The 57,153-nt window shown below is 71.1% G+C and carries 50 protein-coding genes and 2 pseudogenes (2 of these 52 running past the window's edge); 24 read left to right on the top strand and 28 right to left on the bottom strand.

The window, feature by feature from the left end:
- Positions 1-1,062, bottom strand: a pseudogene (locus PVE36_RS11320) (phospho-sugar mutase); it reaches 682 nt to the left of the window's first position.
- Between the two features lie 8 nt (positions 1,063-1,070).
- Positions 1,071-1,919 (bottom strand): purine-nucleoside phosphorylase, encoded by an 849-nt coding sequence (locus PVE36_RS11315; RefSeq protein ID WP_277452430.1) that lies wholly within the window; start codon positions 1,917-1,919, stop codon positions 1,071-1,073.
- Positions 1,920-1,952: 33 nt separating this feature from the next.
- Between PVE36_RS11315 and PVE36_RS11310 the strand changes: the two genes are divergently transcribed.
- On the top strand, positions 1,953-3,356 hold the full coding sequence (locus PVE36_RS11310) for an NAD(P)H-quinone dehydrogenase (protein ID WP_277452429.1): 1,404 nt from the start codon (positions 1,953-1,955) through the stop codon (positions 3,354-3,356).
- On the opposite strand, the gene PVE36_RS11305 is transcribed toward PVE36_RS11310, so the two are convergent.
- The 8 genes from PVE36_RS11305 to PVE36_RS11270 form a co-directional block, all read right to left on the bottom strand.
- The gene (locus PVE36_RS11305) at positions 3,301-5,244 is read right to left on the bottom strand and encodes an MFS transporter (RefSeq protein ID WP_277452427.1); all 1,944 of its coding nucleotides are present in this window, start codon (positions 5,242-5,244) and stop codon (positions 3,301-3,303) included. The two genes, PVE36_RS11310 and PVE36_RS11305, sit on opposite strands and share 56 nt — an antisense overlap.
- An 80-nt stretch (positions 5,245-5,324) precedes the next feature.
- Positions 5,325-7,088, bottom strand: a complete 1,764-nt coding sequence (locus PVE36_RS11300) for a biotin carboxylase N-terminal domain-containing protein (RefSeq protein ID WP_277452425.1) — start codon at positions 7,086-7,088, stop codon at positions 5,325-5,327.
- 98 nt (positions 7,089-7,186) lie between these two features.
- On the bottom strand, positions 7,187-8,674 hold the full coding sequence (locus PVE36_RS11295; protein ID WP_277452424.1) for a DUF4173 domain-containing protein: 1,488 nt from the start codon (positions 8,672-8,674) through the stop codon (positions 7,187-7,189).
- Complete coding sequence (locus PVE36_RS11290; protein WP_277452422.1) at positions 8,671-9,756, bottom strand: ATP-binding protein; 1,086 nt, start codon at positions 9,754-9,756, stop codon at positions 8,671-8,673. Before PVE36_RS11290 ends, PVE36_RS11295 begins: the two co-directional genes overlap by 4 nt.
- Positions 9,753-10,457, bottom strand: a complete 705-nt coding sequence (locus PVE36_RS11285) for a response regulator transcription factor (RefSeq protein ID WP_277452421.1) — start codon at positions 10,455-10,457, stop codon at positions 9,753-9,755. The genes PVE36_RS11290 and PVE36_RS11285 overlap by 4 nt, the downstream gene beginning before the upstream one ends.
- A 95-nt stretch (positions 10,458-10,552) precedes the next feature.
- Positions 10,553-12,031 (bottom strand): VWA domain-containing protein, encoded by a 1,479-nt coding sequence (locus PVE36_RS11280; RefSeq protein WP_277452419.1) that lies wholly within the window; start codon positions 12,029-12,031, stop codon positions 10,553-10,555.
- A complete protein-coding gene (locus tag PVE36_RS11275; RefSeq protein ID WP_277452418.1) occupies positions 12,018-12,926 on the bottom strand; it encodes a MoxR family ATPase in 909 nt (302 codons plus the stop codon). The genes PVE36_RS11280 and PVE36_RS11275 overlap by 14 nt, the downstream gene beginning before the upstream one ends.
- A 55-nt stretch (positions 12,927-12,981) precedes the next feature.
- Positions 12,982-13,545: a YceI family protein gene (locus PVE36_RS11270; RefSeq protein ID WP_277452417.1), complete on the bottom strand. Its 564-nt coding sequence runs from the start codon at positions 13,543-13,545 to the stop codon at positions 12,982-12,984.
- A 123-nt stretch (positions 13,546-13,668) separates the two neighbouring features.
- Between PVE36_RS11270 and PVE36_RS11265 the strand changes: the two genes are divergently transcribed.
- From PVE36_RS11265 to PVE36_RS11250, 4 genes are read left to right on the top strand one after another with little or no spacing between them, the layout of a single operon-like run.
- Positions 13,669-16,290, top strand: a complete 2,622-nt coding sequence (locus PVE36_RS11265) for an AAA family ATPase (RefSeq protein WP_277452415.1) — start codon at positions 13,669-13,671, stop codon at positions 16,288-16,290.
- Between the two features lie 29 nt (positions 16,291-16,319).
- Complete coding sequence (locus PVE36_RS11260; RefSeq protein WP_277452414.1) at positions 16,320-16,463, top strand: LuxR C-terminal-related transcriptional regulator; 144 nt, start codon at positions 16,320-16,322, stop codon at positions 16,461-16,463.
- A gap of 45 nt (positions 16,464-16,508) precedes the next feature.
- Positions 16,509-16,973, top strand: a complete 465-nt coding sequence (locus PVE36_RS11255; RefSeq protein ID WP_277452413.1) for a DNA-binding protein — start codon at positions 16,509-16,511, stop codon at positions 16,971-16,973.
- Entirely contained in the window at positions 16,966-18,246 is a 1,281-nt protein-coding gene (locus PVE36_RS11250; protein ID WP_277452412.1) for a serine/threonine-protein kinase, read from the top strand. The genes PVE36_RS11255 and PVE36_RS11250 overlap by 8 nt, the downstream gene beginning before the upstream one ends.
- Here the strand turns inward: PVE36_RS11250 and PVE36_RS11245 are convergent.
- Positions 18,219-20,204: a VWA domain-containing protein gene (locus PVE36_RS11245; RefSeq protein ID WP_277452411.1), complete on the bottom strand. Its 1,986-nt coding sequence runs from the start codon at positions 20,202-20,204 to the stop codon at positions 18,219-18,221. The genes PVE36_RS11250 and PVE36_RS11245 overlap by 28 nt on opposite strands.
- Positions 20,204-22,195, bottom strand: a complete 1,992-nt coding sequence (locus tag PVE36_RS11240; RefSeq protein WP_277452409.1) for a VWA domain-containing protein — start codon at positions 22,193-22,195, stop codon at positions 20,204-20,206. Before PVE36_RS11240 ends, PVE36_RS11245 begins: the two co-directional genes overlap by 1 nt.
- Before the next feature lie 139 nt (positions 22,196-22,334).
- On the opposite strand from PVE36_RS11240, the gene PVE36_RS11235 reads away from it, so the two are divergent.
- From PVE36_RS11235 to PVE36_RS11225, 3 genes are all read left to right on the top strand, one after another.
- Positions 22,335-23,402, top strand: coding sequence for an AraC family transcriptional regulator (locus PVE36_RS11235; protein ID WP_277452408.1), 1,068 nt, complete (start codon positions 22,335-22,337; stop codon positions 23,400-23,402).
- A gap of 69 nt (positions 23,403-23,471) precedes the next feature.
- Complete coding sequence (locus tag PVE36_RS11230) at positions 23,472-24,614, top strand: hypothetical protein (RefSeq protein WP_277452407.1); 1,143 nt, start codon at positions 23,472-23,474, stop codon at positions 24,612-24,614.
- Complete coding sequence (locus PVE36_RS11225; protein ID WP_277452406.1) at positions 24,611-25,444, top strand: SDR family oxidoreductase; 834 nt, start codon at positions 24,611-24,613, stop codon at positions 25,442-25,444. The genes PVE36_RS11230 and PVE36_RS11225 overlap by 4 nt, the downstream gene beginning before the upstream one ends.
- Positions 25,445-25,475: 31 nt before the next feature.
- Here PVE36_RS11225 and PVE36_RS11220 read toward each other — a convergent pair whose 3' ends face one another.
- On the bottom strand, positions 25,476-25,925 hold the full coding sequence (locus tag PVE36_RS11220) for a MerR family DNA-binding transcriptional regulator (RefSeq protein ID WP_277452405.1): 450 nt from the start codon (positions 25,923-25,925) through the stop codon (positions 25,476-25,478).
- 84 nt (positions 25,926-26,009) lie between these two features.
- Here PVE36_RS11220 and PVE36_RS11215 point away from each other — a divergent pair, with 84 nt between their 5' ends.
- The 3 genes from PVE36_RS11215 (at position 26,010) to PVE36_RS11205 (ending at position 29,975) form a co-directional block, all read left to right on the top strand.
- Positions 26,010-27,206: an acyl-CoA dehydrogenase family protein gene (locus PVE36_RS11215; protein ID WP_277452404.1), complete on the top strand. Its 1,197-nt coding sequence runs from the start codon at positions 26,010-26,012 to the stop codon at positions 27,204-27,206.
- Positions 27,207-27,220: 14 nt separating this feature from the next.
- Entirely contained in the window at positions 27,221-28,786 is a 1,566-nt protein-coding gene (locus PVE36_RS11210; protein ID WP_277452403.1) for an acyl-CoA carboxylase subunit beta, read from the top strand.
- A 106-nt stretch (positions 28,787-28,892) separates the two neighbouring features.
- The gene (locus PVE36_RS11205; protein WP_277452402.1) at positions 28,893-29,975 is read left to right on the top strand and encodes a S8 family serine peptidase; all 1,083 of its coding nucleotides are present in this window, start codon (positions 28,893-28,895) and stop codon (positions 29,973-29,975) included.
- Positions 29,976-30,036: 61 nt separating this feature from the next.
- Here the strand turns inward: PVE36_RS11205 and PVE36_RS11200 are convergent, their stop codons facing one another.
- The gene (locus PVE36_RS11200) at positions 30,037-30,657 is read right to left on the bottom strand and encodes a nucleoside triphosphate pyrophosphatase (protein WP_277452400.1); all 621 of its coding nucleotides are present in this window, start codon (positions 30,655-30,657) and stop codon (positions 30,037-30,039) included.
- Between the two features lie 140 nt (positions 30,658-30,797).
- Here PVE36_RS11200 and PVE36_RS11195 point away from each other — a divergent pair, with 140 nt between their 5' ends.
- On the top strand, positions 30,798-32,069 hold the full coding sequence (locus PVE36_RS11195; RefSeq protein ID WP_277452397.1) for a lipase family protein: 1,272 nt from the start codon (positions 30,798-30,800) through the stop codon (positions 32,067-32,069).
- Positions 32,070-32,122: 53 nt separating this feature from the next.
- Here PVE36_RS11195 and PVE36_RS11190 read toward each other — a convergent pair whose 3' ends face one another.
- Together PVE36_RS11190 and PVE36_RS11185 are read right to left on the bottom strand one after the other, a co-directional pair.
- The gene (locus PVE36_RS11190; protein WP_277452395.1) at positions 32,123-32,962 is read right to left on the bottom strand and encodes a hypothetical protein; all 840 of its coding nucleotides are present in this window, start codon (positions 32,960-32,962) and stop codon (positions 32,123-32,125) included.
- Positions 32,963-32,999: 37 nt separating this feature from the next.
- Positions 33,000-34,676: a DUF885 domain-containing protein gene (locus PVE36_RS11185; protein ID WP_277452392.1), complete on the bottom strand. Its 1,677-nt coding sequence runs from the start codon at positions 34,674-34,676 to the stop codon at positions 33,000-33,002.
- 134 nt (positions 34,677-34,810) lie between these two features.
- Here PVE36_RS11185 and PVE36_RS11180 point away from each other — a divergent pair.
- Positions 34,811-35,263, top strand: a pseudogene (locus PVE36_RS11180) (ribonuclease H); the annotation flags it as partial.
- Between the two features lie 106 nt (positions 35,264-35,369).
- Here the strand turns inward: PVE36_RS11180 and PVE36_RS11175 are convergent.
- From PVE36_RS11175 to PVE36_RS11165, 3 genes are read right to left on the bottom strand one after another with little or no spacing between them, the layout of a single operon-like run.
- Positions 35,370-36,029, bottom strand: a complete 660-nt coding sequence (locus PVE36_RS11175; RefSeq protein ID WP_277452389.1) for an MOSC domain-containing protein — start codon at positions 36,027-36,029, stop codon at positions 35,370-35,372.
- An 18-nt stretch (positions 36,030-36,047) separates the two neighbouring features.
- On the bottom strand, positions 36,048-36,317 hold the full coding sequence (locus tag PVE36_RS11170) for an acyl-CoA carboxylase subunit epsilon (protein WP_277452388.1): 270 nt from the start codon (positions 36,315-36,317) through the stop codon (positions 36,048-36,050).
- A 56-nt stretch (positions 36,318-36,373) separates the two neighbouring features.
- Entirely contained in the window at positions 36,374-38,014 is a 1,641-nt protein-coding gene (locus PVE36_RS11165; protein WP_277452385.1) for an acyl-CoA carboxylase subunit beta, read from the bottom strand.
- A 24-nt stretch (positions 38,015-38,038) separates the two neighbouring features.
- Here PVE36_RS11165 and PVE36_RS11160 point away from each other — a divergent pair, with 24 nt between their 5' ends.
- From PVE36_RS11160 to PVE36_RS11145, 4 genes are read left to right on the top strand one after another with little or no spacing between them, the layout of a single operon-like run.
- Positions 38,039-38,821: a biotin--[acetyl-CoA-carboxylase] ligase gene (locus PVE36_RS11160; RefSeq protein ID WP_277452383.1), complete on the top strand. Its 783-nt coding sequence runs from the start codon at positions 38,039-38,041 to the stop codon at positions 38,819-38,821.
- 24 nt (positions 38,822-38,845) lie between these two features.
- On the top strand, positions 38,846-39,916 hold the full coding sequence (locus PVE36_RS11155) for an adenylate/guanylate cyclase domain-containing protein (protein ID WP_277452380.1): 1,071 nt from the start codon (positions 38,846-38,848) through the stop codon (positions 39,914-39,916).
- A gap of 23 nt (positions 39,917-39,939) precedes the next feature.
- Positions 39,940-40,608, top strand: coding sequence for a response regulator transcription factor (locus PVE36_RS11150; protein WP_277242101.1), 669 nt, complete (start codon positions 39,940-39,942; stop codon positions 40,606-40,608).
- Positions 40,605-41,603, top strand: coding sequence for a HAMP domain-containing sensor histidine kinase (locus PVE36_RS11145; protein WP_277452373.1), 999 nt, complete (start codon positions 40,605-40,607; stop codon positions 41,601-41,603). Before PVE36_RS11150 ends, PVE36_RS11145 begins: the two co-directional genes overlap by 4 nt.
- A 6-nt stretch (positions 41,604-41,609) precedes the next feature.
- Here the strand turns inward: PVE36_RS11145 and PVE36_RS11140 are convergent, their stop codons facing one another.
- On the bottom strand, positions 41,610-42,155 hold the full coding sequence (locus PVE36_RS11140; protein ID WP_277452371.1) for a GtrA family protein: 546 nt from the start codon (positions 42,153-42,155) through the stop codon (positions 41,610-41,612).
- A 53-nt stretch (positions 42,156-42,208) separates the two neighbouring features.
- Between PVE36_RS11140 and PVE36_RS11135 the strand changes: the two genes are divergently transcribed.
- The gene (locus tag PVE36_RS11135) at positions 42,209-43,381 is read left to right on the top strand and encodes a 5-(carboxyamino)imidazole ribonucleotide synthase (RefSeq protein WP_277452370.1); all 1,173 of its coding nucleotides are present in this window, start codon (positions 42,209-42,211) and stop codon (positions 43,379-43,381) included.
- A 5-nt stretch (positions 43,382-43,386) separates the two neighbouring features.
- A complete protein-coding gene (purE, locus tag PVE36_RS11130) occupies positions 43,387-43,941 on the top strand; it encodes a 5-(carboxyamino)imidazole ribonucleotide mutase (protein WP_277455822.1) in 555 nt (184 codons plus the stop codon).
- Between the two features lies 1 nt (position 43,942).
- Here the strand turns inward: purE and PVE36_RS11125 are convergent, their stop codons facing one another.
- On the bottom strand, positions 43,943-44,395 hold the full coding sequence (locus PVE36_RS11125) for a CoA-binding protein (RefSeq protein WP_277452369.1): 453 nt from the start codon (positions 44,393-44,395) through the stop codon (positions 43,943-43,945).
- Between the two features lie 138 nt (positions 44,396-44,533).
- Between PVE36_RS11125 and PVE36_RS11120 the strand changes: the two genes are divergently transcribed.
- Positions 44,534-45,709 (top strand): nucleotide sugar dehydrogenase, encoded by a 1,176-nt coding sequence (locus PVE36_RS11120; RefSeq protein WP_277452367.1) that lies wholly within the window; start codon positions 44,534-44,536, stop codon positions 45,707-45,709.
- 36 nt (positions 45,710-45,745) lie between these two features.
- Positions 45,746-46,915, top strand: coding sequence for an acyl-CoA dehydrogenase family protein (locus tag PVE36_RS11115; protein ID WP_277452366.1), 1,170 nt, complete (start codon positions 45,746-45,748; stop codon positions 46,913-46,915).
- Between the two features lie 36 nt (positions 46,916-46,951).
- Here PVE36_RS11115 and PVE36_RS11110 read toward each other — a convergent pair whose 3' ends face one another.
- Genes PVE36_RS11110 through PVE36_RS11095 form a run of 4 tightly spaced genes read right to left on the bottom strand, consistent with a single transcriptional unit; the run spans position 46,952 to position 50,144 of the window.
- On the bottom strand, positions 46,952-47,158 hold the full coding sequence (locus tag PVE36_RS11110) for a hypothetical protein (RefSeq protein ID WP_277452365.1): 207 nt from the start codon (positions 47,156-47,158) through the stop codon (positions 46,952-46,954).
- 48 nt (positions 47,159-47,206) lie between these two features.
- Positions 47,207-47,833 (bottom strand): dihydrofolate reductase family protein, encoded by a 627-nt coding sequence (locus PVE36_RS11105; protein WP_277452364.1) that lies wholly within the window; start codon positions 47,831-47,833, stop codon positions 47,207-47,209.
- An 18-nt stretch (positions 47,834-47,851) separates the two neighbouring features.
- A complete protein-coding gene (locus PVE36_RS11100; protein ID WP_277452362.1) occupies positions 47,852-48,712 on the bottom strand; it encodes a 3-hydroxybutyryl-CoA dehydrogenase in 861 nt (286 codons plus the stop codon).
- 52 nt (positions 48,713-48,764) lie between these two features.
- On the bottom strand, positions 48,765-50,144 hold the full coding sequence (locus PVE36_RS11095) for an LCP family protein (RefSeq protein ID WP_277452360.1): 1,380 nt from the start codon (positions 50,142-50,144) through the stop codon (positions 48,765-48,767).
- 69 nt (positions 50,145-50,213) lie between these two features.
- On the opposite strand from PVE36_RS11095, the gene PVE36_RS11090 reads away from it, so the two are divergent.
- The gene (locus tag PVE36_RS11090; protein WP_277452359.1) at positions 50,214-51,215 is read left to right on the top strand and encodes a glycosyltransferase family 2 protein; all 1,002 of its coding nucleotides are present in this window, start codon (positions 50,214-50,216) and stop codon (positions 51,213-51,215) included.
- A 230-nt stretch (positions 51,216-51,445) separates the two neighbouring features.
- Here the strand turns inward: PVE36_RS11090 and PVE36_RS11085 are convergent, their stop codons facing one another.
- On the bottom strand, positions 51,446-52,084 hold the full coding sequence (locus tag PVE36_RS11085; protein ID WP_277452358.1) for a CoA transferase subunit B: 639 nt from the start codon (positions 52,082-52,084) through the stop codon (positions 51,446-51,448).
- Position 52,085: 1 nt separating this feature from the next.
- Positions 52,086-52,895, bottom strand: coding sequence for a CoA transferase subunit A (locus PVE36_RS11080; RefSeq protein WP_277452357.1), 810 nt, complete (start codon positions 52,893-52,895; stop codon positions 52,086-52,088).
- Positions 52,896-53,167: 272 nt separating this feature from the next.
- On the opposite strand from PVE36_RS11080, the gene PVE36_RS11075 reads away from it, so the two are divergent.
- Positions 53,168-55,978: a peptidoglycan-binding protein gene (locus PVE36_RS11075; RefSeq protein WP_277452356.1), complete on the top strand. Its 2,811-nt coding sequence runs from the start codon at positions 53,168-53,170 to the stop codon at positions 55,976-55,978.
- Positions 55,979-55,999: 21 nt separating this feature from the next.
- Here PVE36_RS11075 and PVE36_RS11070 read toward each other — a convergent pair whose 3' ends face one another.
- On the bottom strand, positions 56,000-56,737 hold the full coding sequence (locus PVE36_RS11070; RefSeq protein ID WP_277452354.1) for a TIGR03089 family protein: 738 nt from the start codon (positions 56,735-56,737) through the stop codon (positions 56,000-56,002).
- Between the two features lie 66 nt (positions 56,738-56,803).
- Here PVE36_RS11070 and PVE36_RS11065 point away from each other — a divergent pair, with 66 nt between their 5' ends.
- Positions 56,804-57,153: the start of a lysylphosphatidylglycerol synthase domain-containing protein gene (locus tag PVE36_RS11065; protein WP_277452353.1), read on the top strand. The gene runs 661 nt beyond the window's last position; 350 of the gene's 1,011 nt are visible here — the first part of the coding sequence; its start codon is at positions 56,804-56,806; its stop codon lies beyond the right edge, outside the window.

Genomic DNA, 57,153 nt, shown 5'->3' with positions numbered 1-57,153 from the left:
AGGACGCCGAGCTCGTCGCCGCGCAGCAGGCGCCAGCCGCCGGCGTCCGGGACGGCCACGGCACACCGGTCGGCGTCGGGGTCGTTGGCGATGACGAGATCCGGTGAGGTCTCCGCTGCCTGCGCGAGGGCGAGGTCGAGGGCGCCGTCCTCCTCCGGGTTGGGGAAGCTGACCGTGGGGAAGTCGGGGTCCGGGTCGGCCTGGCTGGCCACCCGCTGCGGCTCGGGGAAACCGGCGCGAGCGAAGGCCCGCTGCACGGTCGAGTCGCCGACACCGTGGAGGGCGGTGTGGAGGATCGTCACGTCACGGGGCGTGTCGGGGGCGACGACGGCGCTGATCGCCTCGAGGTAGGCCTCGACGACCTCCTCGCCGAGCTCCGCCCACCCCGACTCGGCGCGCGGCACCGAGGCGACGGACGCGACGCGCTCGATCTGCGCGGCGATCTGCCCGTCGACCGGTGGCACGATCTGGCTGCCGTCGCCGAGATAAACCTTGTAGCCGTTGTCCTGCGGCGGGTTGTGGCTGGCCGTGACCATGACGCCGGCGTCCGCACCGAGGTGGCGGACGGCGAAGGCGAGCACCGGGGTCGGCAGCGGCTCCGGCAGCAGGACCGCCCGTCCACCGCCGGCGGTGACGACGGCAGCCGTGTCCGTGGCGAAGGCCTCGGACTTGTACCGCGCGTCCCGTCCGATGACGACGAAGGGGGTGTCGGTCGCCTCCTTGAGGTGGGCCACCAGCCCCGCGGCCGCCCGGATGACCACAGCGCGGTTCATCCGGTGCGGACCGGCGCCGAGGGCGCCGCGCAGGCCGGCGGTGCCGAACTGCAGCAGCCCACCGAAGCGCTCGGTGAGGTCGGCGCGGGCGGCGGGGTCACCCCTTCGAGGCGCCCACGCGGAACGTGGGACCCGCTCCGTCGCACCTCAGGACACCGCCTTCGACGGCGGTGACGAGCGCCTCCAGCTCGGCCCGGGTCTCGGGGTCGGGGTCGTCCGCCGCCCACTCGCGCGCGGCCTCGACGAGGTCGTCGGCGAGGGCCGTCCCGTGGCGTCCGGTCTCCTGCACGACGCCCCTCAGATCCGGCCGACGATGTCCGCGAGCAGGCGTCCGCACCGGTCGGCGGACGCCTGGCCGGTGGCGACCACCTCGTCGTGGGCCAGCGGGGAGCCGCTGATGCCGGCGGCCTGGTTGGTCACCAGCGAGACACCCAGGACCTCGAGCCCCACCTCGCGTGCAGCGATGGCCTCGAGGGTGGTGCTCATGCCGACGAGGTCGGCGCCGAGGACCCCGGCCATGCGCACCTCGGCCGGCGTCTCGTAGTGCGGGCCCCGGAACTGCGCGTACACGCCCTCACCGAGCAAGGGGTCGACCTCGCGGGCGAGGTCGCGCAGCCGGGGGCTGTAGAGGTCGGTGAGGTCGACGAAGTTCGCCCCCTCGATCGGTGACGTCGCGGTGAGGTTGAGGTGGTCGCTGATGAGCACCGGGGTGCCCGGCGCCCACTCGGGCCGCAGGCCGCCGCACCCGTTGGTCAGCACGATCGCCCGGCAGCCGGCGGCGGCGGCGGTGCGCACGGCGTGGACGACGGCCCGCACGCCACGCCCCTCGTAGAAGTGGGTCCGGGTGCCGAAGACGAGTGCGCGACGCCCGGTACCGGCGATCTCGACCGACCGCACCTGCCCGGAGTGTCCGGCGACCGCGGCCGCGGCGAAGCCGGGCACGTCGGCCTGGTCGAAGACGGCCCGGGTCTCCCCGACGAGGTCGGCGGCCTGGCCCCACCCGGAGCCCAGGACGAGCGCGACGTCGTGCGTGTCGACGCCGGAGCGCTCGGCGATGGTCGCCGCGGCGTCCCGGGCGAGGGCGAAGGGGTCGGTGCTGTCCGGGTCGTTCGTGCTGGCGTGGGCGGCAGAGGTCGCATCGATCACCTCCGCAATGTACAAGGGTGGTTGGATGGCTGTGTGACACGAACCAGCTCTGTAGTGATCCTCGGCGGTGGTCCCGGAGGCTATGAGGCGGCCCTGGTGGCCGCCCAGCTCGGCGCCACCGTCACCGTCGTCGACCGGGACGGCATCGGCGGTGCCGCGGTGCTCACCGACTGCGTCCCGAGCAAGACCCTCATTGCGACCGCCGACTACCTCGGGGGCATCGAGATCGCCTCCGAGCTGGGTGTCCGCCTGCGGGACGAGGAGGGTGACCGGGCGACCGAGACGGTCGCCGAGCTCAGCACGATCAACCAGCGCGTCCTCGGGCTGGCCGCGGCGCAGTCCGGCGACATCGTGACCCGGCTGACCGAGGTCGGCGTGCGGGTCGTCACCGGGCACGGGAGGCTGGAGGCTCCCGGTCGGGTCGTCGTCGAGAGCGACGGCGACGCCGAGACGATCGACGCCGACGTCGTCCTCGTCAGCACGGGCGCGACCCCGCGGGTGCTCGAGTCCGCCCGGCCGGACGGGGAGCGGATCCTCACTTGGCAGCAGATCTACGCCCTGCCGGAGCTGCCCGAGAAGCTCATCGTCGTCGGCTCCGGCGTCACCGGTGCCGAGCTCGCGCAGGCCTACCTGGGCCTCGGCAGCGACGTCACGCTGGTCTCCTCACGAGACCTCGTGCTGCCCCAGGAGGACCAGGACGCGGCCGCGGTCATCGAGGACGTCTTCCGCCGGCGGGGGATGACCATCCTCAACCGCTCCCGGATGGCCAGTGCCCGCCGCGAGGGCGACGGCGTCGTCGTCACCCTCGAGGACGGTCGCCGGGTCGAGGGCAGCCACGTGCTCATCGCCGTCGGTGCCGTCCCGCAGACTGCCGACCTGGGTCTGGAGGAGGTCGGCGTCGAGCTGAGCGACTCCGGGCACATCGTCACCGACCGCGTCTCTCGCACGTCGGTCCGGGGCATCTACGCGGCCGGTGACTGCACCGGTGTCTTCGCGCTGGCCTCCGTCGCGGCGGTGCAGGGCCGCACGGCCATGGCCCACGCGCTCGGCGACGCGGTGACCCCCCTTCGCATGTCGGCCGTCGCGAGCAACGTCTTCACCGACCCGGAGATCGCGACCGTGGGTGTCAGCGCCGCCGACGCCGAGGACAACCCCGACGTCGAGAGCGTCATGATGCCGCTCTCGCGCAACCCGCGGGCGAAGATGCTCGGGATCCGGGAGGGCTTCGTCAAGCTCTTCGCCTACCGGGGGACCGGCACGGTGCTCGGCGGTGTGGTGGTCGCGCCCCGCGCGTCGGAGCTGATCTTCCCGGTCGCGCTCGCGGTGCAGAACCGCCTGTCCGTCGACCAGGTCGCGTCGACCTCCTCCGTCTACCCCTCGCTCACCGGGACCCTGGCCGAGGCGGCCCGTCGGCTGCACCCGTCGCGACCGGACTGAGCGGCTGCTCCTGCAGCTGCAAGTCCATCTCGACGGATCGGCCGCCGATGGTGAGGATGCGGCTGCGCGTGGCCCGCGTCCCGCGGTCGACGGCGGTGAGGTCGTAGGCACCCTCGCGGGGCAGCGGGAGCGTGTATCGGCCGTCGTCGTGAGTGCGCACCCACGAGACCGAGCCCCCGGTCCGTTTGGTGATGACGACCGAGACGTCGGGGGCGGGTCGGCCCTGCGGGTCGGTGATCAGGCCCCGGACGGTCAGCCGGTCCGCCAGGACGAAGGGGGCCAGCGTCCGGTCGTCGGTGAGGTCGGCGTAGACCGACACCGGTGACCACCCCTCCGCCGAGACGACGAAGAGGTGGCGCATCGGTCCGGCAGTGGCCACGCTGAAGTCACCCGCAGAGTCCGTGCGTGCCCAGTCGACGTGGCTGCCACGGCCTCCCATGACGGTGACGATCGCGCCCGAGACCGCGTCCTCGTGCACGTCGACGACCCGGCCGCGGACCACGTGGTCCACGGTGAGCCGTTCGCTGGGTTGGTCATCGCCCTCGGCGGCCCGACGGCGCAGGAAGGGCAGGATGAGGACGGTGCTGATGCCCGAGGCCACGGCGGCGAGGACGAACATCAGGACCAGCGCGCCGGAGGACGGGTAGCCGCCCGTGGCCGCGGTGATGCTCGCCGCGAACACCGCGGCGGTGACCGCACTGGCGCTCGACGTGCCGACTGATCGCAGCAGGGTGTTCAGGCCGTTCGCCGCGGCCGTCTCGGTGACGGGCACGGACCGCATGATCAGCGTGGGCAACGCGGAGTAGGCCAGGGCCGTGCCGACGGTGACGACGATGGTGCCCGCGACCACGAGCGCGACCGAGCCGCTGAGCGGGATGCGCGCGAGGTAGGAGACGGTCATGATGGCGCCACCGAGCCCGATGGCCAGCTCGGGGCCGAAGCGTCGGGTGACCCACCCGGACACCGGGGCGAGCACCCCGAACGCCACGGCCGACGGTGCCATCCACAGGCCGGCGTGGAGGGCGTCGAGCCCGAGTCCGTAGCCGGTCTCCCCGGGGGTCTGGAGCAGCTGGGTGGACACGAGCATGTTGACGAACATGCCGAAGCCCATGAAGACGGAGATCGCGTTGGCCGACATCACGATCGGCTGGGCGGCGGTGCGGATGTCGACGAGCGGGTTTGGGATGCGCAGCTCGACGGGCACGAAGATCGCGAGCAGGACAAGGCCGGCCCCGAAGGCACCGAGGGTGCGGGCGTCGGTCCAGCCCCAGGCGGCCCCCTTCGAGACGGCGACGAGCAGCAGGACGAGGGCGAGGCTGAGCAGGACCGCCCCGCGCACGTCGAAGGCACCGGCCGTGCGGACCGGCGACTCGGAGACCGTCAGCAGGACGAGGAGGAGCATGACGACGGCGAGCACGCCGGGCAGCCAGAGGACGGCGTGCCAGTCGACGGCCTGGGCGAGGTAGCCGCCGAGGGGGAGGCCGACACCCGCGCCGATGGCGAGCGTCGCGCTCATCAGCGCGACCGCGAGCGGGACCTTCTCCGGCTCCAGCTCGTCCCGCATCGTCGCGATGCCGACGGGGACGAGTGCCATGCCGATGCCCTGGAGGACCCGCGCGAGGATCAGCAGGGCCAGCGCGGTGGAGGTACCGCCCAGCAGCGCGCCGACCGCGACGATCGCCAGGGTCAGCAGGATCATCCGCCGCTTGCCGTACATGTCGGCCATGCGCGAGATCACCGGGGTGGCCACGGCACCGGCGATCAGGGTCGCCGTGATGATCCACGAGGCATTGCTGGTGCTCGTGCCGATGAGGACCGGCAGCTCGGGCAGCAGCGGCAGCACCATCGTCTGCTGCAGCGAGACGACGGTCCCGCAGAGGGCGAGCACGGCGATGACGACGCCGCCCCCGGCACGCCGTGCAGGCGTACCGGGGGCGGCGTCGCTGGTGCGCTCGCCGTTCGAGGGGATCAGTCCTTGATGTCGGCGATGACTGCGCCGTTGTTGACGGTCTCGCCGACCGCGGCCTTCAGCCCGGTGATCGTGCCGGCCTTGTGGGCGTTGATCGGCTGCTCCATCTTCATCGCCTCGATGACGACGACGAGGTCACCCTCGGCGACCTCCTGGCCCTCCTCGACGGCGATCTTGACGACCGTGCCCTGCATCGGGGCCGCGAGGCTGTCGCCGGAGGCCGCGACGGCGCCGCCGCCGCTGCCGGAACGCTTCGGTGCCTTCTTCTTCTTGGCGCCACCGCCACCACCGAGGGCGAGGTCGCCCGGAAGAACGACCTCCAGGCGCTTGCCGCCGACCTCGACGGTGATCTTCTGGCGCTCGCCCTCGTCCTCGGACTCGCCGACCTCGCCACCGTAGGGCGGGATCTGGTTGTCGAACTCGGTCTCGATCCAGCGGGTGTGCACGGCGAAGGCCTCGCCGTCCTCGGGCGCGAAGGCATGATCGGAGACGATGGTCTGGTGGAAGGGGATGACGGTCGGCATGCCCTCGACCACGAGCTCGGCCAGGGCGCGACGGGAACGCTCGAGCGCCTGCTCGCGGCTGGCCCCGGTGACGATGAGCTTGGCGATCATCGAGTCGAAGGCGCCGGCGATGGTGTCGCCCTCCTCGATGCCGGCGTCCCAACGCACACCCGGGCCGTGGGGCACCCGCATCCTCGTGACCGTGCCGGGGGCCGGCATGAAGTTGCGGCCCGCGTCCTCGCCGTTGATGCGGAACTCGAAGGAGTGGCCACGGGCGACCGGGTCGTCGTATCCGAGCTCCTCGCCGTCGGCGATGCGCAGCATCTCGCGCACGAGGTCGATGCCGGTGACCTCCTCGGTCACCGGGTGCTCGACCTGCAGGCGGGTGTTGACCTCGAGGAAGGAGATCGTGCCGTCCTGGGCCACGAGGTACTCGCAGGTGCCGGCGCCGACGTAGCCGGCCTCCTTGAGGATCGCCTTGGAGGCGCGGACGAGCTCGGCGTTCTGCTCCTCGGTGAGGAAGGGGGCCGGGGCCTCCTCGACGAGCTTCTGGTTGCGGCGCTGCAGCGAGCAGTCGCGCGTCGAGACGACGACGACGTTGCCGTGCTGGTCGGCGAGGCACTGGGTCTCGACGTGGCGCGGCTTGTCGAGGAACTTCTCGACGAGGCACTCGCCGCGGCCGAAGGCCGAGACGGCCTCACGGACGGCGGAGTCGAAGAGCTCGGGGATCTCCTCCATCGTGCGGGCGACCTTGAGTCCGCGGCCGCCACCGCCGTAGACCGCCTTGATGGCGATGGGCAGGCCGAACTCCTCGGCGAGCGCGACGACCTCGTCGGCGTCCTTGACGGGGTCCTTGGTGCCGGGAGCCAGCGGGGCGTCCGCCTTGACGGCGATGTGCTTGGCCTTGGCCTTGTCGCCGAGGGCGTCGATGGCCTGCGGTCCCGGCCCGATCCAGATCAGTCCGGCGTCCATGACGGCCTGGGCGAACTCGGCGTTCTCGGCGAGGAAGCCGTACCCGGGGTGGACGGCATCGGCGCCCGCGTCCTTGGCGACCTGCAGGAGCTTGTCCTGCAGCAGGTAGCTGTCGCCGGGCGTCGTGCCTCCGAGCGCGTACGCCTCGTCGGCGACCTTGACGTGCAGGGCGTCACGATCGGGCTCGGCGTAGACGGCGACGGAGCCGACGCCGGCGTCGGCGCAGGCACGGGCGATGCGGACGGCGATCTCGCCGCGGTTCGCGATGAGGACTTTGCTGATGGCCATGGGGCGCAGACTACTGCGTGCCCGGACGAGGCGAGGCACGGCCCGCATCGTGATCCCCGCCTCCGTGGCCAGTTCCCCCGATACGAAGTGCTGCCGACTCAGTCGGTCGAGAGGGTGCAGGTCCTCGGCGCCGGGTATTGCGCCCGGATGTCCGCGGCGCGCTCCCGGGCGAGGTTCCACCCCGGCAGCCCGTCGTCGGACGCGTCCGGGGAGGGGGAGGCACGGAGGATGCACGCCTTGACCTCCCTCGGCAGCGCGCTCTCGTGGATGGCCGGCGCCGCATCGGCCGGGAGCCGCGCCAGGTAGCGCTCGTCGAGCGACCCGGTCGCCTCCCACCGGTCGATGTTGCGCTCGGCGACCCAGGCGCTCGTGTTGCCCACGGACCAGATGATCGTCACGAGTGCCGCGCTGACGAGCACGGTGCGGCCGAGCCAGCGCCGGGTCGGGGTGAACAGGGAGACGAGGACGGCGAGCACGACGACGCCGAGCCAGATCTCGAAGAGGTCGACGCTCACGCGCAGGACCGTGTAGCCGAAGGCCTCCTGGTACAGGGCCATGCGTCGCAGGGCCGAGGCGACGACGACGAGGGTGAGGAGGCACAGGGCGGCGTTCATCACCGTCATCACCCGGCGCTCCCGGTCGCTGTCGGCCCGGCCCCGGGCACGCACCCCGGCGACCAGGAGCAGGACCAGGGCAGTGGCGACCGTCAGCTGGCCGAAGCCCTCCCTGGCGGACTCCGCGTAGGTGACTCCGGTGGTGCGCAGGACGTAGTCGTGCCCGCCGAACATGGCGGCTGCCTGCGCTGCGATGAAGGCGACGAAGATCGCGATGACGACGCCCAGGGGGACCGCCCACTCCCACATCGGGATCCGCGGCGAGCCACCACGGATGCGGTCGACGTGGGGCGGATTGATGGCCAGGTAGAGCCCGGTGAGGGTGATGCCGGTGAAGAAGACGAGGGTGAAGGTCCGGAAGACGACCATGTCGCTCAGCTCGGGTACGAGCCTCGACGCCCACGACCCGAGGACGGCGTCGGCCGAGGCGAGCAGACCCCCGAAGACGAGGAGCAGCACGAGACTCACGGCGGCGGTCCGCAGCACCGACCAGGTCCTGCCCTGCCGGGCCATGGCCTTGATGGTCCGGTCGAGCAGGGGGAGGCCCCGCAGCGCCGAGAACGGCCAGGCCGCGACCGCGGCCACGATCCCCGGGAGGGTGCGGGCGCCGGTGCACGAGGTCGCGCCGAGGGCGCCGGCGACTGCGACGGCGATGAAGGTGAAACCCGGGTTGTCGCGGAGCACCGTCGTCGCGGCGAGCGGCAGGGACAGCCCTGCCGCGACCCACGACCACGGCGCAGTGCGGCGGGGCGAGGCAAGCCAGATCGCGAGGCCGCCGCAGGTGAGCACGATGAGGAGCCCGAGTCCGATCGCGTTGTCCGGCAGCAGGATCGCTGCAACGACCCCGACGCCGAGGGCGGCCAGGAGCAGGTCCGGCCGGGCAGCCGTGACCCGCTCGGGCCACCACCGTGCGATCAGGGACGAAGGGGGCGTCTCCGCAGCGGTGGTGGTGGGCGCCGTTGGCGTGGTCATGGTGGGCTCCGGGTGGGTCGGGGTGGGCGATGGGGGAGGGGCTGCTGGTGCGGGGAGGTGGCCATCGGCCACGAGGAGTCGTTCGGTCCGTGCGGCTCGAGGGGCAGCGTCATGCGCAGCCGTGCCCCGGGGTCGCCCGAGGTGAGGGCGCGGATCGCGCCGCCGTGCATGTCGGCGACCCACGCGGCGATGGCCAGACCGAGGCCGGTGCCACCCCCTTCGTCCCCGCCGGGACCGAAGCGGTGGAAGAGGCGGGCGGCCCGCTGCGGTGACAACCCCGGCCCCTCGTCGGTGACGGTGAGCGACCACTGGTCGTCGTCGCGGCGGGCAATGACCGAGACGGTGCCGCCCGGCGGGCTGTGGCGCACGGCGTTGTCGAGGAGGTTGGCGGTGACCTGGGCCAGGCGGGCGCGGTCGCCGGTGACGGTGAGGTCGGCCGGCTGCACGTCGGTGACGAGGGTGACCTCGCGGCTCTGGAGGGACGCCTCGCCCACGGCGGACTCGACGAGGTCGGCGACGACGACCCGGCTGGGGGAGAGGGGGACGCCGCCGTCGGGTCGGGAGAGGTCCAGCAGGTCGGCGACGAGGGAGCTGAGCCGCTCGGACTGGGTGAGTGCCTTGCCGAGCGAGGCGTCGCTCGGTGCGGTGACCCCGTCGACGAGGTTCTCCAGGAGGGCCCGCTGGGCGCTCAGGGGGGTGCGCAGCTCGTGCGCGACGGTGGCGACGAGCCTGCGCCGGTGCTCCTCCGCCTGCTCCAGGTCGCGGGCCATCGTCGCGAAGGCTCGTGCGAGGGTGGCGACCTCGTCGCTGCCCGTCGTCGTGATCCGGGCGCCGTAGTCACCGCGGGCCATCCGCTCGGCCGCCTCGGTCATCTGGCGCAGGGGCGTCGTCATCCCCCTCGCGAGCCACTGGGTGACCACGAGCGCGAGGGCGATCGTCGCGGGCAGGGCGAGCCAGAGGGGGACGCCCGCATCCGTGCCGACGGCCCCGACCACCGCGGCGACGAGGACGCTCGCGCCGACGAGGACGGCCAGCCGGGCGCGGATCGAGGCCAGGCCGACGAGGGGCTCGGTGCCGCTCACTGCGCCACCCCGTCGTCGAGGGCGTAGCCGATGCCGTGCACCGTGCGGATGCGGGTGTGCCCGACCTTGGCGCGCAGGGACTTCACGTGGGTGTCGAGCGTGCGGCTGGAGTCGTCCCACCCCCACAGCTCGGTGGCGATGTGCTCGCGGTGCAGCACCGCCCCGGGCTCGCGGGCGAGCAGCACGAGGACGTCGAACTCGGTCGGCGTCAGGTGCACCGGATCCCCGTCGACGGTGCACCTGCGGGTGCGGGCGTCCAGGACGAGACCGTGGTGCCGGAGGGTCTGCTCGAGGCCCTCGCCCTCGCGCTGCAGCTCGGCGGCGCGCTCGACCCGACGCAGCAGCGCCCGGACCCGGGCGACGACCTCGCGCATCCGGAAGGGCTTGGTCAGGTAGTCGTCGGCCCCGACCCCGAGACCGACGATGATGTCGCTCTCCTCGTCGCGTGCGGTGAGCATGAGGACGGGCACCGGGCGGTCGGCCTGGATGCGTCGGCAGACCTCGAGCCCGTCGAATCCCGGCAGCATCAGGTCGAGGACGACGAGGTCGGGGGAGTGCTCCTCGTACGCGGCGACCGCTCCCGGGCCGTCGTACGCCCGCACCACCGCGAAACCCTCCGCCTCGAAGCGGTCGGTGAGCGCCTCGTTGATCGTCGGGTCGTCCTCGACGACGAGCAGGCGTGGGGGTGCGGTGCCGGTCATGCACTCAGGCTATGGAGGTCGACCGGGGGATCGGCGGGACGACGTCTGGAGTTCCTCTGGAGATCCGGTCGTGTGGCGGAGGGACGAAGGGGGCGTCAGCTCACCGGCAGCCGGGAGACGAACTGCCGCAACTGGTCGATGTTGCGCACCTCGTGCATGTCGATGACCTCGGCGTACCTCCCGGCCACGGAGTCGCCGGTGTCCCACTGGCCGGCGGGCTCGGGGTTGAGCCAGACGGCGTGCTTCGCGCGGGTGACGAGCTCACGCAGGGCGTCGACCTTCGGGTCGGTGCCGTTGGTACGGGCATCGCCGAGCACGAGCAGGGTCGAGCGCGGCCCGATGGCGTCGATGTGGTGCTCGACGGCGTCCTCGAAGGCGGCGCCGTAGTCGCTCGACCCGTGCCACCGGGTCATCGTCGCCTCGCGCGAGACGCGCTCGCGGATGTCCTCGCCCACCCGGCTGTCCCGGACCAGCTCGGTGATGTCGTCGCACACGTTGACGAAGCCGATGAACCGCACCCGGCGGAAGACACCGGCCAGGGACTGCAGCAGCATCATCGTGAACCGGGAGAACCCCGCGACGGAGCCGGACATGTCGCACAGCAGGACGATGTCGGCCCGGCTGCGGTGCCGACGACGGTGCGTGGGACGGATGGGGACACCACCAGTTGACATCGCTGCGCGCAGGGTGCGACGGATGTCGATCGCTCCGCGGGCGTGCCGCCGTTGCCGGGCGGCGAGCTTGGCCGCGAGCTTGCGCGAGAGCGGACCGATCGCGGCCTGCAGCTCTGCCGCCTCCGTGGTGCCGGTGAGCAGGAAGTCCTTGCGCTCCAACGGGTTCCGGACCCCGTAGCGCGAGATGCGATCGCGACCGCGGACCTCGGCGTTGCGCCGGGCGGCCTCGGTCTCGACGCGACGGCGGAAGTGGCCGACGCGGGAGCGGATCTCGTCCCGGTCGAACCGGTCGCTGAAGCGGGTGGGGCTCCCTTCGCCGGCGCCGCCCCCACCGGACGCCCCGCCGGATCCCGACCCTGATCCCCCTGAGCCCTCACCGGAACCGCCGGTGACGTCCCCGGCGTCGCGTGCTCGCTGCAACGCCGCTGCGATCGCGGTCTGGGGTGCGAGGCGCTCGATCGCCTGGTGCGCCGACCACCCGCCGGTGCTCGCCTCGTTGGACAGGCGGCCGAGCTCGGCCAGTGCGCGTGCGGCGAGCCGGTCGAGCGCGGCGTCGTCGGCGTGCGCGAGGGCCTCGACCAGCTCGTCGCGGATCGCCGCGGCCCGCTCGCGCGCGCCCGCGGAGTCGGTGGGGGCGGGGGCGTCGTCCTCGCCGGTGCGCTGCCCGACGGCGGCAGGGAAGTGGATGTCGAAGAGCTGGTCGAAGAGCTCCCGGTCGGAGGAGCGGCGCATCATCGCCGCCGCCGTCCCGGCACGCAGGCGCTCGCGGTCGTCCACGCCGAGCACCCGCGCCGCGGCCGCGGCGTCGGTGATCTCGGAGGTGCCCACCTTGACCCCGTGCCGGCGCAACGCCCGGCCGAGGTCGACGAGGCGCGTGCCCAGGGGATCAGGCGAGGGCACGGTCCAGGTCCAGCGTGTGCGCGGCGAGCTCGATGTCCTCCTGGTGCTTGAGCACGACGCCCAGGGTCGAGCGCACGAGCTCCGGGTCGAGATCGCCGGAGGCCCCGAGGCTGAGCAGGGTGCGCGCCCAGTCGATGGTCTCTGCGACGGAGGGGGACTTGCGCAACCGCATCTCCCGGAGGGCACCGACGAGCCGGACGATCGAGTCACCGAGTGTCGCGTCGAGGTCCGGCACGGTCAGTGCGACGATCCGCCGCTCGAGCTCGGCCTCCGGGTAGTCGATGTGCAGGTACAGGCAGCGACGCCGCAGGGCCTCGGACAGCTCCCGGGTGGCGTTGGAGGTCAGGACGACGAAGGGGGTCTGCCGCGCCCGGATCGTCCCGAGCTCGGGCACGGTCACCTGGAAGTCGGAGAGCACCTCGAGCAGCAGCCCCTCGATCTCGACGTCGGCCTTGTCCAGCTCGTCGATGAGCAGCACGGTCGGGTGCTCGTTGCGGATGGCGGTGAGCAGGGGTCGGGAGAGGAGGAACTCGTCGGTGAAGATGTCCTCCTTGACCGAGGACCAGTCGGCCTCGTCCGCACCCTTCGCGTCGTGGTGCGCACCCGCGGCCGTGATCCTCAGCAGCTGCTTCGCGTGGTTCCACTCGTACAGCGCCCTGGCCTCGTCGACGCCCTCGTAGCACTGCAGACGCACGAGCTGACCCTGAGTGGCGGCGGCGACCGCAGCCGACAGGGCGGTCTTGCCGACACCAGCGGGCCCCTCGACGAGCAGCGGCTTGCCCAATTGGTCGGCGAGGAAGACCGTCGTCGCGATCGCGTCCGAGGCGAGGTAACCGTGGGCGGCCAGGCGCTCACGGACGTCGTCGACGGAGGCGAAGCGAGGGGTGTGGGTCATGGCGACAGTCTGCCGGACCCTCGTGCAGCGCCCCGAGCGCACCCTCCCCGTGGTGTCACCACCGTCCGTGCTCGAGCGTGCGCACGCCGTCGAGCCAGGACGTGACGGGGACCGCGAAGGCCGCGTGGATGCTCACCGTGACCCGGTGGCCGATCAGCAGGCGGGGGGCTCTGACGCCCAGTGCCCGACGATCGAGCTGCGCGCTCGCGAGCACCGTGATGTGGTCCGCTGCGGTGCGCAGCGACTCCACGTTGATGACCAGGTCGGTGGTGGTGCCGTGTCCGTGCAGGCGTCCCGGAACGTCCCACCGGTTGGCGCCGATGGGGTGAGCCGGTCCGCCGTGGAATGTCAGGGCGGGGTGCGCCGCGGCGTCCAGCAGGCGCGGCTGTCGAAGGTCCAGATCGCGGCGCTCGTTGCCGGTGTCGACGCCGGCGACGTCGAGTGTGGCGTGGACCCGTGCCGGCCGACCGTCGGCCTCGACCTCGAACCAGGCCTCGCGCAGGGGGAACTGGCCGAGCACGGTCCTGAACCCGAAGTTGCGCACGGCGAAACCGACGCTGGTCAAGGAGCTGAGGAGGTGCCACCGGCCGGCGGCGAGGGTGATGGTGTTCGCGTCCATGGTGTGCTCCCGGGGGATGAGGTGTCCCTCCAGACTCGGGGGCCTCGGGGCGAAGCGCATCAGTGCGTCCACTGATTCCGGCACTGACCCCGTCGGGCGGATACTGAGGGAGTGACCGGTGTCGTGGGACGGACCGCCGAGCTCGCGAAGGTCGAGCGTGCGCTCGTGGAGGCCCGAGCGGGTCGTGGCCGACTCCTGCTGGTGACCGGGCCGGCGGGCATCGGCAAGACGCGGCTGGCCGATGCCGCGGTGGAATCGGCCCGTGGCGCCCGCATGGGCGTAGCGACCGGCTACGCCATCGATGATCCCGGCGCGCCTCCGCTGTGGCCGTGGTTGCGAGCGATGCGGGAGTGGCCCGAGACGAGGTCCCTGCCATCCTCTGACGGCAGCGAACCCGAGAGTGCCGCACGGTTTCGGCTCTTCGTCGCGATCTGTGACCTGCTGCGCGCTCGCGCGGACGACGGCGGGTTGCTGGTGGTTCTCGAGGACATGCACTGGGCCGATCGGACGTCGCTGCTGTTGCTGCGGCACCTGTGCGCGGAGCTCCACCAGAGCCGGATCATGGTCGTGGTGACCGGTCGCGACGGGGTTCACGGTCCCTTCGCCGACGCCGGGCCGGATCTCGCGCGCGGCGACTCGGCATCGTCGATCGTGCTGGCCGGCTTGGCCACCGATGAGATCGTCAGGTGGCTGGCCCACCTGTCGGGAGGCGATGTCGGACTGGTGGAGCTCGCGAAGATGCTGGAGCACGCCACGAATGGCAATCCCCTGCTGATCCGCCTCCTCGTCGAGGAGCTGGCTGGCCGGGACACGTCGCGTGGTGGTGGGGAAGTCCTCGGTCAACTCATGAGCGAACGACCCCATCTGCGGCGCATCGTCGCAACGAAGGTCGCGCCGCTGGGTCCGGATGCTCGCGAGCTCGTCGAGGCCGCCGCGGTCCTGGGTGAACGAGTGTCCCCGGATGTGTTGGCCGCCATGGTCACCGCCTCGGTGGGCCCGGTGCGGGCGCTACTGGACGATGCCGTCGCCACTCGACTGCTGATCGAGGAGAACGACACGGGCGAGCTGAGGTTCCAGCACGCGTTGATCCGCGATGCGGTGTACGGCGAAGTCCCCGCTGGTCGCCGCAGGGACCTGCACCGCCCTGCCGCCGAGGTGTTGGAGCAGTATCGCCCTGAGAGCGCCGCTGGCTCCATCGCCCACCACTGGCACCGTGCCGGAGGGTCGGAGGGGGCCCGCGGATCCATGCGGTGGGCCCAGCGTGCCGATGATGACGCACGTGCCGTGCTTGCGTTCGACGACGCGGCCGGTTTCGCCGCCCTGGCCGTGGCCGCTGCTGAGGCGTGCGGAGTCGACGCCGAGGAGCGGGCCCGGCTGGTGATTCGTCGCGCCGAGGCCCTGTACCTCGCAAGTCGCGTGCGCGAGAGCCTCGACTGCTGTGTGCACGCTGCCGATCTGGCCGAGCGGTGCCACCGCGCAGACCTCGTGGCCCAGGCGGCACTCGTGGTCCACGGACTGGGCGACCCGGACGCGAACCGCATCATCCCGCGGCTCGCAGCCCGCGCGCTGAGCTTGGTCGATCCCGGCGACCACGCGACGCGCGCTCGCCTCCGCGCCCAGATCGCCATCGGGGCCGCAGAGACCGGCGATGGGCCCGAGGCGGCCGTTCTCGCTGCCGCCGCGCTGGCCGAGGCGGAGGTGTCCGGGGACCCGGCCGCCCTCCTGGAGTGTATCGCGGCGTGGCACCTGACGATCTCGATCCCGCAGACGGTGCGGGAACGACTCGAGCTGGGCCGGCGGGCGACCCAGCTGGGCTCGGCTGCCGGTCAGCCGATCGCCGCCCTGTGGGGGCATCTGTGGCGCATCGATGCTGCCGTCCAGCTCGGCGACATGGGCGCGGTCGACGAGGGCCTGAGTGACCTCGATCGAGTGGCTCGGGAGCGCGGCTCGGTCCTGGCGCGGTGGCATCATCTACGTTTCCTGGCTGTTCGCGAGGCGCTGCACGGCGACTTCGCCGCGGCAGGTGCTTGCAACGACGCCGCCCGTGAGATCGCTGTACGCATGGGTGATCTGTCCATGATCGCCATGGACCATGCGTTCCGGTTCGAGATGATGCGTCTGCGGGGTCTCTTCGACGACGAGCCCGATGGTTGGCGCGACGTCATCCGTCGCGCTCCGCCGCTGCCACTGGTGCGGGTGCAGCTGCCCATGGTCTCGGCGCTGGCCGGCGACCTCGACAGGGCGCGTGCGGAGTTCGAGGAGTTCCGTCACGTGCCGCGCTCCCTCGCCGTCGGCGTCCGGTGGGCCGGCACCGTCCGCCAGATCGCAGCCGTCGCGGTCCTGCTGGGTGACGTGGACGTGTGCGCGACGGCCTACGAGTTGTTCCTTCCCTTCGCGCACGCGTACAGCGGAGACGGCTCCGGTGGGGTCTTCAGCGATGGCGCCGTCGCGCGGTCCCTGGCCGACTACGCCATCGTCGCCGGTCGGCCCGAGCAGGCGCTGGGGCACTATCGCGAGGCCATCGCCATGAATGTCCGGATCGGGGCACGGCCGTTCACGGCACTCAGTCGCCTCGGTCTTGCCCGCACCCTCACCCTCCTCGGACCTGATCACCGGACCGACGAGGACGAAACGGTGTCGACACTGCTCGAGCGAACGGCGGGGGAGTTCCGCCGGCTCGCCATGCCGGGCCCGCTCGAGGCGGCTGATGCACTCGCGACATCGGTCAGGCCGCGGGACCGTTGACCGCACGGGAGACCGAAGTAGCACATCTGGTGGCCCGGGGGCTGACCAACAAGGAGATCGCCGGTCGGTTGTACCTGTCGGAGCGGACCGTCGAGTCGCACGTGCGCAATGTGCTGGGCAAGCTCGGTCTCACGAACCGCGCCGAAGTCGTGGCATGGGTCCTGCGCCGGTGAGCCTGCGGTAGACCTCCTAGGATGCCGAGGACGAAGGGAGCGTCCGTGTCCGGTGACATCACTGCGAACCTGGCCCAGCAGCGCGAGCTGTACGGCGAGCCGCTGCGCGACCTCGCGGACCGCGTCATGGGTGCGTTGGGCCTGACGCAGGGCCGACTGGCCCAGACGCTGGGGCTCTCGGCACCGATGCTCTCCCAGCTGCTCTCCGGCCGCCGGACGAAGATCGGCAACCCCGCCGTCGTCCAGCGCCTGTACGCCCTGCTGGAGCTGGTGGACGAGGCTCCGGGGCTGACCGCCCAGGAGCTCGCCGCCCGGATCGAGGCGGTGCACGAGGTGCAGGGCACGTATGCGACCACCCGGACGACGAGCGACAGCGAGGAGGCCGCGCTCGCGGGGCTGCGGGAGGCGGCCGATCCCGCCGACCTGCGCGGTGCCGCCGACCTGCTCGCGGCGCACCACCCGCGACTGTCCTCCCTGCTGCGCAAGGCCGCCGAGGGCGCGCGTGGGTGAGGTCTTCGCCGGCCGGTACGAGCTGCTCGACCCCATCGGGCAGGGCGGCATGGGCTCGGTGTGGCGGGTCCACGACCGACGCACCGACACGGTGGTCGCGGCCAAGGTCCTGCGCCAGTCCGACGCGGCCGCGCTCCTGCGCTTCGTGCGCGAGACCGCCTTCCGCGTCCAGCACCCCCACGTGGTCACCCCACTCGGGTGGGCGGGGGAGGACGACCGGGTGCTGTTCACGATGCCGGTCGTCGACGGCGGCTCCGTCGCCACGCTGGTCGGTGACCACGGCCCGCTCCCGGCCCCCTTCGTCGCGGAGGTGCTGCGGCAGCTGCTCGACGGGCTCTCGGCAGTGCACGCCTCGCGGATCGTCCACCGCGACGTCAAGCCGGCCAACGTGCTGCTCGCCGCCACCGGTTCGGACCGGCCGCACGTCTACCTGACCGACTTCGGCATCGCGGTGGAGCTGGACGGTCCACGCCTGACGGAGACGAATGTCGCGATCGGGACGCCCGGCTACATGGCCCCCGAGCAGCGCCGGGGGGAGCTGACGACGGCCAGTGACCTGTACGCGGTCGGTGCGCTCGCGCGGTTCATGCTCACGGCGCTGCCGCCCGAGGGGGACCCGCTGACACTCGATCGGCCCCGCGATGTGCCGGAGTCGCTGTGGAGCCTGACCGCTGACCTCCTGGCCGATGACCCGGCCGACCGACCCGATGCTGCGGCCACGATGGCCCGCCTGCAGGAACCCGGGCTGGCGTGGACGTCCGGCGCGGCCGGTGATGTCGAGGTGCTGCAGCAGGTCTTCGACACCTCCGCCAGCGACACCGAGCCCCTCGAGCCGCCGACCGTGGTCGTGTCGGGGCCTGAGTCCGCACCCGGTCCCGGGCCACGGACCCCGCCCCGGCGCAGGCGCGCGGGACTGCTGGCGGCCGGTGCCGTGACCGTCGCAGTGGGGCTGGTGGCCGCCGTGCTCGCCTGGACGTCCCTGTCCGACAGTGACCCGGGGGGCGGCGACACCGCGACCAGCCCGCCCGCGTCGAGCTCGTCGAGCACGGATGGTCCGAGCCCGAGCAGCAGCTCCTCGTCACCCACGGATCCGTCCGAGTCGTCGCCGACGTCGACGACCGGTTCCGTCGAGGTGGGCACCGTGGTCAGCAGCGTCGGGCAGCCGTGCGAGTTCAGCGACGTGGGCCTGCGTGAGACGACCTCGGACGGGGTCGACGTCATCTGCCAGCAAGCCGACGACGGTCGCTACTCCTGGGAGCGCGCGGACTCCTGAGCGCCGGCATCCTTGCGGCGCAAGCCGAACCCTGCGCCGGCGCCGAGGATGATCGCGGCGAGCACGCCTCCACCGATCCACGGCAGGGGGGAGCCCCCTTCGTCCTCACTCGTGCTCGCGGTCGCACCGGTGTCGCCGCTGCCGTCCTCGCCCGTGGCCGTGGTCTCGCCCCCCTTGCCGTTGGCGTACTCGACGGCGTCGGTGGGCTCACCCTCGACGTCGACGGTGAAGGCGACCTTGATCGGCTGACCCGCCAGGTCCTCGCCGACCTCCTTGGTGCTGACCCCGAGCGCGTAGTAGTACCACCCGCTCATGCTGGCCGCGGGGGTGGCGTCGAGTGCCGGGGTGTCCGCGTAGCGGTTCTTGTACCGGACGTTCGCGGTTCGCACCGACCCAGGGGACGAGTACGCAGGATTGAATTGACCCGGAGCGCGCACACTCTCGTCCACCTTCTGCCGGTCCGGGGAGAAGGCTTCCCCATCGATGAGCAGATAGTTGACGCGGGCGACGTCCGCAGGGAAGCGGAATCCGCCGGTGGGCCCGTGGGTGGTGAAGCGGGCGGTCTGGCCGTAGTCGACCTTGACCCGGTAGACGAGGGTCTCGCCCGGGACGAGGGTGTCGACCCAGGTGCCTTCGGTGATCTCGGGGGCGTCGGAGAAGGAGAGACCACCGGCGATCGGCTGCGCGTCACCCGCCGTCAGGTCCTTCGCTTCCGGCAGGTCGCCGGCGGCGTCCGGCAGCTCGTCCAGGTTCGTGACCCGAGGCTCCTCGATGACCTGGATCTCCGCCGGTGTGGTCTGCTGCGCTCCCTCTCGGTGGACCAAGGCGGTGAAGGTGCCCATCGCCCGGCAGGACTCGCTGGCGGGTTCCTCCTCAGGAGACTGGCCGAGCACGCGTCCGGTGACGGTGACGAGCCGCTTGAACCCGTGGAAGTCTCCGACGACTCCGAACGCGTCAGCACACTCCGTGCCGTCGGGGGCGAGGATCGTCAGGTAGAGGTTCTCGAGGTCGGCGTCGTCCTCCTCGCGGTTGTAGTACGTCTTCGGTTTCGTGGTGACGGAGACATGGAGGGTGGACTGCTTCTGGGTGCGCTCGATGGAGTAGGCGCGCCAGGAGTCCTCACTGGCGGTCAGCTCGTCGGTCCACAGGCCCGGGGTGAGGGTGGGCAGGTCGGCGGGGGCCTGTTCGTTCTCGGCGAGGTCGATGCCGGTGACGGGCTGACCGGTGAAGCCGAAGTCGCGCACGGCGCGGGTGGAGATCTTGTTCAGGCTGGTGGCGAGCTCGTCGGCGTCGGCGGCGTCGTAGTAGGTGCCGCCGCCGGTCTCGGCGATGCACTGCAGCTGCTCACGGGCGGTGTCCTCGACGCCGAAGCCGACGGTGTCGATGCGCAGGTCGACGCCGTCCTGGACGAGGTCCTTTACGACGGGGCAGGGGTCGGGCACGCAGGACTCCTCGCCGTCGGAGACGAGGATGATGTTGCGCTTGCCGGTGTCGCCGAGGTCGTCCATGGCCTTGGTGAGGGAGTGGGCGATGGGGGTCTCGCCCTTGGCCCGGAACCCCTTGATCGCGTCCGTGAGGGCGGGCTTGTCCAGGGGGCCGATCGGGACGGCGAGCTGGGTGTCGTTGCAGGCGGCCTTGGTGGGCTTGCCGCCGGGCTCGGTGGCGCCGTAGACGCGCAGGCCGACGTGGGTGTCGGCAGGGAGGGAGTCGACCACGCCGGTCAGGGCCTTCTTCGCCGCCTCCATCTTGGTCCCGCCGGCGGGGTCGGGCTCCTTCATCGATCCGGAGGCGTCGAGCATCAGCAGCAGCTCGCCCGGCTCCTCGGCGGTCTGGTCCGCTGGTGCGGACGCGTGGGTCGTGGTGCTCGGGCTGGCGCTCGAGGTGCCGACGCTGGTCAGGGCCAGCGCTCCGGCCAGGCCGGCACCGAGCAGGGCACGGGTGATGGCGGTGGTCCTCATCAGTTGCCTTCCTTGCCCAGGCGACGGATCCCGAACCAGGCGCCGGCGCCGAGGACGATCGCGGCGAGCAGGCCGCCACCGATCCACGGAAGGGGGGAGTCCCCTTCGCCCTCGCTCCCGGTTGCGGCGGTGTCGTCGCTCGTGCCGGAGTCGCCCTCCGTGTCACCGGAGGCGTCGTTCTTCTCACCGGTGGCGGCGGCGTCCCAGTCCTCCTCGGTGGCGTACTCGACGGCGTTGGAGGGCTTGCCCTCGATGTCGACGGTGAAGGCGATCTTGATCGGCTGGCCGGCGAGGTCCTGCCCGAGGTCGCCCTTGCCGATGCCGACGGCGTAGTAGTACCAGCCGCTCATGCTCGACGCACCGATGTCGTCGGCCGACGAGTACCGGTTCTTGTACCGGACGGGAGCGGTCGTCACCGACTTCGGGTTGTTGCCGTAGGTATCGCTGAAATGGCCCGCGATCCAGATGCTGTCGCCAACCTGCTGACGGTCCGGGCCGAACGCGCTGCCGTCAACCCAGAGATTGCCCGAGTCCTCGGGGAACCGGAATCCGCCGGTGGGACCGTTGGCGGTGAAGCGGGCGATCTGGCCGTCCTCGACCTTGACCCGGTAGAGCAGGGTCTCGCCGGGGACGAGGGTGTCGACCCACGTTCCCTCGGTGATCTCGGGGGCGTCGGAGAAGGAGAGCCCTCCGGTGACCGGCTGCTCCTTCCCCGTCGTCAGCTCGACCTCCTCCGGGTGCTCCTCGACGGCTTCCGGCAGCTCGTCCAGGTTGGTCACGCGTGGTTCCTCGATGACCTGGATCTCGGCGGGCGTCGTCCTCGTCGGGCCTCTGCGGTTGACGAGGACGGTGAAGGCTCCCTCGGCTCGGCACGACGCGTATCGCTCGTCATTCTCGAGCGTCTGCCCCAGCAGCCGCCCTGTCACGGTGGCGATGGGGCTCAGCTTCTGGCTGTTCTCGCCCGCGTTGTCGTAGGTTCGGACACACTCCGTCCCGTCAGGGGCGAGGATCTTCAGGGTGAGTTCCTCGACTCCGCTCAGGTCTTCGTGGCCCCCCTCGTGGTCGTACGTGCTCGGTTTCGTGGTGGCGGAGACATGGAGGGTGGAGTTCTTCTGGGTGCGCTCGACGGTGTAGGCGCGCCAGGAGTCCGCGTTGGCGGTCAGCTCGTCGCGCCACAGCCCCGGCGTAAGCGTGGGCAGGTCAGCGGGGGGCTGCTGGCCCTCGGCGAGGTCGGTGCCGGTGACGGGTTGGCCGGTGAAGGCGAAGTCGCGCACGGCGCGGGTGGAGATCTTGTTGAGGCTGGTGGCGAGCTCGTCGGCGTTGGCGGCGTCGTAGTAGGTGCCGCCGCCGGTCTCGGCGATGCACTGGAGTTGCTTGCGGGCGGGGTCCTTGACGCCGAAGCCGACGGTGTCGATGCGCAGGTCGACGCCGTCCTGGACGAGGTCTTTCACGACGGGGCAGGGGTCTGGCACGCAGGACTCTTCGCCGTCGGAGACGAGGACGATGTTGCGCTTGCCGGTGTCGCCGAGGTCGTCCATGGCCTTGGTCAGGGAGTGGGCGATGGGGGTCTCGCCCTTGGCCTCGAATCCCTTGATCGCCTTCGTCAGGGCGGGCTTGTCCAGGGGGCCGATCGGGACGGCGAGCTGGGTGTCGTTGCAGGCGGCCTTGGTGGGTTTGCCGCCGGGCTCGGTGGCTCCGTAGACGCGCAGCCCGACGTGGGCATCGCTGGGGAGGGAGTCGACGACGCCGGTGAGGGCCTTCTTCGCTGCCTGCATCTTGGTCCCGCCGGCAGGGTCGGACTCCTTCATCGACCCGGACGCGTCGAGCATGAGCAGCAGCTCACCCGGCTTCTCGGTGGCGCTCGTGGCGGTGGTCCCGGTCTGCGTGTCGGCCGTGGCCGTGGTCGCTGTGGTCACGGCGCCGGTGAACGCGACGACGCCGGCCAGGCCAGCGCCCAGGAGCGCTCGGACGGGAGCGGTGGAGGTGTGCATCGTGTCTTTCCCCTGAGGACGGTGCGGCGTTTGCTAATGCAAACATAGATGTTTGCTTTAGCAAATGTCAACCGGTGTCGCGATGATCCTAGGTCAGGACTGCGGCCCTCGCTCCTGCGCCAAGGGGCAGACTGACGCCATGCACCCTGCCACGACAGGCGTCACCGGCAACACGGCGCTGATCCGTGCCGCCAGCCTGCGCGGGTTCGGGTCGCTGGTCGAGGAGCAGGGTGGCGACCCCGTGGACCTGTTCCGGCGCTTCCGCATCCCGCCATCCGTCCTCGAGGGCGACGACGGTCTGATCTCGATCACCGCCCACGACCTGATGCTCGATGCGGCCGCCGATGAGCTCGGCTGTCCCGATTTCGGCCTGCGCCTGGCCGAGCGACAGGGCCTGGGCATCCTCGGACCGCTCGCCGTGGCGATCGAGTCCTCATCGACCGTGGCCGAGGCGCTGGAGTGCGTCACCCGCTTCATGTTCGTGCACAGCCCGGCGCTGCGCATCGGGGTCGAGGACGACCCGCAGGGCGCTACCGGGGTCGTTGCCGTGACCTACCGCAAGGACCTGCGGGAGTCGCCCTACTCGCCCCAGGCGATGGAGCTGGGGGTTGCGCTGCTCCTGCGGATCTCAGCCGCAATGCTCGGTGGGATCGAGGGCCTGAGGTCGGTGGAGCTGCCGCACGCGCCCCTCTCGTCGATCCAGCGGTACACCGGGGTCTTCGGCGTGACAACACGATTCCATGCGCCGGTGGCCGCGCTCCGCCTGGACCAGCAGGTTCTCGATGCTCGTTTCGCCAACGCCGACGAGGCCATCCGCACCGTCGCGCTTGCCCACCTCGCGGCCAACCACACCAACCCCGAAGGCCTCGCTGCGGTGCAGGTTCGCGGAGCCCTCACCGAAAGGCTGGGGACAGTCCCTGCTTCGCTCACGCAGGTGGCCCGCCTGCTGGCGGTGCACCCGAGGACCCTGCAGCGGCGACTGGCCGGGGAGGGGACGAGCTTCGGGCTCGTCCTCGACGACGTGCGTCGGGTCGCGGCCGCGCGCTACATCGCGGGGACCACTATGCCCTTCGCCCGAGTGGCACCACTGCTGGGCTTCAGCGAGCAGAGCGCGCTCACCCGGGCGGTGCGCCGGTGGTACGGCGTCAGCGCGCGCCGGTTGCGACGTGACGGAGCCCACCCCGATGTCGACAACCTGTCGCGCTGAGTCAAGTACTGGGGAGTCACTTCGTAGACAGTGGTGGCAACCGTGCCCGCACCACAGGAGGACCACACCATGACGACCCAGCCGCAGGACCAGTCGCTGGAGGCCGAGCTCGCCGCGATCGGCGCCCGCTCGATCCCGGAGTTCGACGGTGTCCACGAGGTGTGGCCGCGCGGCGACCGGCTCCGGGCGGTGCGCGAGGCAGCCGAGAAGTACAAGGCGCGCTTCAAGAGCCAGGGGCAGGTCACCGCGGTCAAGTCCGTCGACATCGCCTCCGCTCCGTATCCCGTGAAGTACGGCTTCAACACGGCTGTCGCGGCGCCCCACATGCCGCTCATCCCGATCATCAACCGCATGGTCGTCGTGCAGTACGACGACTGGGACGGCCGTCCGCGCACCCTGGCCTTCGAGCCGACCGTGCCCGAGGGCTCGGCCCAGGCGCCCTTCTTCAGCAAGCTGCAGAAGCTGACCAACAAGATCCCGGGCGCCAACCGCGCCGAGAAGTTCATCGTCAACTACTACAACGAGCCCGACGACGTCCTCGCCACCCTGGGCCTGACCGCGGACGACATCGACTTCTGCGCCTTCGACCACCTGCACGTGCAGGATCCGCGGATGATCCTCGGCTCGTCCGCGATCATCCCCGGCGAGAGCGCTCCGCGGCAGCCGATCTTCGGCGACGCGAAGATGCTCGTGAACACCCGCGAGCTGGCCACCCTCCAGTCGCTGCACCCGATGCAGTGGGCCTGGTACGTCGAGGGCAGCCTCGAGGGCGTCGACATGGACAAGTTCGCCACCTTCGAGGGCGACATCGAGCTCGGACCCGGCATCGCGCTGCTGTGGACTCCCGGCCACACCGACGGCAACCACTCGCTCGTCGTCAACACCCCCGACGGCGTGTGGGTCTCGTCGGAGAACGGCATCGCCCTGGACAACTGGCAGCCCGAGCAGTCGAAGATCCCGGGGGTGAAGATCTACCACAAGCAGTACGGACGCGAGATCTGCCCCAACGGCAACACCCTCGAGGACTCGCTCGACCAGTACGACTCGATGGTCAAGGAGAAGACGCTCGCGGACCCGTCCACGAAGGACCCGCGCTGGCTGCAGATCCTGCCCTCGAGCGAGCTGGCCCCGTGGAAGCGCTTCTGGCCGATCGTGCCGACCTACCACCACGGCGGGATCGACTACGGCCGGATCGTTGCGGGTCGGCGATGAGCCCTTGCGGGGGAGCGGTCGTCACCGGCGCCGGTCGCGGTCTCGGTCGCCAGATCGCCGGACTGCTCGTCGAGCGCGGGTACCGGGTGCTCGTCACCGATGTCGACGAGACGGCGGCGAAGGGGGCTGCCGCCGCCCTGGGGGAGTCGGCCACTGCCATGGCTGTGGACGTGCGCGACGAGACGCAGGTGGTCGCGGCCCGTGACCGCATCGTCGAGATCGCCGCTGGCCTGGACGTGTGGGTCAACAACGCCGGTGTCCTGCTCACCGGTCCGGCCTGGGAGCAGGACGACGCCACCCGTCGGCTGATGCTCGAGGTCAACGCGCTCGGGACGATCAACGGTACGGTCGCCGCGATCCACGCCATGAAGGGCGCCGGTGGTGGCCACATCGTCAACATCGCCTCGCTCGCCGGCATCACGGCGGTGCCCGGGGAGACGGTCTATGCCGCGTCCAAGCATGCGGTCATGGGCTTCAGCCTGAGCACGATCGCCGACCTGCGCTCCGCCGGGGTCGAGGACATCGACATCAGCTGCATCTGTCCTGATGGCATCTGGACCCCGATGCTGCACGACAAGCTCGACGACCCGGGGTCGGCGCTGTCCTTCTCCGGCAAGCTGCTCCGGCCCGAGGAGGTCGTCGAGGTCGTGGGCGATGTCCTGGACAGGCCGCGCCTGGTCACCGCGATCCCGGGCTGGCGTGGGGTTGTGTCGCGCGTCGGCGATGTCTTCCCGCGGGTCGGCCTGGCTGTGGTGCCGATGGTGACAGCCCAAGGGCGCCGGGTGCAGACAAAGATGCTCAAGAAGCAGGCGAAAGCCGCCCGCCGGTGACGTACCCGCGCGTGACCACGGTGCGCCTCCGTCAGAGGGCGTCGAGCTCGTCGCGGCAGCGCTGCTCGAAGGTGCCCAGCTCGGTCAGCGCGTACTCGATGTCACGCCGTCGCTGCTCGAGGTCCTCCCGGCGCTCGTCGATCTGCCCCAGGACGTACTCCAGCTGGCTCCGCTTGCCGCGCGGGACGTCGTAGAGGTTGACGATGGTGGCGATCTCGTCGAGCGGGAAGCCGAGTCGCCGCCCGCGCATGATCAGCGACAGCCGGGTGCGCTCACGGCGGTGGAAGATGCGCGTCGTGCCAACGCGCTCGGGGGAGAGCAGGCCGATGTCCTCGTAGTGGCGCACCGTGCGGGTGGTGATGCCGAACTCATCGGCGATCTCCCGGATGGTCCACGTCCGGTCCGCAGGGTCGACGGCGTCGCTCCCGTCGGGGGACCCGCTCGTCCCCCGACGCCCTGCCCCCTTCGTCGGACTTGTCATGAGCCGTAGCATGCTTTACGTTGACGTCAACGTCAAGCAGTGGCGACGCCGGCGAGGATGTCGGGGCGCCGGGAAAGGTCGGGCATGTTCGAGCTCTCGCAGGACCACGAGGACTTCCGCGCCGCAGTGCGCGACTTCGCCGAGGGCGAGGTCGAGCCGCACGTCGCGCAGTGGGACAAGGACCACCACCTCCCGCTGGAGGTCGTGCGGAAGATGGGCGAGATGGGCTTCTTCGGCCTCGTCGTCCCCGAGCGCTGGGGCGGCTCCGCGGAGACGGTCGACGGCGTCGTCCAGTCCGACTTCACGGCCCTGTGCGTGGCGATCGAGGAGCTGGGCCGCGTCGACCAGTCCATCGGCATCACCCTCTCCGCTGGGGTGGGCCTGGGGATCAACCCGATCCTGTCCTTCGGCAACGACGACCAGCGGGACGAGTGGGTGCCGGACCTCGTCGCCGGTCGCACGCTCGCCGGCTTCGGCCTGACCGAGCCCGACGCCGGCTCCGACGCGGGTGGCACCCGGACGACCGCCAAGCGCGACGGTGACGAGTGGGTCATCAACGGCGCCAAGTCCTTCATCACCAACTCCGGCACCGACATCACCTCCCTCGTCACCGTGACCGCCCGGACCGGGACGAGCGAGGACGGCCGCGCGCAGATCTCGGCGATCATCGTCCCGAGCGGCACCCCCGGCTTCACCGTCGAGGAGCCCTACGACAAGCTCGGCTGGCACATCTCCGACACGCACGGCCTGAGCTTCTCCGATTGCCGCGTACCCGTCGGCAACCTCGTCGGCGAGGAGGGCAAGGGCTTCCGCCAGTTCCTCAAGACCCTCGACGACGGCCGGATCGCCATCTCCGCCCTCGCGACGGGCCTGACCCAGCGGATGCTCGAGCTGTCCACGGAGTACGCGGGCACCCGCACCTCCTTCGGCCGCCCGATCGGAGCCAACCAAGGCGTCTCCTTCCAGGTGTCCGACCTGGCCGTCATGGCCGAGACCTCCCGCGTGCTCACCTACAAGGCCGCGTGGCTGAAGGACCGGGCCGACCGCGGCCTGCGCTCGACCAAGGAGGTCGCGAAGGCCGCCTCCATCGCGAAGCTCTACACCTCCGAGGCCGCGGTGAGCGCCACCCGCATCGCCACCCAGATCTTCGGCGGCAACGGCTTCATGGAGGAGTACCCCGTGGCGCGGTTCTACCGCGACGCCAAGATCCTGGAGATCGGCGAGGGCACCTCCGAGGTCCAGCGCATGGTCATCGCCCGCCACCTCGGCCTCCCGGCCTGAGCGAAGGGAGCGACATGTCCACCCCGTACCCGCTCGACCCCAAGGTCGAGGACGTCCGCCGCCGCATCGCCGAGGCCCACGAGGCCTCGGAGCGTCCCTCTGAGAAGGCCGCAGCCAAGCTCGAGTCGCAGAACAAGCTCTACGTCCGCGACCGCATCGCGCTGCTCGTCGACGAGGGGTCCTTCGTCGAGGACGGCCGCTACGCGAACGCCCTCGCCCAGGGCCTGCCCGCCGACGGCGTCGTCACCGGACGCGGTCTCGTCGACGAGCGGCCGGTGATCGTCATCGCGAACGACCCGACCGTCAAGGCCGGCTCGTGGGGCGCCCGTACGGTCGAGAAGATCGTGCGCGCCACCGAGATGGCGCTGCGCGAGGAGCTGCCCGTCTTCTGGCTCGTCGACTCGGCCGGTGCCCGCATCACCGACCAGGTCGAGATGTTCCCCGGGCGCCGCGGCGCCGGGCACATCTTCCACAACCAGGTGGCACTCTCCGGCAAGGTGCCGCAGGTCTGCTGCCTCTTCGGCCCCAGCGCGGCCGGCGGCGCGTACATCCCCTCCTTCACCGACCTGGTGATCATGGTCGAGGGCAATGCGTCGATGTACCTCGGCAGCCCCCGCATGGCCGAGATGGTCGTGGGGGAAAAGGTCTCGCTGGAGGACATGGGCGGCGCCCGGATGCATTGCACCGTCAGCGGCGTCGGTGACGTCCTCGTCGCCGACGACGCCGAGGCCATCGAGACGGCCCGGATCTGGCTGAGCTACCTGCCGCTCAACTGGCACAGCGAGCTCCCGTCGTACGCGCCGGAGCCACCGGCGGCACAGCTGACGCACGAGACCATCCCCGAGCGCGAGTCGCAGCCCTTCGACGTCCACGACGTCATCGACGGCCTCGTCGACGACGACTCCTTCTTCGAGGTCAAGTCCCTCTTCGCCCCCGAGCTCGTCGTCGGCCTGGGCCGCATGGCGGGGGAGACCGTCGGCATCGTCGCCAACAACTCGATGGCCAAGGGCGGCGTGCTCTTCACCGACAGCGCCGACAAGGCCTCACGCTTCATCTGGCTGTGCGACGCCTACTCGATCCCGCTGATCTACCTGGCCGACGTCCCCGGCTTCATGATCGGCTCCGAGGTCGAGCGCGGCGGCATCATCCGCCACGGCGCGAAGATGGTCTCGGCCGTCTCCTCGGCGACCGTGCCGCAGTTCTGCGTCGTCATCCGCAAGGCCTACGGCGCCGGTCTCTACGCCATGGGCGGGCCCGGCTTCGCGCCCGACGCGACGATCGCCCTACCGACCGCCCGCATCGCGGTCATGGGCCCCGAGGCTGCGGTCAACGCCGTCTACGCCAACAAGATCGCCCAGGTCGAGGCCGAGCACGGCGCGGCCGCCCGCGACGAGTTCATCGCGAAGGCCCGCGCCGAGTACGAGGAGGACGTCGACCTCGAGCGCCTTGCGGCCGACCTCGTGCTCGACCAGGTGATTGAGCCGGAGGGGCTGCGTAACGAGCTGCTCACCCGCCTGCGCCACGCGCGCGGTCGCGAGCGGACCTTCTCCACCCGTCGGCGGGACATCCCGCCGGTGTGACGAGCCTCGCGCTCCTCGCGCTGCACGATCCCCGCCGCGTTGTTACCTTCTGGTAGTCATCGGCGGAGGTCCTCTCCGCCGGGTTCCCTGACGGAGGATTTCCACCATGCAGCGCAGCATTCGATGGACTGCCCCCCTGGCGGCAGCCGCTTGTGCGGTCGGTCTCGTGGCCACCGCCGGTGGCGCCGGAGCGGCGACCAGCGACCCCCTTCGTCCAGACCTGTGGGGTCTGGACCAGATCAACGCCGAGGAGTCGTGGGCCGAGACGACCGGTGACGGTGCGACCGTCGCGGTCGTCGACACCGGCGTCGACCTCGGTCACCCGGACCTGGCCGGCCAGCTCGTGGCGGGCGCGACCTTCGTCTGCGAGGAGGGCCACGAGGGCTCCTGCGGGGACGGCGGGTGGAAGGGCGTCGACGGGGTCGGCCAGGAGACGGACTCCCACGGCACCCACGTCGCCGGCACGGTCGCGGGCGTCGCCGACAACGGGATCGGCGTCGCGGGCGTCGCCCCGGACGCGAAGATCATGCCGATCAAGGTGCTAGAGGACGGCGCGGGCACGAATGCCGACATCGCCGAGGGCATCCGCTGGGCGGCCGACAACGGTGCGGACGTCATCAACCTCAGCCTCGGCAGCCTGCCCGGCCTGCAGCTGATCGGCGCGCTGGGCCTGGACACGACGACCATCGGCGCCATCGAGTACGCCCGCGGTCAGGGGGCGCTGACGGTCGCGGCGGCCGGCAACTCCTCGACCCTGCTGTGCAACGACCCGGCCTTCAACAGCGACTCGATCTGCGTCGGCGCAACCGATCGCAATGAGCTGAAGTCCTACTTCTCCGAGCTGCCGATCAAGCTGAGCGGGAAGGCCGTGGCCGCGCCGGGCGGCGCCGGCAGCCCCCTCGGTGGCCCCTGCGAGGACGACATCATCTCCACCGTCCCGCGTGGCACCGGGACCGCGGAGTGCGGCGGCGCGGACTACGACGCCTACGCGGGTACCTCGATGGCGACTCCGCACGTCGCCGGTGTCGCGGCCCTGCTCTACGGCCAGGGCCGGTCCATGGCCGGTGTCGAGGACGCCATCCTCACCACCGCGCGCCACCCCCTGCTCGGGACCCGCGGTGGGTTCAGCCTCATGTACGGCAAGGGCATCGTCGACGCGCAGGCCGCGACGGCGACTCCCGTGTCCTGATCCTCCGCCGACCCCGAAGGGTGGTGGTGGCCGCAGCGGTCACCACCACCCTTCGTCCGTGTCAGGCGGAGGCGACGTCCCACCACGGCACCTCGAGGTCGCCCAGCAGCTGCCGCAGCAGCGGCAGGCACAGCCCGACAACGGTGCTCGGGTGCCCCTCGATCGACTCGACGAAGGGGGCCCCGAGCCCGTCGAGCGTGAAGCCGCCGGCGACGTGGAGCGGCTCGCCGGTGGCGAGGTACCCCTCGAGCTCCTCGTCGGTGACGTCGGCGAAGTGGACCGTCGCGCTCGCCGTCCCACCGGCGGTCCGGTCGACGACCGGCTCGACGAGCCAGTGCCCGGTGTGCAGGACGCCGGTCCGGCCGCGCAGGTCCTGCCATCGACGCCGGGCGACCTCGACCGTGCCGGGCTTGCCGTGGACGGCCCCCTCGATCTCGAGCACCGAGTCGCAGGCGAGGACGAGCCGGCGGTCGTCGGCCAGGTGGTCCCGGACAGCCGTCCCCTTCGCCTCCGCAAGGACCTGGGCGAGCGCAGCGGGGGAGAGGTCGGGATCCAGTCGCCGGGCCTCGGCCTCGACGGCGTCCTCGTCGACGTCGCTGACGACGACCTCGGGCTCGATGCCACTGGCGCGCAGCAGACCGAGGCGGGCGGGGGAGGCGGACGCGAGGACGAGCGAGGTCATGGGCACAGTCTGCTATCTGTTGCCGCGGTGATGACCCACCGGTAACTTGTGCTCACACAGTGATGAAGAGGTCGCCTGTGTCCGGGGACAATCCCTGCCCGGTCGGGGGATCTCGTTCCCGCCACACAGACAGGACCCACATGAGTTCCTTCTCCAAGCGCTCCGCCGCAGCGGCCGCGCTCGCGATCGCCATCGCCGTACCGCTCGCCGGTACCGCCCAGGCCGGTCCGGGAGACATCCCCGGTACCGCCGGCGCAGCCACCCTGACAGACACGCCCGAGCCGGAGCGCCCCGACTTCTACGAGCCGCCGGCGCAGATCCCGAGTACACCCGGCACGGTCATCCGCACGGAGCCCGCGCCCTTCCTGCTCGACCCCCTGGGTCTGTCCTCGAGCGTGGTCACCGCGACCCGCGTGATGTACTCCTCGACCGACGCCGACGGCGCTCCGATCGCCGTGACGGGCACCGTCTTCGTCCCGAGGAACGACTACGTGGGCGCCTCGCAGCGACCGCTGATCTCCTACACGCCGGGGACGCAGGGCATCGCCGACCGCTGTGCCCCCTCCCGGCAGATGGAGGAGCTCGTCGAGTACGAGGGGATCGGTATCGCTCGCACGGTCGGTCGCGGGTACGCCGTGGCCATGACCGACTACCAAGGCCTCGGGACCCCGGGGACGCACACCTACATGGCGCGTGCCGCCCAGGGCCACGCCGCGCTCGACATGGCCCGGGCCGCCCAGGCGCTGCAGGGTGACGACGTGGACGCGGACAACCCCGTCGGCCTCATGGGGTACTCGCAGGGTGGTGGCGCGGCGGCTGCGGCCGCCGAGCTGGCCTCGTCGTACGCCCCGGAGCTGGCCATCAAGGGGTCGGCCATCGGCGCCCCACCGGCCGACCTGGCCACGGTTGGTGCCAACATCGACTCCGGTGCGTACAACGCCTTCGCGCTGTTCGCCCTCCTCGGCGTGGCCCAGGCCGAGCACATCGACCCTGCGCCCTACCTCAACGAGGCCGGTGAGGAGGTGGCCGCGGCCGTCGAGGGCGACTGCGTCTTCGACCTCTTCGAGCACGCCTTCAAGGACACCGGCCAGTACACCGAGAGTGGCGAGAACCTGACCGACCTGCTGGCCGGCGACACCTTCGCTACAGCGGTCACCGAGCAGCGGATCGGCACGATGAAGCCGAACGCTCCCGTCGTGATCAACCACGCGTGGGGTGACGAGGTCATCCCCTTCGAGGTCGGCAAGCAGCTGGGCAGCGACTGGTGCGACCGGGGCACGCGGGTGACGTTCAACCCGGGTGCGACCCCGACCCACGTGGGCGGGATGGTCCCACACGTCGAGAAGTCGATGCACTTCTTCGAGAAGCGCTTCGCCGGCTGGAAGACGGCCAACAGCTGCTGGCGCCTCTGAGGTGACTTGGGCGAGGGGGTGGTGCAGGAGGTCCTGCGCCGCCCCCTTCGTCGTCAGGAGAAGGTTGCTCCGGTGATGCCCTCGCCCTCGCCCGCGGAGACCGTCGTCGGATCAAGGGTCAGGACGAGCGTGCTCCCGTCGGTGTTGCTGTAGGTCACCGTGGAAGCGGTGCTCGACGAGCGCGACCAGTTGCTGCCGCCGCTGCCGTAGTCGGTGTAGAGCGTGGCGACGACGTCATCGCTCGCGTAGTCGTCCACGCTCAGGGCATCGACGCCCCATGCCCGGACGAAGGCATCCGCGTACTCGGTGACGGTGGAGGGGAGCCCCGTGGCAGGGGGGTCGATGCCCCAGTCACCAGGCATGGGGACGGAGTCGTCGACCTCCCACTCGGCGTTGGCGCCGACGACAGCACCCTGCGATCCCTGCTGTGCCGCTGCGGTGTCGACGAGGACGTACAGGGCCTGGCCGGTGCCGTCGGTGTACTTCACCTGGGTCCGGCTGCCCTGGTCGACGGAGGTCGCACGCGTCCACGAGCTGCCGCCGCGACCGTCGTAGGCGAAGAGGCTGCTTACGGCGGTAGCGCTCGCGTAGGCCGACGCAGCGTCCCTGTCACCGATACCCCAGGCCCGGACGAAGCCGTCGGCGTAGGGGCCGACGCCCGTCGGCAGACCGGCGCTCGCTGCCGACGAGGTCGTCGTGGGGGCCGGGCTCGCGCTCGACGACGTGGCGGATGCGGGTGCGGTGGGCGTCTCGGTGGTCGTCTCGGTGTGGGTTGGCGGCGTGGAGCTCGTGACGGTCACCGTTGTCGGCCCCTCGCTCTCACCGCCGAGCGAGCACCCTGCAACGAGCGTCAGCGACGCGACGACGACAACGGACCCCCGAATGCTCCCCATGAGGGAAGAGTAGGGGATCGGTCACAGGGCAGGACGCTCAGCCGAGCACGGCCGTGCGCAGAGTGTCCAGGCCGACACCGCCGATGTCGAGGGCCCGGCGGTGGAAGGCCTTGAGGTCGAAGGCCTCGCCTTCCCGGCGGGCGGTCTCGTCGCGCAGCTGCAGCCAGAGCCGCTCACCGATCTTGTAGCTCGGGGCCTGCCCGGGCCACCCGAGGTATCGGTCCAGCTCGAAGCGCAGGAAGCTCTCGTCCATGTTGGCGTGGGCGCTGAGGAAGGTCCACGCCTTGTCGTAGGTCCAGGCGCCGCCCCCGACCTCGGCGGGCGCCTCGAACCCGCAGTGCACCCCGATGTCCAGGACCACCCGCGCCGCCCGGAGCGACTGACCGTCGAGCAGGCCCATCCGGTTGCCGGGGTCGTCCATGTGGCCCAGCTCGGCCATGAGCCACTCCGCGTACAGGGCCCAGCCCTCGCCGTGGCCCGAGGTCCACGCGGCCAGCCGGCGCCAGCGATTGAGCAGCTGCTTCCGGTGGACGGTCTGGCCGACCTGGAGGTGGTGGCCCGGCACGCCCTCGTGGTAGACGGTCGTCAGCTCACGCCACGTGCCGAACTGGGTGACCCCCTTCGGTACCGACCACCACATCCGGCCGGGACGGGAGAAGTCGTCGCTCGGGCCGGTGTAGTAGATGCCACCGGTCTCCGTGGGCGCGATCATGCACTCGATCGTGCGGACCGGCTCGGGGATGTCCATGTGCGGTGAGAGGAGCTCGATGGCCTCGTCCGCCTTCTCCTGCATCCACGCCTGCAGCGCGTCGGTTCCGTGGATCTGGTACCGGGGGTCGGCGTCCAGGCGCGCGATGGCCTCCCGGATGGTCGCACCGGGCGAGATCCGCTCGGCGACCGCGGCCATCTCGCCCGTGATCCGGGCGAGCTCCTCCTGCCCCCACGCGTAGGTCTCCTCGAGGTCGATCCGGGCGCCCAGGAATACGCGCGAGTGCAACTGGTAGTCCTCACGGCCACAGGCGTCCGCTTCGGGAGCCCTGTCGCGCAACGGCTTGAGTCTCTCGGCGAGGTCGCGGTAGGCCCCGGCCGCTGCGTCGACCGAGCGACGCAGGTCGGCGGAGACGGACTCCGGGAGCGGCTGCCCGTCCATGCTCGCGCCCGCGAGGAAGGAGGCGAAGTACCCGTCCGGGGCGGTCAGGTCGGTGCACTGCTCGATGCACCGCTCGTACTGGCGAAGGGGGGAGATCCGCCCGACGTCGGCCGACGCGGCGAGTGACTCGGTCCACTGCTCGAGGGCGGTCGGGACCTTGCCCATGCGGGTGGCGATCGTCGCCCAGTCGTCGGCCGTCGCCGTGGGCATGACGTCGAAGACGTCACGCACCGCCTGCATGGGGGAGGCGAGCACGTTGATCTCGCTCTGGTCCAGGCCGGCCGCGTGCATCTCCTCGCCGAGCCCGAGCCGCTCGCGCATCGCCTCCAGCGTCGCCCGGTCCACGTCGTCGACGGGCGTGGCTCCCTCGAGCGCACCCAGCGTCTCCCGACGCAATCGGGAGGCGGCGGCGAATCCCTCGGGAGAGAGGTCGTCCAGGTCCGTGTCGTGGCCCGGGACGCCGAGATAGGTCGCGTCGATGGGGGAGAGGGCGACCTCGGCGTCGAAGTGTGCCTCGGCGATGCGGTCGATGTCGGTCGTGGGACGGGGTGTGTCGGTGCTCACGCCCCGGACGGTACCGATCCCGCGGCCCGAACGCAGCCCTCGCGGGGTGCTGATCCAACCAGGTGCACGATCACGCCGGCCCCGTCTGATAGGAAGACCGCAGCCGTTCCCCCTTCGCCCCACGGAGTGACCGCATGATCCTCACCGCCGCCGCCGACGGATCCGCTCTCGGCAACCCCGGCCCGGCAGGCTGGGGCTGGTACATCGACGAGGACCGCTGGGACCGCGGCGGCTGGGCTCACGGGACGAACAACATGGGCGAGCTGATGGCCGTCCTGGACCTGCTGCAGCAGACGGCCCACCTCGACGAGGACCTGCACGTCATCTGCGACAGCAAGTACGTCATCAACTCGATCACCGCGTGGATGCCCGGGTGGAAGCGCAAGGGCTGGCGCAAGAAGGACGGCCAGCCCGTCCTCAACGTCGAGCTCATGCAGGCCCTCGACGCGGCGATGGCCGGGCGGCGGGTGACCTTCGAGTGGGTCAAGGGCCACACCGGCCACGCGCTCAACGAGCACGCCGACCGGCTCGCGACGAGCGCGGCCGCGGCATGGGCGAAGGGGGCGGCGCCGACAGCAGGTCCGGGTGTCCCCGGTGCCCGGCCCGGCACGACGCATGATGTCGTCGACCAGACGGCCGAGCCCGCGCAGGACGAGCCGTTGTCGCTCTTCTGAGGTGACTCGCCGGGCCGGCTCAGCGTCGGGCGGTGACCCGCTTCAGCTCGGCGCGCCGGTCACCGGTGAGGACGCCGGAGTCGAGAGCCGTGCGGGCGGCATCGGGGTCCCCGAACCAGGCGCGCAGGTAGGTCGGCACGGTCAGCCCCGACCCCGAGGGAGTGGCGGTGATGGCGTCCCCGGGGCGGATCTCGCCGGGCTCGACGACCTGCAGATAGGCGCCGCTGCGGCCGTGCGCGGCGAAGCGCCTGACCCAGCCGCGTTCGCCCATGCGCTCGCCGAAGGTCGCGCACGGCACCCGGGGGCCGCGGACCTCCAGCACGGCGGTCCCGACGCGCCACCGGTCGCCGACCTCGGCCGCGTCGACGTCGATGCCGAGCGTCGTCAGGTTCTCGCCGAACATCCCGTGGGGCAGCTCGCGTCCGAGCTGTCGTTCCCACGCGTCGAGCTCCTCGCGGGCGAAGGCGTAGACGGCCTGGTCCGCGCCCCCGTGGTGTCGGCCGTCACCGACGTGGTCCCCGGCGACACCCGAGACGCCCGCACCGTCGACGACCCGCTTCGGGCCGGGGTCGCTCACGCGGATGATGTCGACGGGCTGCTTGCCGATGCCGGTCGGCCGACCCCTGGGGATGCGCTGCAGCATCGGACGGCCGATGTTGACCGAGAGCACGTGCGGCATGCCGGGCAGGGTGGGACGTCAGCCGGGGAAGGCGGATGCCCGCCAGGCCCCGGGGCCCGGGTGCAGGGTCGCGCGGACGAGCCGCTCGCGCGAGGCCCAGCGGCTGGCCGGACCGGAGGGCTCGTCCTCGCCTCCGTCCACGCCGGAGAGGACCGCGACGAGCGCGGCGACCTGCTCGGGCGAGGCATCGCCGACGACCTCGATGTGCGGGGCCGCGGTTGGTGCCTCCTGCGGGGTGTCCGTCACGGTGTCGTCCGCGGTTGGTGCCTCCTGCGGGGTGTCCGTCACGGTGTCGTCCGCGGTCACAGCGTGGAGCCGCTGTGAGTTCTGAGCCTGCGAGGACATCACAGCGGAATGTTCCCGTGCTTCTTGGGCGGCAGCGTCTCGCGCTTGGTCTTGAGTGCGCGCAGCGCCCGGCTGACGTTCATGCGGGTGTTGCTGGGCGTGATGACCGTGTCGATGTAGCCCCGCTCGGCTGCGACGTACGGGTTGGCCAAGGCGTCCTCGTAGGCGGTGATGAACTCCTGGCGCGCCTCCTCGACGTCACGGCCCTCGGCCTCGGCGGCCGCGAGCTGCTTGCGGTAGAGGATGTTGACCGCGCCCTGGGCGCCCATGACGGCGATCTGGGCGGTCGGCCACGCGAGGTTGATGTCGGCGCCGAGGTGCTTGGAGCCCATGACGTCGTAGGCGCCGCCGTACGCCTTGCGGGTGATGACCGTGACGAGCGGGACGGTCGCCTCGGCGTAGGCGAAGATCAGCTTGGCGCCGCGGCGGATGATGCCGTTCCACTCCTGGTCGGTGCCCGGCAGGAAGCCCGGGACGTCGACGAAGGTCAGGACGGGGACGTTGAAGGCGTCGCAGGTGCGCACGAAGCGGGCGGCCTTCTCCGAGGCGCCGATGTCGAGCGTGCCCGCGAACTGCATCGGGTTGTTGGCGACGACGCCCACCGAGCGGCCCTCGATCCGGGCGAAGCCGCAGATGATGTTGGGCGCGAACAGCGGCTGCACCTCGAGGAAGTCGCCGTCGTCGACGACCGAGGTGATGACCTGCTTCATGTCGTAGGGCATGTTCGGCGAGTCCGGGATGATCGTGTCGAGCACCCGGTCCTCGTCCGTCACCTCGAGGTCGAGCTCCTCGCCGAAGACCGGCGGGTCCTCGAGGTTGTTGCTCGGCAGGTAGCTCAGCAGCGCCTTGACGTAGTCGATCGCATCGTCCTCGTCGGAGGCCATGTAGTGGGCCACGCCGGACTTGCTGTTGTGCGTGTGCGCACCACCGAGCTCCTCGAACTCCACGTCCTCGCCGGTCACGGTCTTGATGACGTCCGGGCCGGTGATGAACATGTGCGAGGTCTGGTCGACCATGACGGTGAAGTCGGTGACGGCGGGGGAGTAGACGGCGCCACCGGCGCACGGCCCCATGATCAAAGAGATCTGCGGGATGACCCCCGAGGCGTGCACGTTGCGCTTGAAGATCTCGCCGTAGAGACCCAGGGAGACCACGCCCTCCTGGATGCGGGCGCCGCCGGAGTCGTTGAGGCCGACCACCGGGCAGCCGATCTTCATCGCGAAGTCCATGACCTTGGTGATCTTCTCGCCGAAGACCTCACCGAGGGACCCGCCGAAGACGGTGAAGTCCTGCGCGAAGACGGCGACCTGACGACCGTCGACCGTGCCGTAGCCCGTGACGACGCCGTCGCCGTAGGGCCGGTTGGCCTCCTGGCCGAAGGCGGTCGAGCGGTGGCGGGCGTACTTGTCCATCTCGACGAAGGTGCCCTCGTCGAGGAGGAGCGCGATGCGCTCGCGGGCGGTCTGCTTGCCGCGGTTGTGCTGCTTCTCCACGGCGCGGGTCGACCCGGCGTTGGCGACTTCGGCCACGCGACGCTTGAGGTCGGCGAGCTTGCCGGCCGTCGTGTGGATGTCGATGTCGACGGGGACATCGGTGCCGCCGATGGAGTGAGCGTCAGTGGTCTCGGTGCTCTGGGACATGGTGCGAAGCCTAACCTTGCCGGTGTGCCGACCCCGATGGACGTCCAACGACTGACCACCCTGCTCCCGCCCGAGGAGGGGTGGGGCGATGTCGTCCACCTGCCCCGGGTCGGCTCGACGAACGCTGCTGCGGCGGAGCGCGGGGCACTGTGGTCACCGGTCGTCACCGAGCACCAGACGGCCGGCCGGGGGCGTCTCGGGCGTCCGTGGCAGGACACGCCCGGGGCCTCCCTGGCCATGTCGGTGGTCGTGCCCCCGGTGCAGCCCCCGGGGTGGCTGCCCCTCGCGACGGGACTGGCCGTGCGCTCCGCGCTCGTGGACGAAGGGGTGGACGCCCACCTGAAGTGGCCCAACGACGTCCTCCTCCCGGGCGACGGGGACCGGAAGGTCTGCGGCATCCTGTGCCAGTCGCGGCCCGACGGGCGCGTGGTCGTGGGCATCGGCATCAACGTGGGCCACGACCGCGGTGACCTGCCGGTGGAGACGGCCACCTCCCTTCGCCTCGTCGGTGCACAGGTCGACCGGACCACGCTCGCGGCAGCGGTCCTCACCCACCTGCGGCACCGGCACGCCGCCCTGACGGAGGGCGGCGACTCGGCCGAGCAGGTCCGGGCGGCCTATGCCGGCGCCTGCGCCACCCTCGGGCGCCGCGTCGTCGTGCACCACCCCGACGGCACCCGGGAGGAGGTCGAGACCACCGGCCTGGACCTCGAGGGACGGCTGTGTGTCACCGGGGCGCGTGGCTCGGATACCGTGGCGGCAGGTGACGTGCAGCACATCCGACTGCCCGGCGCGTCGCCCCACTGACCCATCGACCGCCACGGAGGTGCTGTGCCGTACGAAGGAACCCACGGGCACGGCCCCGACGAGTCGGACCTCCCGGACGACCGCGCGCCGGAGGAGTTCGAGCGCGTCCTGCTCGGCCGGCCCGCGTCGATGGGACGGCGCCAGGTCTCCCGCGGCGCCGGGGTGTCGGTGCGCTCCGCCCGCAAGTTCTGGCACGCGATGGGCTTCCCCATCGTCCAGGAGGGCGACGACATGTTCACCGAGGCCGACCTTGAGGCGCTCGCGCGGGTGGCCCGGTTGGTCAGGGAGGGCGAGTTCCCCGAGGAGTTCGCGCTGTCGATGACCCGCGCTCTCGCACGGACCATGGACCGCCTCGCCGCGTGGCAGGCGCAGCTGGTCCTCGAGGAGGTCTCCCGCCAGCGCCACGGTGACGACGAGCCGACCGAGGAGGAGGCCATCGGCGACTCCGAGGTCGCCGCGGCCTGGCTGTCCGGCCTCGCCGACGACCTCGAGCCCCTCCTGCTCTACGTGTGGCGACGGCAGCTGACCGCGACGATCCAGCGGCTGCTCTCCGTCGAGGAGGAAGCCGGCCGGATGTCGGTCATCGGGTTCGCCGACCTGGTCAACTTCACCTCGGTCGTGCGCCGTCTCACGGAGCGGGACCTCGCGCGGCTGGTCCAGCGATTCGAGGACCTGTGCACGGACATCGTCACCGCCCACGGCGGGCGAGTCGTGAAGACGGTGGGTGACGAGGTGCTCTTCCAGACCTTCGAGGTCGCTCCCGCGGCCGCCATCGCCCTCGACCTCGTCGAGGCCATGACCGAGGACGACCTCCTCCCGGAGGCACGGATCGGGATGGCCCACGGCCCGGTCGTGCGTCGGCTCGGCGACGTCTTCGGCACGACGGTCAACCGCGCCAGCCGGCTGACCTCCGTCGCGCCGCCGGGCGGCGTCTACGTCGACGACGCCCTCACCCGGTTGCTCGAACCGCTCAGCGGCTTCGCCGCCGTCCCGACGCGCCGTCGGTCGCTGCGTGGCATCGGTGAGGTCGTCCCGAGCCGGCTCGTCCGGGTCAGGGGAGCGCGGCGCACCGCCGATGTCACCGCGCACGTCTGAGGATGAGTTCCTATGATCCGACCATGACCCGAGTGCTGCTGGCCGAGGACGACACCGCCATCTCCGACCCCCTGGCACGTGCTCTCGTGCGCGAGGGGTACGACGTGACCGTGCACGCCGACGGCCGCGAGGCCCTCGACGTCGCCCTCGGGACGCCTCCCGACCTGCTGGTCCTCGATCTGGGGCTACCGACCCTCGACGGGCTCGAGGTGTGCCGACGGATGCGCGCCACCGGTTCCGACGTCCCCGTCCTCATCCTCACCGCCCGCGCCGACGAGGTCGACACCGTCGTCGGACTCGACGCCGGAGCCGACGACTACGTCACCAAGCCCTTCCGTCTCGCGGAGCTCATGGCCCGCGTGCGCGCGCTGCTGCGTCGACGCAACGACGAGGCGCTCGAGCCGAGCGGCCCCCTGCGCCTGGACCTCGACAGCCGCCGCGTGTGGTTCCACGGCGAGGAGCTGCCGCTGACGGCCAAGGAGTTCTCCGTGCTCAGCGTCCTCGTGCGCGAGCGGGGCCGCGTCGTCACCCGCGAGCAGCTGATGGGCGAGGTCTGGGAGACCGAGTGGTACGGCTCGACCAAGGCACTGGACATGCACATCTCCGTCCTGCGTCGCAAGCTCGGTGACGACGTCGCGGACCCGACACACATCGCGACGGTGCGCGGCGTGGGATTCCGTTTCGACTCGTGAGCTACGGCGCGCTGGTCCGTCGGCTGCTGCTCGCGGTGGCCCTCGGTGGCGCGGCGGTCACCGCCCTCGTGCTCGGGCTCGTCCTCGTCGTCGTCGCCGACGGACAGAGCGTGCTCGGGCTCGATCCCGAGGCCTGGGTCGTCATCGCACCGGCGGTCGGTGCCGGTCTGGTGGCCCTGGCCGCCCTGGCGGTGCTGCGGGTCATCGACGGCCGGCGGGCGCGGGGTCTGACCTTCATCACCGCCCAGGTCGAGACGATCCGCGAGGGGGGCGGCGCGCTCCCGCGCACCAACGTCGGCCTGACCGACATCGACGCGACGACGCAGGCGATCGCCCGTCTGGCCGGTGAGCTGGCGCGTCAGCGCGCACTGGACCGGGACTTCGCGGCTGACGCCTCGCACCAGCTGCGCACGCCGCTGACGGCCCTGCTGATGCGTCTCGAGGAGATCGCCGAGACCGACGACCTCGACGTCATCCGCGACGAGGCCGCCGTGGCCGTGACCCAGGTCGAGCGGCTGAGCGGGGTCGTCGACACCCTGCGCTCGCGGACGCAGGAGGGCGAGGAGATCCCGGAGATCTCCCTGGACTCCGTGCTCGCGGGCCTGCAGCGCGAGTACCAACCGGCCTTCACCGCCGCCCACCGCACGATGCGGGTGGACGGACCGCCCGGTCTGGCGGTGCGGTGCGCCCCGATGGACCTCGCGCAGATCCTGCAGAGCCTCATCGAGAACTCCCTGGCCCACGGTGACGGCCGGGTGACGATCACCATGCGCGGGTCGATCGGATCGGTCGTCCTCGAGGTCCAGGACGAGGGGGAGGGGGTCCCCACTGCGATCGCGCCCCACATCTTCGAGCGGTCGGTGACCTCGAGCGGCTCCGGTCTCGGGCTCGGACTGGCGCGACAGCTCGCCGAGCGCAACGGTGGCCGCCTGGAGCTCGTGCAGGCCCAGCCCGCGGTCTTCACGGTCTTCCTCTCCGGGCCCGGCCGACGCTGAGCCGGCTCAGGGGTGAGCGACCCCGTCGTCCTCCTCCTCGTGGTGCAGCGGCGAGGTGCCCACGTCGAGGGGTTCGTGGATGAAGACGACCCGGCGGTAGGCCCAGAAGCGGAAGAGGGTCCCCAACCCGATCCCGAGGATCGTCGCGGTGTTGTCGGCCAGACGTGTCGTGAGGTCGAGCCCGTAGTGCGAGATGACCAGCGTCAGCGTCGACATGACCAGCGCCACGCCGTTGACGACGAAGAAGAGCGTCACCTCGTGGTGGGCCGGTCGGGAGCGTCGGTGCGCGAAGGTCCAGCTCCGGTTGCCGATCCACGCGAAGAGGGTCGCCACCACCCCGCTGATGATCCGGGCCGTGGTGACCTTGTCCGTGAGGACCGTGCTGGTCAGCAGGTTCATCCCGCCGATGTCGATGACGAAGGCCAGGGCCCCGACGACGCCGAACTTGGCCATCTCGTGCCAGAGCGTGTCGATGAGACCGGTGAGCCGTCCCCGCCGCCGATCGCGCGGTGCGTCGTCGGCGTCTGCCGTCGGCGGTGTGGAGTCGGCCATCCACCGCAGCGTAGACGCGGCGCGAGGCGACCGCGGCATCGTAGGGTGCTCACGTGTCGATACCCCACCGCGCCCCTGGAGGATTCCCCGTCGTCGGCATCATCGGCGGCGGCCAGCTCGCCCGCATGTGCGCGGGCCCCGCTGCGGAGCTGGGAGTGACCCTCTCCGTCCTCGTCGAGGACGCGCGCTCGAGCGCCGCCCTCGTCGTGCCCTCGTCGCCGGTCGGCGAGCACACCGACGTCGCGGCGGTGCGGGCCTTCGCCCGCGAGTGCGACGTGGTCACCTTCGACCACGAGCACGTGCCCGCGGAGGTCCTGCAGGCACTCGTCGACGACGGGGTCGCCCTCCACCCCGCACCCGGGGCCCTGCGCCACGCCCAGGACAAGCTCGTCATGCGCGAGGCGCTGACGGCGGCCGGGATGCCCTGCCCGCGGTGGACCGCCGCCTCGAGCGCCGCGGACGTCACGGCCTTCGCCGCGGAGGTGGGCTGGCCGGTCGTGGCCAAGACCCCCCGGGGTGGCTACGACGGGAAGGGGGTCCTCGTCGCCGATCGCGTGGAGGACCTCGACGGGTGGCTGGCGACCGCGGCCGAGCGCGGTGAGCCGTTGCTCCTGGAGGAGGCCGTCCCCTTCGTCCGTGAGCTGGCGGTCCTGCTCGCGCGCAGCCCCTCCGGCCAGGCGGCCGCGTGGCCGGTGGTCGAGACCGTCCAGACGGACGGCATCTGCACCGAGGTCATCGCCCCCGCCCCGGACCTGGCCGAGGAGGCCGCCCGGGCTGCGACCCTCGTCGGCCTGGACATCGCCGCGACGCTCGAGGTCACCGGCGTCATGGCCGTCGAGCTCTTCGAGCTCGCCGACGGCTCCGTGCTCGTCAACGAGCTGGCCATGCGTCCGCACAACTCGGGACACTGGAGCATGGACGGTGCCGTGACCGGGCAGTTCGAGCAACACCTGCGTGCGGTGCTCGACCTGCCTCTCGGCTCGCCCCGTCCGCGGGCGCCGTGGACGGTGATGGGCAACGTGCTCGGCGGGGAGCACACCGACCTCTACCCGACCTACCGGCACCTCATGGCCAGGGATCCCGAGCTGAAGGTGCACCTCTACGGCAAGGGTGTGCGGCCGTTGCGCAAGATCGGCCACGTCAACGTCTCCGGTGACGACCTGACCGGCCTGCGCGAGCGTGCACGGCACGCGGCCGACTACATCCAGGGAGTGATCGAGGAATGAGCAGCATGGGCGACACGAGGAGCAGCAGCACCGAGGTCGGCGCGGACCGGGTCCCACGCGTCGCCCTCGTCATGGGCAGCGACAGCGACTGGCCGACCATGGAGGCGGCGGCCGAAGTGCTCGATGACCTCGGCATCGTCTACGAGGCCGATGTGGTCTCCGCGCACCGGATGCCGACCGAGATGATCGAGTACGGCCGACAGGCCGAGTCGCGGGGGCTGCGGGTCATCATCGCCGGCGCCGGGGGAGCGGCCCACCTCCCGGGCATGCTCGCCTCGGTGACGACCTTGCCGGTCGTGGGTGTCCCGGTGCCGCTGAAGCACCTCGACGGCATGGATTCCCTGCTGTCGATCGTGCAGATGCCCGCGGGGATCCCGGTGGCGACGATGGCCGTCGGTGGCGCCCGCAACGCGGGGCTGATGGCCGCCCGGATCCTCGGGGCCGGTGAGGGCGGGGAGGCGGCGCGGCTGCGATCGTCCCTGGCGGACTTCGCGGCCGACCTGTCCGCACAGGCGCGGGCGAAGGGGGAGCGGCTGCGCCGGCGCAGGTCGGTCGACTAGGTCAGCGCACCGCGCCCTCGCCACGCAGGCGTCGCCACTCGATCTTCGGGCAGGTGTTCATCACGACCATCAGGCCGGCCTCCCGGGCGCGGTCGGCAGCGGCCGGGTCCTCGACCCCCAGCTGCATCCAGATGGCGTCGATCTGGAGGCGTTCCTTGTGGGCGATGGCCTCGTCGACGACCTCGCCGACGTGCTCGGAGTTGACGAAGCAGTCCACGACCTTGATGTCGGTGTCCGGGATGTCGGCCAGCGAGGCGTAGCCGGTGTCGCCGTCGACGGTCTCCGCGGAGGGATGGACCGGGATGATCGCCTTGTGCATCTCCTTCTTGAGCCACTGCGCCACCCGCAGGGCATCGCGGTCGTCGTTGTTGCTCAGACCCACGACGACCCACGTGCCGGGGTCGGCAATGAGGCGTCGCATCGTCTCGGTGTCGTTCCTGTGCGTGAGGCTCATGTCACCCATCCAACGCCGACCGCACGCGGGAATCAATGGCCCGCGCCCGCCCGGTCGTGGATTCTGTGACGCACACGGCACAATTCCACGTGGGGAGCCCTCCCCAGGACACCGTCGAGCTCTGTGAGGGAACGCAACGTGACAACGAAGATCGCCGTCGTGGGCACCGGGTACGTGGGCCTGTCGATGGCCGTCCTGCTCGCCCAGCACAACGAGGTCGTCGGCTTCGACATCGATGCCCGACGTGTCGAGATGCTGGGCCGCGGGGAGAGCCCGATCGAGGACGAGCAGATCGTCGACTTCCTCGCGGGTCGGGACCTCGACCTGACCTTCACCCTCGACAAGGAGAAGGCCTACGCGGGCGCCGACTTCGTCGTCATCGCCACCCCCACCGACTACGACGCCGACACCAACTACTTCAACACCAGCTCGGTCGAGGGCGTCATCAGCGACGTCATGGCGATCAACCCCGAGGCGGTCATGGTGGTCAAGTCGACGATCCCCGTGGGCTTCACGGCTGCCCTGCGCGAGAAGCTGGGTACCGACAACCTGATCTTCAGCCCCGAGTTCCTGCGTGAGGGGCAGGCCCTGCGGGACAACCTCCACCCCAGCCGCATCGTCGTCGGTGAGGTCAGCGAGCGGGCCCGCCGCTTCGCCGACCTGCTCGTCGAGGGCGCGGAGGACCGCGAGGTCCCGGTGCTGTTGACGAACGCGACCGAGGCCGAGGCGATCAAGCTCTTCGCCAACACCTATCTCGCCATGCGCGTCGCCTACTTCAACGAGCTGGACACCTTCGCCGCGACCAACGGGCTGAACACCCGCCAGATCATCGACGGTGTCGGCCACGACCCCCGGATCGGCACGCACTACAACAACCCCTCCTTCGGGTACGGGGGCTACTGCCTGCCCAAGGACACCAAGCAGCTCCTGGCCAACTACCAGGACGTCCCGCAGAACCTGATGCAGGCGATCGTCGACTCCAACCGCACCCGCAAGGACTTCGTCGCCGAGGACGTCCTGCGGCGCGAGCCGCAGGTCGTCGGGGTGCACCGGCTGATCATGAAGTCCGGCTCCGACAACTTCCGGGCCTCCTCGATCCAGGGGATCATGAAGCGGCTGAAGGGCAAGGGCGTCGAGGTGGTCGTCTACGAGCCGGTGATGGAGGAGGAGACCTTCTTCGGCTCGCGGGTCATGCGCGACCTCGAGGAGTTCAAGCGGGTCTGCGACGTCATCATCGCCAACCGGCGCACGCCCGCGCTGGAGGACGTCGCCGACAAGATCTACACCCGCGACCTCTTCGGTACGGACTCCTGACCGCCGCACGCACCACCACGGGTAGCATCACCTGACGTGAGCGCCAACACAGATTTCGACCTGTTCCGCACCTCCGAGGACCACGAGGCCATCCGCGAGGCCGTGAGGGCGGTCGCGGAGGACAAGATCGCCCCCTTCGCCGCCGCGGTCGACGAGGAGTCCCGCTTTCCGGCAGAGGCCAACAAGGCCCTGGTCGACGCCGACTTCCACGCGGCCCACGTCGCGGAGGAGCACGGTGGTGTCGGAGCCGACGCGCTGGCGGTGTCGATCATCATCGAGGAGGTCGCCCGCGTCTGCGCCTCGTCGTCGCTCATCCCCGCGGTCAACAAGCTCGGCTCCATGCCGATCATGCTCGGGGGGTCCGACGAGATCAACGCGCGCTACATGCCGCGGGTCGCCAAGGGCGAGGGCATCTCCTACGGCCTGTCCGAGCGCGAGGCGGGGTCCGACACCGCGGGCATGCGCTGCAAGGCGACCAGGGACGGCGATGACTGGGTCCTCAACGGGCAGAAGGCGTGGATCACCAACGCCGGTGAGTCCGAGCTCTACACCGTCATGGCGGTCACCGACCCCGACGGCCCGCGCGGGGGCAACATCTCCGCCTTCGTCGTCGAGAAGTCGGACGAGGGTTTCGGCTTCTCCGAGAAGGAGCGCAAGCTCGGCATCAAGGGTTCGCCCACCCGCGAGCTGCACTTCGACAACTGCCGCATCCCCGGTGACCGCATCGTCGGGGCGGAGGGCGGGGGCCTGAAGATCGCCCTGCGCACCCTCGACCACACCCGCGTGACGATCGGCGCCCAGGCGGTCGGCATCGCCCAGGGGGCACTCGACGAGGCGCTGGCCTACGTCAAGGAGCGCAAGCAGTTCGGCAAGCACATCGCCGACTTCCAGGGCATCCAGTTCATGCTCGCGGACATGGCGATGGAGCTCGAGGCCGCACGCCAGATGGTCTACGTCGCGTCCGCCAAGTCCGAGCGCCACGACGAGGACCTGCCCTTCTTCGGTGCCGCAGCCAAGTGCTACGCCTCCGACGTGGCCATGAAGGTCACGACCGACGCGGTGCAGCTGCTCGGTGGCGCCGGCTACACCCGGGACTTCCCGCTCGAGCGGATGATGCGCGACGCGAAAATCACCCAGATCTACGAGGGCACGAATCAGGTCCAGCGGGTCGTGATGGCACGTCAGCTCCTCAAGGGCCTTGTGTAGGGACGGCCGCGGGCTTCCACGCAGCCGGAGCCTCCCTCACCAGACGTCGTCCGGTGACAAGGGAATGACCCAAGCGAACCCGGGCCCCTCGATCGCGGCGTCGTAGGCGTCCTTGCCCTCCAGCACGAAGGCACCGAACACCGTCCACCTGATGTCACTGGTGAGACAAGCCAGGATCTGAGCGTGATCCGTGCGCCGGAAGCCGTCGAGGTATCGCTCCACGGTTCGCTTGTTGGCACTCATTCCGTCGTCCTGCTCCTGCGTCGATACGGCGCCTGCGTCGTCCCGGGGTCAATCCAGTGACGAGACCCCTGCGTAGGCCGCGAAGTCGGGCCGTCCCCGCGTCCGGAACACCTGGATGGTCAACCCCTGGGGTGTCGTGCGGCTGCTCACCAGCCCCAGACCGAGGGGAGTGGCGCCATCGGGAAAGAGCCGTCGGCCCTGCCCCACGACCACGGGCGCGACGACCAGTCGCACCTCGTCGACCAGGCCGGCCGCGAACAGGCTCTGGGCGAGCACCGAGCTGCCATGCACCTGGAGCTCGCCACCCGGCTGGGCCCTGAGGTCGGCAATCCGGGACTCGACGTCCCCCGTCACGATGGTGGTGGGGTGCCAGCCCGCGTCGGAGAGGGTCTGCGTGGCCACGTACTTCGGCAGGCTGTTCATCCGCTCCGCGAAGGGATCCCGTGGATCGGTGATCTGCGGCCAGTCACGGGCGAAGGCCTCGTACGTCCGCCGGCCGAGCAGCAGCGCATCGGCGTGATCGAGCCAGTCGGAGGCCTGCTCGACGAAGGTGGCGTCCATGTGCGGAACGAGCCACCCCCCTCGGGTGAAACCCTCACTCGGATCCTCCTGGGGCGAACCCGGCCCCTGGGAGACCCCGTCGACGCTGACGAACTGCATGACGGTCAGCTTCACGGCGGCTCCCTCCGGGGCTCAACGGTCGTAGGTGTAGAACCCGCGACCGACCTTGCGGCCGAGCAGGTTGGCATCGACCATGCGGGCGAGCAGCGGCGGGGGCGCGTACAGCGGCTCCTTGAACTCCTCGTAGAGCGACTGGGCGACGGCCATCGTCGTGTCCAGGCCGATCAGGTCCGCCAGCGCCAGCGGGCCCTGCGGGTGGGCCGCCCCGAGCACGAAGCCCTGGTCGATGTCCTCGGCGGTGGCGAAGCCGGACTCGTACATGCGGATCGCGCTGAGGATGAAGGGGATGAGCAGGGAGTTGACGACGAAGCCGGCCCGGTCCTGGCAGGTGATCGCGTGCTTGCCGAGCCTGCCGTCGACGTAGGCGCGAGCGCGCTCGGTCGTCTCCTCCTCCGTCATCAGGGAGGGGACGAGCTCGACGAGCTTGAGCACCGGGACCGGGTTGAAGAAGTGCACACCGAGGACGTTGCCCGGGCGCTTGGTGACCGTGGCGAGCTTCATGATCGGGATCGAGCTGGTGTTGGAGGCCAGGATCGCGTCCTGCGACTCGACGATCTCGTCGAGCTGCTTGAACAGCTCGACCTTCGCCGACTCGTCCTCGACGATGGCCTCGACGACCATGTCCCGGTCGGCGAGCTCGCCCAGGTCGGTCACGACCCGGATGCGCTCGAGGGCCGCGTCCGCACTGTCGAGGCGGCCACGCTCCTCGGCCCGCCGCAGCGACTTCTCCAGTCGGCCGCGGCCGGCGTCGGCGCGCTCCTGGCTCGACTCCACGACGACGACGTCCGAGCCGGCGCGAGCACACACCTCGGCGATACCCGCACCCATGAGGCCGCAGCCGACGACCCCGATCTTGTCAATGCTGTTGTCCATGGCAGCACACTAACGTCCGTGTGACCGCGCTCACCGCGCTGGGGTACGCCCCTCAGCCGTCATCGGGTGTGACCGACAGTGGCTCGTCCGCACGCAGGTCCGCGAAGAGCTGCTCCGACCGGGTCTCGTCCCACACGACGACGGACCCGACCGGTGTCGGCACGCTGGTGCCACTCGTGGGGACGACCATGGAGTTGCCGTCTCCCGAGGAGATCCCCCGGAAGGCCCAGAGCGCCATGGCGGTGCTGATCATCGAGTCGTCCTCGCCCACGGTCAGCGCGCCGGCGGTCGAGGTGCCCAGGGAGTGCACCCGCCACGGCAGCAGCAGGTTGGCGGGGGAGATCATCTTGTCCGAGAGCGCGCCGAGGAACTCCCGCTGCCGCTGGGCCCGACCCAGGTCGCCCTGGGGGTCGGAGTAGCGGGCGCGCACGTACCCCAGTGCGGTCTTGCCGTCGAGGACCTGGCACCCGGGTTCGAGGTTGATGTGGGCCTTCTCGTCGTCCATGGCGTTCTCGACGCAGATCTCGACCCCGCCCACGGCGTCGACGACGCCGGCGAAGCCGCCGAAGCCGATCTCCATGTAGCCGTCCATCTCCAGGCCCGTGTTGTGCTCGATCGTCTCCGTGAGCAACTCGGCGCCGCCGATGCTGAAGGAGGCGTTGATCTTGTTCATCCCGTGTCCCGGGATCTCGACGTAGGAGTCGCGGGGGATGGACAGGAGCGTGGAGGGACCGCTGCCGGTGTGCAGCACGAGGATCGAGTCGGTGCGCGCGCCCCCGGTGTCGCTGCCGGTACCCAGCTCCTCGCGCTCCTCGGGGGTCAGCCCGGCGCGGGAGTCGCTGCCGACGAGAAGCACGTTGCGTCCCTCGCTGGCCGGCCGGTCGCCGTCGGGGGAGGCGTCGACGGTGCCGACCTCCGCCCACGAGGCGCTGACGGCCCAGAACATGCCGAGGGCCCATGCCACCACGAGGACGAGCAGGACGGAGACGAACCTGCGGCCGGGCCGGCGCCGCCGCGGACGGGACGGGGCGCCTCGGTCGTGCGGCCCCCCACCGGCCCCGTGACCGCCTGTCGGGCGCTGCGGCCCGCCACCGCGAGGACCGCCCCCGGACGGGCGTGCCGGCGGGGTGCCGGTGGGCATGACGCGGGTGCGGGGCTCGTCCCGGGGGTTGGGGCGTGCCCCTGCGGCCGCTCGTCGCCTTGCCGGCGGGGTCTGGGCGGCCGGTGGCCGCTGCCCGGGGGAGCGCTCGCCGCCGGTGGGCGCCGGTCGTGCGGGGCGTTCGCGGCGTCCGATCGGGATCGCCCTGGCCGTGTCGTCGCCGTCCCGCCGGCCGCCGCGTCGCGCGTCGAAGGTGATCGCGTCGTCACCGTCTGGACTGCCGGAGGGGCGACCGCCGGAGGGGCGACGGGGGCGGGAGGGGCGATCAGGCATGCGACCGAGGATAAGAGCAAAGACGGGGAAGCCGCACGACGCCAGCGGCGAGTCCCGGTAGCAGTGGCCATGACTGTGTCCATACTGGAGCCCGTGTTGTCCCGAGTGAGCGTCATCATGCCCGTCCTGGACGAGGAGCGGCACCTCGCGGACTCGGTCGGGCAGATCCTGCGTCAGGACTGGCCGGGCGAGCTGGAGGTCGTCCTCGCCCTCGGGCCCTCCAGCGACCGCACCGCCGAGGTCGCGGCCGAGCTGACGGCAGCGGACCCGCGCGTACGGACGGTGTCGAACCCCTCCGGGCGGACCCCGGACGCGCTCAACGCCGCGATCGCGGCGTCCACCGGAGAGGTCATCGCGCGGGTGGACGCGCATGCCGAGATCCCGGCGGACTACCTGAGCACGGCCGTCGCCACCCTCGAGGAGACGGGGGCCGACAACGTCGGTGGGATCATGAACGCGATCGGGGTCAGCGGCCTCGAGCGGGCGATCGCGTGTGCGATGAAGAGCCCTCTGGGAGTGGGGGGCTCGCGCTTCCACACCGGTGGGGTGGCCGGGGAGGCCGACACCGTCTACCTCGGGGTCTTCCGGAGGGAGGCCCTCGAGCGCGTCGGCGGCTACGACCCCCACTTCGCCCGGGCGCAGGACTGGGAGATGAACCACCGCATCCGTTCCGGTGGGGGTCGGGTGTGGTTCACGCCCGACCTCGTCGTCACCTACCGCCCCCGCTCCACAGTGGGGCGACTGGCCGACCAGTACTTCAACTACGGACGCTGGCGCCGGGTCGTCGCCCGCCAGCACCCCGGGACGGCGAACGCCCGCTACCTGGCCCCGCCGGCGATGGTGCTCGGCACGGTCGCCGCAGGGGTCCTCGGCCTCGCGTGGCGTCCCGCCTGGCTGGTCCCCGCGGGCTACGCCGCAGCGGTCACCGCCGGCGGGTGGCTGATCTCGAAGGGGGAGCCGACGCCGGTCCGCACGCGCGTCCCCCTCGCGATCGCGACCATGCACTGGGCCTGGGGCATCGGCTTCCTCACCAGCCCCAAGCACCTCGCCAAGCCCGACGACGGGAGCTGACGGCGGGACTCGGCCGCGCAGGCACGGGGGAGGGCGGACGCAGGGAAGGGCGTGGCCCGACTCAGGCCCCAGCCCGCACCGACGAGCTCGAGGTGAGTTGGAGATCACGGGTGCGGGCTGGGCGCCAAGGGCCACCCCTTGCCTGCTCCGCACGACCGCCAACAAGCCCAAGGGCCGCGCCCCGCCCCTTCGTCCGGGAGCGGCCACGCGGCCCCTGTAACTCGTATGGATCAGGTCAGCTCGACGGTGAGCGTGGCCCCCGTCTTCTCCCGGACCTCCTGCTCGGTCACATCGGGAGCCAGCTCGCGCAGGACGAGCCCGTCGTCGGTGACGTCGATGACGGCCAGGTCGGTGATGATCCGCTGCACGACACCCTTGCCGGTCAGCGGCAGCTCGCACTCCGTGAGGATCTTCGGCGTGCCGTCCTTGGCGGTGTGGTCCATGAGGACGATGACCTTCTTGGCGCCGTGGACGAGGTCCATCGCGCCGCCCATGCCCTTGACCATCTTCCCGGGGATCATCCAGTTGGCGATGTCGCCGTTCTCGGCGACCTGCATCGCGCCGAGGATCGCGGCGTCGACCTTGCCGCCGCGGATCATGGCGAAGCTCGTCGCGGAGTCGAAGATCGAGGCACCCTTGCGCAGGGTCACCGTCTCCTTGCCGGCGTTGATCATGTCCGCGTCCACGGCGTCCTCGGTCGGGTACGGGCCGACGCCGAGGATGCCGTTCTCGGACTGGAGCACGATCTCGACGTCGTCCGGCACGTAGTTCGGGACGAGTGTCGGCATGCCGATCCCGAGGTTGACGTAGTCACCGTCGTGGAGCTCCTGGGCGGCTCGTGCGGCCATCTGCTCACGGTTGAGGGCCATGTCAGGCCTCCTTGCTCTCGTCACGGACGGTGCGCTTCTCGATGCGCTTGTCGGCGGCCTGCTCCGGGGTCAGCGGCACGACCCGCTGGACGTAGATGCCCGGCAGGTGCACGTGGTCGGGGTCGATCTCACCGGGCTCGACGAGCTCCTCGACCTCGGCGATCGTCACCAGGCCGGCCATGGCGCACAGCGGGTTGAAGTTGCGGGAAGTGGTGCGGAAGACGAGGTTCCCGTGGCGGTCGCCCTTCCACGCGCGTACCAGGGCGAAGTCGGCCGTGATGGCCGGCTCGAGCACGAACTCGTGCTCCACGGTGGCGGTCGTGCCCTCCGGAGTGCGCTCCTTGACCTCGAAGGTGCGGGTCTCCTTGGCGGGGGAGGAGACGGAGACATTGCCCTCGGAGTCGTAGCGCCAGGGCAGTCCGCCCTCGGCGATCTGGGTGGCCACCCCGGTGCGGGTCCAGAAGCCGGCGATGCCGGAACCTCCGGCGCGCAGCTTCTCGGCGAGGGTGCCCTGCGGGGTCAGCTCGACCTCGAGCTCCCCGGAGAGGTACTGCCGGACGAACTCCTTGTTCTCGCCGACGTAGGAGGAGACCATCCGTCGGATCTGGCCACCGCCGAGCAGGACCCCCAGCCCCCAGTCGTCGACGCCGCAGTTGTTGGAGACGCACTCGAGGTCGGTCACCCCCTTCGCGCGGACGGAGTCGATGAGCACGCTCGGGATGCCGCACAACCCGAAGCCGCCCACCGCGAGCGTGGCGCCGTCGGGGATGTCCGCGACGGCCTCTGCCGGTGAGGTGACAACTTTGTCCATGCCCCGAGCCTAACCAGAGCGGCGCGTCCGGATTGTGGGCGGGGAGCACATGGATGCGGGCGAAGGGGGTGGGCGGCCACCGGGTGCATCCCCGCCGTGCATGCGGAATGACAGGTATGTAATTGCCGAGTGGGGCTGGCGTGTCCTTCGTGACCCATGGAATAAGAGTGACTGGCCTGACTTCTGAGCACCGAGTGACGAGTGTGACGAATGAGGGTGACGTAGTCCTGATCGGGCTACCCCTGCCCGTGCCCTCACCTAGGAGCAGCCGCGTGTCACGTTCCGTCCGCCTGGTTGGTGCCGCCCTCATCCCGGCATTCGCCCTCCCCCTCGCCACCGGGAACGTGGCTCGTGCCGCTGTTCCCAGCCCGCCGACGAACAACAACCTGCCCGGCGATCTCGACGTCGCCTCGCCGTACGTCCCGCAGGACACGTGCGACCCGCAGGCAAAGCCCGGGGTGCTCGCATTCGCCCGCCTCATGGCCAGCCACTACAGCGAGTACAACTACGGGATCTCGCGCACCTGCACCAGTGGCGTCACCGAGCACTCCGAGGGGCGCGCCCTGGACTGGATGCTCAACGCCTACGACCGGCACGAGCGTGGCGTCGCGGACTCGGTGCTGGCCTGGCTCATGGCTCCGGACGCCCAGGGGCGGCAGGGAGCGATGGCCCGCCGGTTCGGCGTCATGTACGTCATCTGGGACCGCAAGATCTGGGGTACCTACCAGATGGAGGCCGGCTGGCGCGACTACAACGGCCCCAACCCGCACACGGACCACATCCACTTCAGTTTCAGCTGGGACGGCGCGATGCAGCGCACGTCGTGGTGGACCGGCAAGGCCTGGACCGGGGTCTCGACCTCGCCCTCCGGCCCGTCGATCCCGCTCACGCCCCCCACGTCCTACCCGGTCCTCAGCGAGGGCGCGCGCGCTCCGGAGGTGCAGCTCGCGCAGCAGGTCATCGGCGTCACGGCCGACGGGGTCTTCGGTCCCGCGACGAAGAGCGCGTTGATCTCCTGGCAGCGCAACCACCGCCTCGCCGCCACCGGCGTGCTGGACAGGGCCACCTGGGACCGGATGGTCGCCCTGGGCGAGGTCCCGGCCCGCGGGGAGGTCACCACGACGACGCCGACCCAGGACACCGTCCGCCTCGGCTCGCGCGGCGAGTCGGTCAAGTCACTCCAGCGCATCCTCGGACTCTCCGTCGACGGCGTCTTCGGGTCGAGGACCGATGCCGCCGTGCGGGAGTTCCAGGAGGACAAGTCGCTCAAGGTCAACGGTGTCGTCGACGGCAACGTGTGGAAGGCCCTCACCGGCAAGAGCTACACGAGGACGGGTACCTCGGAGACCACGAGCAAGGACATCCCGGCGACCGTGCGTCGTGGGTCGACGGGTGCCGCGGTCAGGGAGCTGCAGAAGATCCTGCGCATCGGTGTGGACGGCATCTTCGGGTCGAACACCGAGTCGTCGGTCAAGTCCTTCCAGCGCAGGAAGTCGCTGAAGACCACCGGCGTCGTGGACAGCAACGTCTGGAAGGCCCTGAAGGGCATGTCGTACAAGAAGACGGCCACCTCGACGGGTGACTCGTCGTCGACGAAGATCCCGGCGACGGTGCGTCGTGGGTCGACGGGTGCCGCGGTCAGGGAGCTGCAGAAGATCCTGCGCATCGGTGTGGACGGCATCTTCGGGTCGAACACCGAGTCGTCGGTCAAGTCCTTCCAGCGCAGGAAGTCGCTGAAGACCACCGGCGTCGTGGACAGCAACGTCTGGAAGGCCCTGAAGGGCATGTCGTACAAGAGGACGGCGACGTCGGGCAACTCGTCGACGGACGACTCGTCCTCCTCGACGAAGATCCCGGCGACGGTGCGGCGGGGCTCGCGGGGTGCTGCGGTCAAGCAGCTGCAGAACGTCCTGGACCTGAAGGCGGACGGCATCTTCGGCTCGAACACCGAGTCGGCGGTCAAGTCCTTCCAGCGCAGCAAGTCCCTGAAGGCCGACGGCATCGTCGGCGCGAACACGTGGGAGGTGCTGCTCGGCAAGCGCTCGTCCGTCGCGGGTGCCTCCAAGGGCGACAGCTCCTCCACGTCGGGCGGCTCGTCGACGGACGACTCGTCCTCCTCGACGTCGATCCCGGCGACGGTGCGGCGGGGCTCGCGGGGTGCTGCGGTCAAGCAGCTGCAGAACGTCCTGGACCTGAAGGCGGACGGCATCTTCGGCTCGAACACCGAGTCGGCGGTCAAGTCCTTCCAGCGCAGCAAGTCCCTGAAGGCCGACGGCATCGTCGGGGCGAAGACGTGGGAGGTGCTGCTCGGCAAGCGCTCGTCGACCTCCGGTGGCTCGAAGGACGACAGCTCGTCGAAGGACGACTCGTCCTCCTCGACGTCGATCCCGGCGACGGTGCGGCGGGGTTCGCGGGGTGCGGCGGTCAAGCGGCTGCAGAGCGTCCTGGACCTGAAGGAGGACGGGATCTTCGGCTCGAACACCGAGTCGGCGGTCAAGTCCTTCCAGCGCAGCAAGTCCCTCAAGGCCGACGGCATCGTGGGCGCGAAGACGTGGGAGGCGCTCCTGTCCCGCGGCGGCGGTGCCCAGTCCGTCTCGCCGGCCGCCTTCCTCGGCTCCGCCGGGGTGGCCACCGTCGCCACGACGACCGAGTTCGCGCGGCTGAAGTCGATGGTCCTGTCCGAGGGGGCGCGCAGCGCGGGCGTGAAGAAGGTCCAGCAGGTCGTCGGCGGCGTCGCCGTCGACGGGGTGTTCGGCGCGGCGACGGCGACGGCGGTGCGCAGCTTCCAGGCCGCCCACGGGCTCCCTGTCACCGGCATCGTCGAGGAGCAGACCTGGGACGCGCTCGAGGCGACGAAGTACCCCTTCCTCGCCTACCGCACGACGGTCCTCAAGCCGGGCTCGACCGGACCCGCCGTCACGGCTCTCCAGTCGCGGCTCGGTGTGGCCGCGGACGGTACCTACGGCCCCACCACCGAGCAGGCGGTGCGGTCCCTGCAGGAGCGCAACCGGCTGACGAGGACCGGCTACGTCGGTGCCGTCACCTGGCAGGCCCTCGAGCGCGAGGTGCGTGTCCCGGCCTGATCGACGTGACGCACGAGGGCGTCACCCCCGCTGGTCCCCGGACCGGTCGGCGGTGACGCCCTCGCTCGTGGCACGACGGGTCAGTGTCTCCGTGTCGACCTCGCCCAGCTGCAGCACGAGGGAGCCGCCACCGGCCCAGACGGCCATCGCCGTGCGCAGCAGGTCGCCGGCAGTCGGGTCGACGAGGTGCACGCGTGCCCCCTTCGCCACCGGCACCTCCGCGACGACGTCGGCGACTGCCGCGCCGTGGGTGAGCGAGGTGCCGCCGAGCGTGAGGGCGAGGTCCTCCTCGTCGGGCTCCTGCCAGGCCGCGAAGTCGTCACCGAAGGAGGCCAGCTCGGCCGCCTCGTCCATCACCGAGTCGGCGAGGTCGGTCCCGGCCGAGCGGGCGAGCGCGCCGCGGGTGACGAGCACGGCGGGTCCGTCGACGGGGAGCGACCCGGCGTCGTCGGTGACCACGAGGTCCGCGGCGAGGTCGCCGTCGAGGTCGACGTGCGCCCCGACCGACCACACGGCCCAGGCCCAGTAGAGCAGGCGCCAGTGCGGCTGCATCGACAGGCGGACCACCGACCCGGGCTCGATGTCCCACTCCTCCTGGAGGGCGTTGCCGGCCTTGCTCACCCACGTACCGAGGACGCGCCCCGACAGCTCGATGCGCTCGCCCGCGGTGGGGCCGGGCACGTCGTCGTAGCAGGTGACCCGCGGAGCGGACGAGTCCCGGTCGTTGAGGGTGGAGAGGACGGAGGCGGGGTCGGTCATGGGGCCACCCTACGAAGGGGGAACCTCCGCTCCCGACGGCCGTCCGGTCGCATAGGCTGCACCGGGATGAGCGAGGTGGACCAGCCGGCGGTGCGCACCACGCGTCGGCACGTCGTCGACGTGCTGCGAGTCGGCTTCCTCGTCGTCGTCCTCGTCGTGGTGGGCGTGGCGCTGTGGACCAACTGGGAGGCCGTGCGCTCCGACCTCGGCCGCCTCGGGCCGGCCACCCTCGCCGCCGCCACACTTCTGGCGCTGTTCTCCCCCTTGCTCACCGTCCTCGGGTGGCGGGTGCTCCTCGCCGACCTCGGGTCCCGGCTGCACATCGCCGCCGCGAGCGGCGTCTTCTTCGTCGGCCAGCTGGGCAAGTACCTGCCCGGGTCGGTGTGGTCGGTCGTGGTGCAGACCGAGATGGCCGC

It is taken from the genome of Janibacter sp. DB-40 (assembly GCF_029510815.1).
Taxonomy (GTDB): Bacteria; Actinomycetota; Actinomycetes; order Actinomycetales; family Dermatophilaceae; genus Janibacter.
Note: the sequence above shows the minus strand (reverse complement) of the source record. Positions and strands in the feature narration are given on the sequence as shown.

Excerpts from the sequence above, each read along its gene's own strand:
- PVE36_RS11200 (WP_277452400.1), bottom strand. The coding sequence starts at position 30,657 with ATGACCTCGCTCGTCCTCGCGTCCGCCTCCCCCGCCCGCCTCGGTCTG.
- PVE36_RS11125 (WP_277452369.1), bottom strand. The coding sequence starts at position 44,395 with ATGAGCCTCACGCACAGGAACGACACCGAGACGATGCGACGCCTCATT.
- PVE36_RS11215 (WP_277452404.1), top strand. The coding sequence starts at position 26,010 with ATGTTCGAGCTCTCGCAGGACCACGAGGACTTCCGCGCCGCAGTGCGC.
- PVE36_RS11090 (WP_277452359.1), top strand. The coding sequence starts at position 50,214 with ATGACTGTGTCCATACTGGAGCCCGTGTTGTCCCGAGTGAGCGTCATC.
- PVE36_RS11165 (WP_277452385.1), bottom strand. The coding sequence starts at position 38,014 with ATGTCCCAGAGCACCGAGACCACTGACGCTCACTCCATCGGCGGCACC.
- PVE36_RS11190 (WP_277452395.1), bottom strand. The coding sequence starts at position 32,962 with ATGGGGAGCATTCGGGGGTCCGTTGTCGTCGTCGCGTCGCTGACGCTC.
- PVE36_RS11230 (WP_277452407.1), top strand. The coding sequence starts at position 23,472 with ATGACGACCCAGCCGCAGGACCAGTCGCTGGAGGCCGAGCTCGCCGCG.
- PVE36_RS11140 (WP_277452371.1), bottom strand. The coding sequence starts at position 42,155 with ATGGCCGACTCCACACCGCCGACGGCAGACGCCGACGACGCACCGCGC.
- PVE36_RS11195 (WP_277452397.1), top strand. The coding sequence starts at position 30,798 with ATGAGTTCCTTCTCCAAGCGCTCCGCCGCAGCGGCCGCGCTCGCGATC.
- PVE36_RS11205 (WP_277452402.1), top strand. The coding sequence starts at position 28,893 with ATGCAGCGCAGCATTCGATGGACTGCCCCCCTGGCGGCAGCCGCTTGT.
- PVE36_RS11175 (WP_277452389.1), bottom strand. The coding sequence starts at position 36,029 with ATGCCGCACGTGCTCTCGGTCAACATCGGCCGTCCGATGCTGCAGCGC.
- PVE36_RS11220 (WP_277452405.1), bottom strand. The coding sequence starts at position 25,925 with ATGACAAGTCCGACGAAGGGGGCAGGGCGTCGGGGGACGAGCGGGTCC.
- PVE36_RS11285 (WP_277452421.1), bottom strand. The coding sequence starts at position 10,457 with ATGACCGGCACCGCACCCCCACGCCTGCTCGTCGTCGAGGACGACCCG.
- PVE36_RS11295 (WP_277452424.1), bottom strand. The coding sequence starts at position 8,674 with ATGACCACGCCAACGGCGCCCACCACCACCGCTGCGGAGACGCCCCCT.
- PVE36_RS11210 (WP_277452403.1), top strand. The coding sequence starts at position 27,221 with ATGTCCACCCCGTACCCGCTCGACCCCAAGGTCGAGGACGTCCGCCGC.
- PVE36_RS11085 (WP_277452358.1), bottom strand. The coding sequence starts at position 52,084 with ATGGCCCTCAACCGTGAGCAGATGGCCGCACGAGCCGCCCAGGAGCTC.
- PVE36_RS11100 (WP_277452362.1), bottom strand. The coding sequence starts at position 48,712 with ATGGACAACAGCATTGACAAGATCGGGGTCGTCGGCTGCGGCCTCATG.
- PVE36_RS11080 (WP_277452357.1), bottom strand. The coding sequence starts at position 52,895 with ATGGACAAAGTTGTCACCTCACCGGCAGAGGCCGTCGCGGACATCCCC.
- PVE36_RS11300 (WP_277452425.1), bottom strand. The coding sequence starts at position 7,088 with ATGGCCATCAGCAAAGTCCTCATCGCGAACCGCGGCGAGATCGCCGTC.
- purE (WP_277455822.1), top strand. The coding sequence starts at position 43,387 with ATGGGCGACACGAGGAGCAGCAGCACCGAGGTCGGCGCGGACCGGGTC.
- PVE36_RS11225 (WP_277452406.1), top strand. The coding sequence starts at position 24,611 with ATGAGCCCTTGCGGGGGAGCGGTCGTCACCGGCGCCGGTCGCGGTCTC.
- PVE36_RS11245 (WP_277452411.1), bottom strand. The coding sequence starts at position 20,204 with ATGAGGACCACCGCCATCACCCGTGCCCTGCTCGGTGCCGGCCTGGCC.
- PVE36_RS11095 (WP_277452360.1), bottom strand. The coding sequence starts at position 50,144 with ATGCCTGATCGCCCCTCCCGCCCCCGTCGCCCCTCCGGCGGTCGCCCC.
- PVE36_RS11110 (WP_277452365.1), bottom strand. The coding sequence starts at position 47,158 with ATGAGTGCCAACAAGCGAACCGTGGAGCGATACCTCGACGGCTTCCGG.
- PVE36_RS11270 (WP_277452417.1), bottom strand. The coding sequence starts at position 13,545 with ATGGACGCGAACACCATCACCCTCGCCGCCGGCCGGTGGCACCTCCTC.
- PVE36_RS11240 (WP_277452409.1), bottom strand. The coding sequence starts at position 22,195 with ATGCACACCTCCACCGCTCCCGTCCGAGCGCTCCTGGGCGCTGGCCTG.
- PVE36_RS11150 (WP_277242101.1), top strand. The coding sequence starts at position 39,940 with ATGACCCGAGTGCTGCTGGCCGAGGACGACACCGCCATCTCCGACCCC.
- PVE36_RS11070 (WP_277452354.1), bottom strand. The coding sequence starts at position 56,737 with ATGACCGACCCCGCCTCCGTCCTCTCCACCCTCAACGACCGGGACTCG.
- PVE36_RS11235 (WP_277452408.1), top strand. The coding sequence starts at position 22,335 with ATGCACCCTGCCACGACAGGCGTCACCGGCAACACGGCGCTGATCCGT.
- PVE36_RS11275 (WP_277452418.1), bottom strand. The coding sequence starts at position 12,926 with ATGACCCACACCCCTCGCTTCGCCTCCGTCGACGACGTCCGTGAGCGC.